General features: G+C 62.4%; 61 protein-coding genes, 1 tRNA gene and 2 pseudogenes (2 of these 64 running past the window's edge). 33 read left to right on the plus strand and 31 right to left on the minus strand.

The annotated features are described in order from the left end of the window. On the minus strand, positions 1–1418 hold the 5' portion of the coding sequence (gene gatB / locus X741_RS162975; protein WP_023776208.1) for an Asp-tRNA(Asn)/Glu-tRNA(Gln) amidotransferase subunit GatB. The gene continues 82 nt to the left of window position 1, outside the view; only the first 1418 of its 1500 coding nucleotides appear in the window; it begins with the start codon at positions 1416–1418; its stop codon lies off the left edge, out of view. A 182-nt stretch (positions 1419–1600) separates the two neighbouring features. Here gatB and X741_RS1000000167890 point away from each other — a divergent pair. Then, positions 1601–1729 (plus strand): annotated as a pseudogene (locus X741_RS1000000167890) (YjhX family toxin); the annotation flags it as partial. A 46-nt stretch (positions 1730–1775) separates the two neighbouring features. On the opposite strand, the gene X741_RS162970 reads toward X741_RS1000000167890, so the two are convergent. Beyond that, positions 1776–2207, minus strand: coding sequence for a CBS domain-containing protein (locus X741_RS162970; RefSeq protein WP_023776209.1), 432 nt, complete (start codon positions 2205–2207; stop codon positions 1776–1778). Positions 2208–2294: 87 nt separating this feature from the next. After that, positions 2295–3050 (minus strand): rhomboid family intramembrane serine protease, encoded by a 756-nt coding sequence (locus X741_RS162965; RefSeq protein WP_023776210.1) that lies wholly within the window; start codon positions 3048–3050, stop codon positions 2295–2297. 393 nt (positions 3051–3443) lie between these two features. On the opposite strand from X741_RS162965, the gene X741_RS162960 reads away from it, so the two are divergent. The 4 genes from X741_RS162960 (at position 3444) to X741_RS162945 (ending at position 6536) form a co-directional block, all read left to right on the plus strand. Then, positions 3444–4076: a PAS domain-containing protein gene (locus X741_RS162960; protein ID WP_023764285.1), complete on the plus strand. Its 633-nt coding sequence runs from the start codon at positions 3444–3446 to the stop codon at positions 4074–4076. A 118-nt stretch (positions 4077–4194) separates the two neighbouring features. Further along, on the plus strand, positions 4195–4812 hold the full coding sequence (locus tag X741_RS162955) for a PilZ domain-containing protein (RefSeq protein ID WP_013895776.1): 618 nt from the start codon (positions 4195–4197) through the stop codon (positions 4810–4812). A 277-nt stretch (positions 4813–5089) separates the two neighbouring features. After that, positions 5090–5698, plus strand: coding sequence for a transglutaminase-like cysteine peptidase (locus X741_RS162950; RefSeq protein ID WP_023764283.1), 609 nt, complete (start codon positions 5090–5092; stop codon positions 5696–5698). A gap of 277 nt (positions 5699–5975) precedes the next feature. After that, positions 5976–6536: an ankyrin repeat domain-containing protein gene (locus X741_RS162945; protein WP_023776212.1), complete on the plus strand. Its 561-nt coding sequence runs from the start codon at positions 5976–5978 to the stop codon at positions 6534–6536. Positions 6537–6579: 43 nt separating this feature from the next. Here X741_RS162945 and X741_RS162940 read toward each other — a convergent pair whose 3' ends face one another. Beyond that, positions 6580–7107, minus strand: a complete 528-nt coding sequence (locus tag X741_RS162940) for a gamma carbonic anhydrase family protein (protein WP_023776213.1) — start codon at positions 7105–7107, stop codon at positions 6580–6582. A 20-nt stretch (positions 7108–7127) separates the two neighbouring features. Then, complete coding sequence (locus tag X741_RS162935) at positions 7128–7469, minus strand: hypothetical protein (RefSeq protein ID WP_023776214.1); 342 nt, start codon at positions 7467–7469, stop codon at positions 7128–7130. A gap of 123 nt (positions 7470–7592) precedes the next feature. On the opposite strand from X741_RS162935, the gene X741_RS162930 reads away from it, so the two are divergent. Continuing rightward, positions 7593–8324 (plus strand): hypothetical protein, encoded by a 732-nt coding sequence (locus X741_RS162930; protein WP_023776215.1) that lies wholly within the window; start codon positions 7593–7595, stop codon positions 8322–8324. A 57-nt stretch (positions 8325–8381) separates the two neighbouring features. Here the strand turns inward: X741_RS162930 and X741_RS162925 are convergent, their stop codons facing one another. Together X741_RS162925 and cysE are read right to left on the minus strand one after the other, a co-directional pair. Continuing rightward, positions 8382–8585 (minus strand): DUF3126 family protein, encoded by a 204-nt coding sequence (locus X741_RS162925; protein WP_023764279.1) that lies wholly within the window; start codon positions 8583–8585, stop codon positions 8382–8384. A gap of 152 nt (positions 8586–8737) precedes the next feature. After that, positions 8738–9586: a serine O-acetyltransferase gene (gene cysE / locus X741_RS162920; protein ID WP_013895783.1), complete on the minus strand. Its 849-nt coding sequence runs from the start codon at positions 9584–9586 to the stop codon at positions 8738–8740. 145 nt (positions 9587–9731) lie between these two features. Between cysE and X741_RS162915 the strand changes: the two genes are divergently transcribed. Beyond that, positions 9732–10337 (plus strand): hypothetical protein, encoded by a 606-nt coding sequence (locus X741_RS162915; RefSeq protein ID WP_023776216.1) that lies wholly within the window; start codon positions 9732–9734, stop codon positions 10335–10337. Positions 10338–10510: 173 nt separating this feature from the next. On the opposite strand, the gene X741_RS162910 is transcribed toward X741_RS162915, so the two are convergent. The 3 genes from X741_RS162910 to X741_RS0133850 are packed head-to-tail and all read right to left on the minus strand — an operon-like array spanning position 10511 to position 12479. Further along, a complete protein-coding gene (locus X741_RS162910) occupies positions 10511–11278 on the minus strand; it encodes an alpha/beta hydrolase (protein ID WP_023776217.1) in 768 nt (255 codons plus the stop codon). A gap of 20 nt (positions 11279–11298) precedes the next feature. Continuing rightward, the gene (locus X741_RS162905) at positions 11299–11859 is read right to left on the minus strand and encodes a DUF192 domain-containing protein (RefSeq protein ID WP_023776218.1); all 561 of its coding nucleotides are present in this window, start codon (positions 11857–11859) and stop codon (positions 11299–11301) included. A gap of 23 nt (positions 11860–11882) precedes the next feature. After that, a complete protein-coding gene (locus tag X741_RS0133850; RefSeq protein ID WP_031249706.1) occupies positions 11883–12479 on the minus strand; it encodes a cold-shock protein in 597 nt (198 codons plus the stop codon). A gap of 216 nt (positions 12480–12695) precedes the next feature. On the opposite strand from X741_RS0133850, the gene gloA reads away from it, so the two are divergent. Both gloA and X741_RS162895 read left to right on the plus strand, forming a co-directional pair. Then, positions 12696–13136 (plus strand): lactoylglutathione lyase, encoded by a 441-nt coding sequence (gloA, locus tag X741_RS162900; protein ID WP_023764274.1) that lies wholly within the window; start codon positions 12696–12698, stop codon positions 13134–13136. 139 nt (positions 13137–13275) lie between these two features. Beyond that, positions 13276–13569 (plus strand): DUF2218 domain-containing protein, encoded by a 294-nt coding sequence (locus X741_RS162895; RefSeq protein WP_013895789.1) that lies wholly within the window; start codon positions 13276–13278, stop codon positions 13567–13569. Positions 13570–13571: 2 nt separating this feature from the next. Here X741_RS162895 and X741_RS162890 read toward each other — a convergent pair whose 3' ends face one another. Together X741_RS162890 and ilvA are read right to left on the minus strand one after the other, a co-directional pair. Beyond that, a complete protein-coding gene (locus X741_RS162890; RefSeq protein ID WP_023776219.1) occupies positions 13572–14126 on the minus strand; it encodes a DUF1697 domain-containing protein in 555 nt (184 codons plus the stop codon). Beyond that, positions 14123–15379, minus strand: a complete 1257-nt coding sequence (gene ilvA, locus X741_RS162885) for a threonine ammonia-lyase IlvA (RefSeq protein WP_023776220.1) — start codon at positions 15377–15379, stop codon at positions 14123–14125. Before ilvA ends, X741_RS162890 begins: the two co-directional genes overlap by 4 nt. Positions 15380–15789: 410 nt before the next feature. Between ilvA and X741_RS162880 the strand changes: the two genes are divergently transcribed. Together X741_RS162880 and X741_RS162875 are read left to right on the plus strand one after the other, a co-directional pair. Next, positions 15790–16863, plus strand: coding sequence for an alpha/beta hydrolase (locus X741_RS162880; RefSeq protein WP_023776221.1), 1074 nt, complete (start codon positions 15790–15792; stop codon positions 16861–16863). 143 nt (positions 16864–17006) lie between these two features. Next, entirely contained in the window at positions 17007–18167 is a 1161-nt protein-coding gene (locus X741_RS162875; protein WP_023776222.1) for an alpha/beta hydrolase, read from the plus strand. 20 nt (positions 18168–18187) lie between these two features. Here X741_RS162875 and ade read toward each other — a convergent pair whose 3' ends face one another. Continuing rightward, positions 18188–20005, minus strand: a complete 1818-nt coding sequence (gene ade / locus X741_RS162870) for an adenine deaminase (protein ID WP_023776223.1) — start codon at positions 20003–20005, stop codon at positions 18188–18190. A gap of 272 nt (positions 20006–20277) precedes the next feature. On the opposite strand from ade, the gene X741_RS162865 reads away from it, so the two are divergent. Beyond that, positions 20278–20943, plus strand: a complete 666-nt coding sequence (locus X741_RS162865) for an outer membrane protein (RefSeq protein ID WP_023776224.1) — start codon at positions 20278–20280, stop codon at positions 20941–20943. Positions 20944–21476: 533 nt separating this feature from the next. On the opposite strand, the gene X741_RS162860 is transcribed toward X741_RS162865, so the two are convergent. The 3 genes from X741_RS162860 to X741_RS162850 all read right to left on the minus strand — a co-directional run bounded on the left by X741_RS162860 (position 21477) and on the right by X741_RS162850 (position 24028). Beyond that, positions 21477–21561: transfer RNA gene (locus X741_RS162860), tRNA-Leu, on the minus strand. Between the two features lie 62 nt (positions 21562–21623). Next, positions 21624–22358, minus strand: a complete 735-nt coding sequence (locus tag X741_RS162855) for a hypothetical protein (protein WP_023776225.1) — start codon at positions 22356–22358, stop codon at positions 21624–21626. Positions 22359–23431: 1073 nt separating this feature from the next. Next, positions 23432–24028, minus strand: a complete 597-nt coding sequence (locus tag X741_RS162850; protein ID WP_023776226.1) for an NUDIX domain-containing protein — start codon at positions 24026–24028, stop codon at positions 23432–23434. A gap of 158 nt (positions 24029–24186) precedes the next feature. Between X741_RS162850 and X741_RS162845 the strand changes: the two genes are divergently transcribed. From X741_RS162845 to X741_RS162830, 4 genes are all read left to right on the plus strand, one after another. Next, on the plus strand, positions 24187–25290 hold the full coding sequence (locus tag X741_RS162845; RefSeq protein ID WP_023776227.1) for an NADH:flavin oxidoreductase/NADH oxidase: 1104 nt from the start codon (positions 24187–24189) through the stop codon (positions 25288–25290). A gap of 85 nt (positions 25291–25375) precedes the next feature. Further along, positions 25376–25738 carry an SH3 domain-containing protein gene (locus X741_RS162840; RefSeq protein ID WP_245272636.1) on the plus strand — a complete coding sequence of 121 codons (363 nt, stop codon included), beginning with the start codon at positions 25376–25378 and terminating at the stop codon, positions 25736–25738. Between the two features lie 146 nt (positions 25739–25884). Then, the gene (locus X741_RS162835; RefSeq protein WP_013895801.1) at positions 25885–26163 is read left to right on the plus strand and encodes a DUF982 domain-containing protein; all 279 of its coding nucleotides are present in this window, start codon (positions 25885–25887) and stop codon (positions 26161–26163) included. Between the two features lie 28 nt (positions 26164–26191). Next, positions 26192–26431 (plus strand): DUF2188 domain-containing protein, encoded by a 240-nt coding sequence (locus X741_RS162830; protein WP_013895802.1) that lies wholly within the window; start codon positions 26192–26194, stop codon positions 26429–26431. Positions 26432–26542: 111 nt separating this feature from the next. Here X741_RS162830 and X741_RS162825 read toward each other — a convergent pair whose 3' ends face one another. Next, positions 26543–26830, minus strand: a complete 288-nt coding sequence (locus X741_RS162825; RefSeq protein WP_023776229.1) for a hypothetical protein — start codon at positions 26828–26830, stop codon at positions 26543–26545. A 53-nt stretch (positions 26831–26883) separates the two neighbouring features. After that, a complete protein-coding gene (locus tag X741_RS162820) occupies positions 26884–27900 on the minus strand; it encodes an alpha/beta fold hydrolase (RefSeq protein ID WP_023776230.1) in 1017 nt (338 codons plus the stop codon). A 153-nt stretch (positions 27901–28053) separates the two neighbouring features. On the opposite strand from X741_RS162820, the gene X741_RS162815 reads away from it, so the two are divergent. The 8 genes and pseudogenes from X741_RS162815 to X741_RS162785 all read left to right on the plus strand — a co-directional run bounded on the left by X741_RS162815 (position 28054) and on the right by X741_RS162785 (position 36478). Continuing rightward, the gene (locus X741_RS162815) at positions 28054–28797 is read left to right on the plus strand and encodes a competence/damage-inducible protein A (protein WP_023776231.1); all 744 of its coding nucleotides are present in this window, start codon (positions 28054–28056) and stop codon (positions 28795–28797) included. A 159-nt stretch (positions 28798–28956) separates the two neighbouring features. Continuing rightward, positions 28957–29866 (plus strand): annotated as a pseudogene (locus tag X741_RS1000000171620) (universal stress protein). Between the two features lie 116 nt (positions 29867–29982). Further along, positions 29983–30483: a xanthine phosphoribosyltransferase gene (gene gpt / locus X741_RS162810; RefSeq protein WP_013895807.1), complete on the plus strand. Its 501-nt coding sequence runs from the start codon at positions 29983–29985 to the stop codon at positions 30481–30483. A gap of 213 nt (positions 30484–30696) precedes the next feature. Continuing rightward, entirely contained in the window at positions 30697–31185 is a 489-nt protein-coding gene (locus tag X741_RS162805; protein ID WP_023776232.1) for an NUDIX hydrolase, read from the plus strand. 108 nt (positions 31186–31293) lie between these two features. Next, positions 31294–31605 (plus strand): PilZ domain-containing protein, encoded by a 312-nt coding sequence (locus tag X741_RS162800; protein WP_023764226.1) that lies wholly within the window; start codon positions 31294–31296, stop codon positions 31603–31605. A gap of 663 nt (positions 31606–32268) precedes the next feature. Next, entirely contained in the window at positions 32269–36060 is a 3792-nt protein-coding gene (locus X741_RS162795) for a vitamin B12-dependent ribonucleotide reductase (RefSeq protein WP_023776233.1), read from the plus strand. Positions 36061–36066: 6 nt separating this feature from the next. After that, on the plus strand, positions 36067–36267 hold the full coding sequence (locus X741_RS162790; RefSeq protein WP_023764224.1) for a type II toxin-antitoxin system HicA family toxin: 201 nt from the start codon (positions 36067–36069) through the stop codon (positions 36265–36267). A 4-nt stretch (positions 36268–36271) separates the two neighbouring features. Continuing rightward, complete coding sequence (locus tag X741_RS162785; protein ID WP_023764223.1) at positions 36272–36478, plus strand: type II toxin-antitoxin system HicB family antitoxin; 207 nt, start codon at positions 36272–36274, stop codon at positions 36476–36478. Positions 36479–36507: 29 nt separating this feature from the next. On the opposite strand, the gene X741_RS162780 is transcribed toward X741_RS162785, so the two are convergent. The 3 genes from X741_RS162780 to X741_RS0133865 form a co-directional block, all read right to left on the minus strand. Next, a complete protein-coding gene (locus X741_RS162780) occupies positions 36508–37056 on the minus strand; it encodes a hypothetical protein (RefSeq protein WP_245272640.1) in 549 nt (182 codons plus the stop codon). Between the two features lie 58 nt (positions 37057–37114). Beyond that, positions 37115–37636, minus strand: a complete 522-nt coding sequence (locus tag X741_RS162775) for a hypothetical protein (protein WP_023776235.1) — start codon at positions 37634–37636, stop codon at positions 37115–37117. 95 nt (positions 37637–37731) lie between these two features. After that, the gene (locus X741_RS0133865) at positions 37732–38010 is read right to left on the minus strand and encodes a TfoX/Sxy family DNA transformation protein (RefSeq protein ID WP_051410387.1); all 279 of its coding nucleotides are present in this window, start codon (positions 38008–38010) and stop codon (positions 37732–37734) included. A 198-nt stretch (positions 38011–38208) separates the two neighbouring features. On the opposite strand from X741_RS0133865, the gene X741_RS162770 reads away from it, so the two are divergent. Next, on the plus strand, positions 38209–38568 hold the full coding sequence (locus X741_RS162770; RefSeq protein ID WP_023776237.1) for a hypothetical protein: 360 nt from the start codon (positions 38209–38211) through the stop codon (positions 38566–38568). 13 nt (positions 38569–38581) lie between these two features. Here X741_RS162770 and X741_RS162765 read toward each other — a convergent pair whose 3' ends face one another. Next, positions 38582–39547 carry a DUF3592 domain-containing protein gene (locus X741_RS162765; RefSeq protein WP_023776238.1) on the minus strand — a complete coding sequence of 322 codons (966 nt, stop codon included), beginning with the start codon at positions 39545–39547 and terminating at the stop codon, positions 38582–38584. Positions 39548–39658: 111 nt separating this feature from the next. On the opposite strand from X741_RS162765, the gene X741_RS162760 reads away from it, so the two are divergent. Both X741_RS162760 and X741_RS162755 read left to right on the plus strand, forming a co-directional pair. Further along, entirely contained in the window at positions 39659–40048 is a 390-nt protein-coding gene (locus X741_RS162760; protein WP_023776239.1) for a VOC family protein, read from the plus strand. 401 nt (positions 40049–40449) lie between these two features. Then, complete coding sequence (locus tag X741_RS162755) at positions 40450–40638, plus strand: hypothetical protein (RefSeq protein ID WP_023776240.1); 189 nt, start codon at positions 40450–40452, stop codon at positions 40636–40638. A gap of 33 nt (positions 40639–40671) precedes the next feature. Here the strand turns inward: X741_RS162755 and X741_RS162750 are convergent, their stop codons facing one another. From X741_RS162750 to X741_RS162725, 6 genes are all read right to left on the minus strand, one after another. Continuing rightward, positions 40672–41739, minus strand: a complete 1068-nt coding sequence (locus X741_RS162750; RefSeq protein WP_023776241.1) for a GH25 family lysozyme — start codon at positions 41737–41739, stop codon at positions 40672–40674. 324 nt (positions 41740–42063) lie between these two features. Continuing rightward, on the minus strand, positions 42064–42855 hold the full coding sequence (locus X741_RS162745; protein WP_023776242.1) for a phosphodiester glycosidase family protein: 792 nt from the start codon (positions 42853–42855) through the stop codon (positions 42064–42066). 159 nt (positions 42856–43014) lie between these two features. Beyond that, complete coding sequence (locus tag X741_RS162740) at positions 43015–43641, minus strand: transglutaminase-like cysteine peptidase (RefSeq protein ID WP_023776243.1); 627 nt, start codon at positions 43639–43641, stop codon at positions 43015–43017. Positions 43642–43784: 143 nt separating this feature from the next. Beyond that, positions 43785–44657 (minus strand): undecaprenyl-diphosphate phosphatase, encoded by an 873-nt coding sequence (locus X741_RS162735; RefSeq protein ID WP_023776244.1) that lies wholly within the window; start codon positions 44655–44657, stop codon positions 43785–43787. Between the two features lie 226 nt (positions 44658–44883). Beyond that, positions 44884–45081, minus strand: a complete 198-nt coding sequence (locus X741_RS162730; RefSeq protein ID WP_013895824.1) for a hypothetical protein — start codon at positions 45079–45081, stop codon at positions 44884–44886. A 150-nt stretch (positions 45082–45231) separates the two neighbouring features. After that, positions 45232–45630 carry a GFA family protein gene (locus X741_RS162725; protein ID WP_023764210.1) on the minus strand — a complete coding sequence of 133 codons (399 nt, stop codon included), beginning with the start codon at positions 45628–45630 and terminating at the stop codon, positions 45232–45234. Positions 45631–45744: 114 nt separating this feature from the next. Between X741_RS162725 and X741_RS162720 the strand changes: the two genes are divergently transcribed. Beyond that, entirely contained in the window at positions 45745–46788 is a 1044-nt protein-coding gene (locus X741_RS162720; RefSeq protein WP_023776245.1) for a 2OG-Fe(II) oxygenase family protein, read from the plus strand. Positions 46789–46836: 48 nt separating this feature from the next. On the opposite strand, the gene X741_RS162715 is transcribed toward X741_RS162720, so the two are convergent. From X741_RS162715 to X741_RS1000000171625, 3 genes are all read right to left on the minus strand, one after another. Next, positions 46837–47787, minus strand: a complete 951-nt coding sequence (locus X741_RS162715) for an alpha/beta hydrolase (RefSeq protein WP_023776246.1) — start codon at positions 47785–47787, stop codon at positions 46837–46839. 63 nt (positions 47788–47850) lie between these two features. Continuing rightward, entirely contained in the window at positions 47851–48336 is a 486-nt protein-coding gene (locus X741_RS162710; RefSeq protein WP_023776247.1) for an SRPBCC family protein, read from the minus strand. A gap of 169 nt (positions 48337–48505) precedes the next feature. Beyond that, the gene (locus X741_RS1000000171625; protein ID WP_008875526.1) at positions 48506–48754 is read right to left on the minus strand and encodes a ParB N-terminal domain-containing protein; all 249 of its coding nucleotides are present in this window, start codon (positions 48752–48754) and stop codon (positions 48506–48508) included. Between the two features lie 157 nt (positions 48755–48911). On the opposite strand from X741_RS1000000171625, the gene X741_RS162700 reads away from it, so the two are divergent. From X741_RS162700 to X741_RS162680, 5 genes are all read left to right on the plus strand, one after another. After that, complete coding sequence (locus X741_RS162700) at positions 48912–50552, plus strand: N,N-dimethylformamidase beta subunit family domain-containing protein (protein WP_023776248.1); 1641 nt, start codon at positions 48912–48914, stop codon at positions 50550–50552. Between the two features lies 1 nt (position 50553). Continuing rightward, on the plus strand, positions 50554–51939 hold the full coding sequence (locus tag X741_RS162695) for an aspartate aminotransferase family protein (RefSeq protein ID WP_023776249.1): 1386 nt from the start codon (positions 50554–50556) through the stop codon (positions 51937–51939). A gap of 4 nt (positions 51940–51943) precedes the next feature. Next, positions 51944–52873, plus strand: a complete 930-nt coding sequence (locus X741_RS162690) for a 3-keto-5-aminohexanoate cleavage protein (protein WP_023776250.1) — start codon at positions 51944–51946, stop codon at positions 52871–52873. 210 nt (positions 52874–53083) lie between these two features. Beyond that, the gene (locus X741_RS162685) at positions 53084–53596 is read left to right on the plus strand and encodes a GNAT family N-acetyltransferase (protein WP_084018272.1); all 513 of its coding nucleotides are present in this window, start codon (positions 53084–53086) and stop codon (positions 53594–53596) included. Next, positions 53593–54521 carry the 5' portion of a histone deacetylase family protein gene (locus X741_RS162680; RefSeq protein WP_023776252.1) on the plus strand. 100 nt of this gene lie beyond the right edge of the window, so 929 of the gene's 1029 nt are visible here — the first part of the coding sequence; it begins with the start codon at positions 53593–53595; the stop codon falls past the right edge of the window. Before X741_RS162685 ends, X741_RS162680 begins: the two co-directional genes overlap by 4 nt.

Genomic DNA, 54521 nt, shown 5'->3' on the forward strand with positions numbered 1-54521 from the left:
CCGACGAACCAGCCAGCCATCGTCGGCTTGGCGCGCGCCTGCTCGACCTTGTCGGGATTGGCTGCGATCACCTCGTCGACGGCCTTCTCGATGGCGCCGGTGTCGGTGACCTGCTTCATGCCGCGGCTCTCGACCAGCTGGCGCGGATCGCCGCCCTCGTTCCAGATGATCTCGAACAGATCCTTGGCGATCTTGCCGGAGATCGTGCCGTCCTTGATCAGGTCGATGACAGCACCAAGCTGATCGGGCGAAACCGGAGCGTTTTCAATATCCTGGCCGGCCTTGTTCAGTTGCCCGAGCAGATCGTTTATGACCCAGTTGGCGGCGAGCTTGCCGTCGCGGCCGGCGGCCACCTTCTCGAAATAGTCGGCGATCGGCTTTTCCGAGACCAGGATCGAGGCATCATAGGTCGAGAGGCCGAGCGAGGCGATCAGCCGTGCCTTCTTGGCGTCGGGCAATTCCGGCAACTCCTTGGCCAGCGCATCGACATAGGCCTGGTCGAACTCGAGCGGCAGAAGATCCGGATCGGGGAAATAGCGGTAGTCGTGCGCCTCTTCCTTGGTGCGCATGGAGCGCGTCTCGCCCTTGACGGCATCGAACAGGCGCGTCTCCTGGTCGATCTTGCCGCCATCCTCGAGGATGGCGATCTGGCGCCTCGCCTCATAGTCAATGGCCTGGCCGATGAAGCGGATCGAGTTGACGTTCTTGATCTCGCAGCGCGTGCCGAATTCGCCGCCGGGCTTGCGCACGGAGACATTGACGTCGGCGCGCATCGAGCCCTCGTCCATGTTGCCGTCGCAGGTGCCGAGATAGCGCACGATGGTGCGCAGCTTGGTGACGTAGGCTTTGGCCTCGTCGGCGGAGCGCATGTCGGGCTTGGAGACGATTTCCATCAGGGCTACGCCCGAGCGGTTGAGATCGACATAGGACATGGTCGCGTGCTGGTCGTGCATCGACTTGCCGGCATCCTGTTCCAGATGCAGGCGTTCGATGCCGACCTCGATGTCCTCGAATTCGCCCTGGCGGTCGGGACCGACGGAGACGATCACCGTGCCCTCGCCGACGATCGGCTGCTTGAACTGCGAAATCTGGTAGCCCTGGGGCAGATCGGGATAGAAATAATTCTTCCGGTCGAAGACCGACTTGTGGTTGATCTGCGCCTTCAGGCCGAGGCCGGTGCGGATCGCCTGCTTGACGCATTCCTCGTTGATGACGGGCAGCATGCCGGGCATCGCCGCATCGACCAGGCTGACATTGGCGTTGGGGGCCGCGCCGAAAGTGGTCGAGGCGCCGGAAAACAGCTTTGCTTCCGAGGTCACCTGCGCATGGACCTCGAGGCCGATGATGATCTCCCAGTCACCGGTGGCGCCAGGGATCAGGCGTTTTGCGTCGGGCGTGCGGGTATCGATGAGTGTCATGGTAGCCTGCGCTTCTAGCTCGCGAATATTGCGATTTTCGCGAATTTGGGTGTTGGCCTTCGCTAGTGCAAACCGCCCGGCGAGACAAGCGCAAAGCCGCAGGTTGGCCTTTTCTGACCTGTTCGCCTATAGGACTCCCATTCCAATGGAGAGTGGATGTCCACTTACGCTCAGTCCCGGTAGGCCCTGACCATCTCGACCTGTTTCGAAAGCTGAAACGCAAGAAGGCGGTTTCGTCGTCGGGTGGCCGTCCCTACCGCATCACAAGGCGCGGACTTGAACTCGTCCGCTCCGAACTCGACAACAGGTAGCCTTGTGCCGCCGGCCGGAATATCGGCCGGCGTTTTCCTTCGCCGCTCAGGCGGTGGCGATGTAGGCGCGTATTTCCGCGGCCTCACGCTCGACATCCTCGATGCGGCGCTTGACCACGTCGCCGATGGATACGATGCCATCGAGCAGGCCGTCCTTTTCCACCGGCAGGTGACGGAAACGCCCCCTGGTCATGATCTCCATCACCTCGTTGACGGTGTGGTTCTCGTTGCAGATCTTCACCTTCGGCGTCATGGCCGAGCGCACGGGAATGTCGAGCGCTGCGGCACCTTCCCTGGCGACCACCCGCACGATGTCGCGTTCGGACAGGATGCCGACGATCTTGTGATCGCCGTTGGTGATGACCAACGCGCCGATCTTGTGTTCGGCCAGGATGCGGATGGCTTCGCTCAGCTTTTCGTTCGGCCCGAGCGTCAACACGTCATGGCCTTTTCTTTCCAGAATTGCCTTAACCGTCATGGCGTCCTCCTCTGCTTCGCCTGCCGGTCCCCTGCCCAGACCGGCTTCACGTAAGAGTGAACATGGTGCGCCGTGATCGGTTGCATTTCAAGTGCGGTCGAGGCTCTCCCATTCCGGCGCCTGCCATCCTCTGTCGAACCACCGCAGGCCGAAAAAACCCGCGATAAAGCCGCCAATATGAGCTTCCCAGGCAATCTGGCCATCTGTTCCCGGCGCGAAGCCGAGAAGGCCGGTGGCGAGGTTGATGATCATCCACATGGCAAGGAAGATGACGACCCCGCGCGAGCGCAGCACGATCGAGACCGGCAGCACCGGGCCAGCGAAAGCAGCCTTGCCGGCCGAGCGGTCGGTGTGGAAGCCGAAACGCGCCGCGGCACCCATCATGCCCGATATGGCGCCGGAAGCGCCGACCAGCGGCGCCTCTCCGTACGGATGCATCGCCCAGAAGAGGCCCACGGAAGCCAGTCCGGTCACGGCAAAGAACACTGCGAACCGGAGTGCGCCCAGACGATTGGCCAGCGGCGAGCCAAAAGCCGCGAGCCAGACCATGTTGATGGCGATATGGGCAAAACCGCCATGCATGAAAGCATAGGTGAAGGGCCGCGTGAACAGGAACCAGTCGAAGCCGTATTGTCCGGTGTAGAGGACGGGAATGAAGGCCCCGTCGTACAACAGCGTCATCTGCTGCGTGTCGTTCAGCACATACTGCTGCAGCAGAAAGACAGCCGCGCAGATGCCGATGATCGCGAGCACGACCGGCGGCAGGTTGAATACCGGCTCACGACGCCGTTCCGGCTCCAGGCCGGCCTGTTCCATTTCGGGGGGACTTTCGGGTTCGCTCATAAGCGCCAGCACTCGATCCAGGGAATTCAGTCGGGCGAGCATCTAGACCACTGGCAGCCAACTCACAAAGGGCGAATCGCCCCAGCGCGAATCAAAAAAGAAGCCGTCCAAGGTTTCCCTTGAACGGCCGGTCGAGCCCCCTGCTCCCCTAAAACTCTTGACTGAAGTGCTGCCGATCGTCGCGAAACGACCGCTTCTGGAGTGGTTTTGGTGTGCCACAGGGCTCGCCCGGGCGCAACGTAAACCACTTGTTAACCTTAACGGCCCCGACCCGTGAACAAGTGTTAACGACGCTGGCACGCTTCCTGCTCGGCAACGCATGTAGGTCATCGGAGGGCGCCCTTCTGTTCACCGATGGGACATCAGACGACAGAATGCGCGGAGCTGCATAGCATGAACCAGAACGGATCGATCACGCTGTTCCACTATTGGAACCGCCTGCGTGACGGACGCCCCGCTCCGAAGCGATCGGAGGTCGAGCCGGCCGACATCAAATCGCTGCTGGCCGATACGTTCATCCTGGAACGGGACACGCGCGGGCAACCCGTGTTCCGCCTGGCCGGCACCAGGCTGTGCGCCTGTTATGGCCGCGAACTCAAGGGGTTCTCGTTCCCGTCGTTGTGGCGCGAAAAAGACCAGCGGCTGGTATCGCGGCTGATCCATGGCGTCTTCGACCAGAAATCGGTCGTGCTGATCGCCTTCGAGGGCTTTAGCCGCAACGGTCGCTCCAACAAGTTCGAATTGCTTGCCCTGCCGCTTGACGGCGGCGTCGAAAACCCGCGCTGCCTCGGCGTGATCAGCGCCGTGGAGAAGCCGTTCTGGCTGGGTGCGGATCCAATCACCGACGCATTGATCGATTCGATCCGCGTCATCGACCCGGAAAAGGAACTCCTCAACAACCGCCCGGCGATCAGCGTTCCCTCGCTCGTTCCAGACGAGATCGACACCCCCGAAACGATCTCGGAACTCGGCCGCGCGCGCCGCATCCGCCATCTCGTCGTGTTCGACGGTGGGCGTGAGGAATAGTTGACGATCTGCCGGCCCGACGAGCTCACTTTTCCCCTTTGTTAACCCGCTTTGTTGTAGTTCTGCGATGAAGTTCCCCGCATCGACGCGCGGAATGCCAAACGGGGTGTAGGCAGACATGAGGTCAGCGGCGGTCGACTACGCGCCGTCCCAAGCTGAAAGGCGTAACTTTCAGCGCGTCCGGGTGAAGATATACGGGCGCTTCATGCTGGAAGACCGCACCGAACACCCTTGCCAAGTCGTCGACATGTCGCCCGGCAACGTCGCGTTTCGCACCGATCGCATCGGTATGCCCGGCGAGAAAGTCATTGCCTATATCGACCATATCGGCCGCATCGAAGGTGTCGTGACACGCACCCTGCAGGACGGCTTTGCGATGACGGTGATTGCGTCCGACCGCAAGAAGGACAAGCTTGCCGCGCAATTGACCTGGCTTGCCAACAAGCACGAGCTCGACCTGCCGGAAGACCGCCGCCACGAGCGCGTCGCGCCGCGCAATCCGACCAGCGTGCTGCAGCTCACCGACGGCCGCCAATATCAGTGCCGGATCATCGACCTGTCGCTGTCTGGTGCGGCGGTCGAGATCGACGTCAAACCGGCGATCGGCGTCCAGGTCACGCTCGGCACCATGCGCGGGCAGATCGTTCGCCATTTCGAGGATGGCGTCGCCATCGAATTCGCCGTCATCCAGCGCCCCGAGACGCTCGATTCCGAATTCAACACACCGCGCGCCTGACCGGATCGGTCAGGTCAGGACGCCCCAATCGAACCGGCCCTTCGCGGCCGGTTTTTTGTTCGGTAAAACAGCGATCGAAATCCCGCCGGGCAGCCCGCAGTTATCGACAGCCTGCATACTCGAAAGGCACCGGGCCCCCGCAATCCAAACAATTCAATACTCAAATGATTCAAATTTTATGTTTATTCTACAGGCGTTTTACTTAATATCTACTTCGCGCCTTTGCGTCAAATAAATCCACCTGTGGCAATGTCTCCTTCGAACGGGGAGACTAGAAATGAAAAAAACGAGGGGCAAGCTATTGCTGCTGGCAATGGCGATGCAGCTTTCCGCTTGGGGATCAGCATATGCCGCGGGACCGGCCTATATGCACACCGGCGGCCGCACCACACAGCCTGTTGGCCATTATGAATTCTGCCAGCGCATTCCCAGCGAATGCAACGAGAAGACGCCCAAGGGAGCGCCGGTCGACCTGACCCGCAAGCTCTGGGCAACGATCATCAACATCAACAATTCGGTCAACACCCGCGTCAAGCCGCGCACCGACATGGAAAACTACGGTGTCGAGGAATACTGGGCCTATCCCGGCAATGGCTATGGCGATTGCGAGGACTACGCGCTGGAAAAGCGTCGCGAGCTGATGGATATCGGCGTGCCGGCCGGCGACCTGCTGATGACGGTCGCGCGCCAGCCAAACGGCGACGGCCATGCCGTGCTGACCGTGCGCACTAGCCTCGGCGAGTTCATTCTCGACAATCTGCAAACCAAGGTGCTGTCCTGGACGGACACCGACTACACCTATCTCAAGCGCCAATCGACGGAGAATTCCGGCGTTTGGGTGACGATCAACGACGGCCGCTCCGACGCGGTCGCCAGCGTCCGCTAAGGGCGCGCAGAGAACAGAGATCAAGCGCGTCGCACGAATGGACGCGCTTCAGGAGAAACCCGGTCGAGTCCCCACCCTCCCCGTCCCCAACGACCGGGTCATAGGAGCCGGCCCCGTCCCCGGGCCGGCTCCGCCACTTCTGGCGGTCGCTTGAGCAACCTATCACCTTGGCGGCCCTGAAGATCGGTCGAGCCATTGGTGTCATCCCGACCCACCTTTCCACGAGCAGCAGGTCGAGGCACTATACGCCATTGATTTCGCCTTCTGGATCACGGTGATGTTGGAAATCCCGGAAGATCGATGCGAGCGCCATCGTCTGTTCAAGGCGATCGACGACGCGTTCAAGGCCGGTGACTTCGATGGCCTTGGCAAAGCCCTGGGCGGCTCACCACGCTGGTTCGACGAGCGCATGCCGTTCGAGCTTGGGCTCGGGCACCCGCTGGAATATGCGATTTATTGGAGTTCGGTCGGCTTCATCTCGACGTTGCTGGATGCGGGCTGCGATCCGAATTATCAGGATCACGGTGGCTTTCCGGCAATCATTGCCGCGCTGTCCACCGACCGCACCGACCGACTGGAAATCGTCAGACTGTTGATCGACGGTGGCGCCGATCCCAACATGCGGGGCGTGAACGACTGGACACCGCTTCACTATTCAGTGGTCATTCGTAGCGCCGAAGCAATCCGCCTGCTTTTGGCGGCGGGCGCCGACCCGATGCTCGAAACCCGCATCGACAACTATACGACAGCCGTCGAGGAGGCCGACAATGCAGGCTTCGAAGCCGGTGCTTCATTGTTGCGTGATGCGATAGCCGGGCGCGGCTCTAGCGGACGGTGAATTGGGCTGCGATCGTCGGCAACACGGACAGGTAGGAATGCCCTCAAACCTTCTTCAGCCCCGCCTTGAAGCGTTTGCCGTTGGCGACGTAATGCGCAGCCGAGCCGCGCAACCTGGCGACCGCCGCGTCGTCAAGCACCCTGATCGCCTTGGCCGGTGAGCCGACGATCAGCGAATTGTCCGGGAATTCCTTGCCTTCGGTGACCAGCGCGCCGGCGCCGACCAGGCAATTCCTGCCGATCTTCGCTCCGTTCAGCACGATGGCGCCCATGCCGATCAGGCTGTTGTCGCCGATCGTGCAGCCATGCAGCATCGCCCGGTGGCCGATCGTACAGCCTTCGCCGATGGTCAGCGGAAAGCCGGGATCGGTGTGCATGACCGTATGTTCCTGCACATTGGTGTCGGCGCCGATGACAACAGGTTCATTGTCGCCGCGGATGACGACGCCGAACCAGAACCCGGCGTTGCGGCCGACGCTGATATTACCGATCAGCGTCGCATCGGGTGCGATCCAGTTCGAGCCGGTGTCTACGAAACTGGGCTCGGTTCCATCGATCGCATATAGCGGCATTTTCGGCCTCCGAATCGCATTCAGGCTGGAATGCCGGACCCTAGGAGACGGATCGTCCCTGAGGCAATGGCAAGCACGACGATGCCCAGCGCCAGGGACCAGGCAATCGCGGTGCAGCCGCACGACAAGAGCGCCATTGTCGAAATGCGGTTCTGGCGCCGGGCATCCAGGGCATCGTTGATCAGCATGAAGGGCCCGGCGCCGGCGGTCGCCGCCAGCGAGCGCAGCACATGCGAGGGCGATACATAGGGTTCCGCGAAGGCGACCTTGCGGCCTGACACCAGCTCCATCGTCGAGCCGATCAGTCCGCAGACCGTCAGTCCGACGACAAAAGCGAACAGGAAGGTTTCCATATCAGTCATCTTAACCTTCCATTTACCATGAAATCGCACAGTCGTTTCAGCAAGGCTGCAAGAGCCGTGCCGAGCGATGTGTGCCGCCGAGGGACACCCAAGGCGCATGGCAAGCTGGATCCGAGGACCGAGATGAAGCAGGCAACGATCGCCGACGGCCCCGAACTGACCGTGGTCGATTCCGTGCTGATGAAGCGGGTGTTCTACGCCTTCGCGGCGCTGGCCTTGCTGTCGATTGCCATCAGCCTTGGCGGCAAATGGTTCGGGCACTCCATCGCCATGGCCGGCTATACGGACGATCCGACCATCCATCAGGTGGTGATCGGCAACAATGTCATTGCCGTTCCGGCCAACACCATCCGGTTCGCCCAGGCCCGGCGCGACGGCATCGCCTCGCGTCTCGACCTTTATCTTCGCTATCCGCAGATGGACGGCTTCAGTGCGGCGGCGAGCGACGACTTCAATCACACCGGAACAGCCAAGAACATCATTTTCCTGTCCTTCGAACAGCAGATGATGTCGCGCGACATGAGCGGCCGGTTCGCGCCGATCTACAGTGCGCTGATCGTCCAGCCCGGCATTCCCGGGCCAGGCGGCACGACGGTCTACGGCTTCAATGAGAAGTCAGGCTACCTGAACGAGGTACTGGTCGTCGGCAAGCGGGAGGGCAAGGACCCCTTCGTGGCGCGATGCCTGAGCGGGCCGAGCGCCGGCGAATCGCTGGCGCCCTGCGAGCGAGACATCCATGTCGGCGAGGATCTCAGCCTCACCTATCGTTTTCCGAAAGAGTTTCTCGATGATTGGCAGGCGCTCGACGCGGCAATGACGGACGAGGCCGCGCGAATGCTGAAAACCGGGCACTGACGGACAGGTGCCGAGGCCGGCCGCGCTCGACGCGGCCCGCCGTGAAACAATGCTGGCTCAGGCCAGATCGATGTCGAGGATCGCCATCGAGAAATTGTAGTCGCCGTCGTCCTCATCCTTGAAGACGATGCCGAGGAACTCTTCACCGACATAGACTTCGGCCGAATCCTCTTTGCGGGGCCGTGCCTTGACCACAAGCTTGGGGTTCTGGAAGACGCGCTTGAAATAGGCGTCCAGCTTTCTGATTTCGTCCGGCTTCAACAGTCTTCTCCGATCATCGGGCTTGCTGGTTTGAAGGGCGCTTCTGGCACGTCGACAATGGCGATGTAAAGGCAAGCCGGGTGTATTGCACCGGAAGCCGCAGCGCCGCCGGGCAATCGCGATCACGCTAGGCAGCACGCCGGCGTGGAAAATCAGATGTCGAAGCTGACCACCTGGTCCATCGTCTGCGACGGCAGCAACTGGTCCATCTGGCGCGAAGGCTGATCGCAGCCGGTCTCGCCGACGACACGGGCCGGCACGCCGGCAACGGTCTTGTTGTGCGGCACCGGTGACAGCACCACCGAGCCGGCGGCGATCTTGGAGCAGTGGCCGATCTCGATGTTGCCGAGGATCTTGGCGCCGGCGCCGATCAGCACGCCACGGCGGATCTTGGGGTGGCGGTCGCCGCCGGCCTTGCCGGTGCCGCCCAGCGTCACGCCGTGCAGGATCGACACATCGTCCTCGATGACCGCGGTCTCGCCGACGACGAGGCCGGTGGCGTGATCGATGAAGATGCCCATGCCGATGCGCGCGGCCGGGTTGATGTCGGTCTGGAAGACCGACGACGAGCGGCTCTGCAAGTAGAGCGCGAAATCCTTGCGGCCCTGGTTCCACAGCCAATGCGCCAGCCGATGGGTCTGGATGGCGTGAAAGCCCTTGAAATAGAGAACCGGCATGATGAACCGGTCGCAGGCCGGGTCGCGATCATAATAGGCCTGGATGTCGACGCGCACCGTGGTCGGCCAGCCCTTGTCGTCGGCCAGCATCGATTTGAAAGTCTGGCGGATGAGGTCGGAGCCGATATCCTGATGGGCGAGCCGCTCGGCGATCCGGTGGATCACGGCCTCTTCCAGGCTCTCCTGATTGAGGATCGTCGAATAGAGGAAGGCGGCAAGCAGCGGATCGCGGTTGACCGCTTCCATCGCTTCATCACGGATCGAACGCCAGATCGGATCGACCGGCTGCAACGCGCTGTGGCGGGAAATGCTGATGCTGTTCATCGACGTCTTGTCCTGCGTCCTGCTAGCTTGCCTGTGGTGCTGCCTGCTATCTGGCCGCACATATAGGCCAGATCATAGCACGATTGAACTCAATTTTCCTTAGTGCTCTGTCAAATGGATTTGGTTCGCAGGAATTCAAGCAGCCATGGAAAACGAACCCTTGATCGACAATGCAGTGAAAACCGAGCTTTCGGCGCTCTACCGGGCCGAGGACCGCCACTACCACAACCTTGCCCATATCGAGGCGATGCTGGCGCTGGCTGGCGACTATCGGGGGCTGCTCGGCGACCCCCAGGCTGTCGAGGCGGCGATCTGGTTCCACGACGCCATCTACGACAGCAAGGCCAAGGACAACGAGGCCAAAAGCGTGGCGCTTGCCGAAAATTGGCTCGCGGGCCGCATCGATGCCGGGCGCCTGAGCCGCATCAGCGCGATGATCCTGGCCACCGCAACGCATGAACTGCCCCGGTTCGACGACGCAACGGCGACGCGGGATGCCAGCCTCTTGCTCGACATGGATCTGTCGATCCTGGGCGCTGAGCCGGATGCCTTCGACGCCTATGAGCGCGCGGTTCGCCGCGAATACGACTGGGTGGAGGAGCCGATGTGGCGCGCCAGCCGCGGCGCGGTGCTGACGAATTTCCTTGCCCGTCCGCATATCTTCCACACGGAGGAATTTCGCCGGCGTTTCGAGCCGCAGGCCAGGCTGAACATGGCGCGGTCGCTGGAGGCGCTGCAGAAGCCTGCCTGATCGTTCCCCCTGACGCCCTTGCGGGGGTCGCCTTACGTGGTTCGTGCTACCGGGATCGTATCGAACAGAGCCCCGAGAAACGCCCGGGCCTTCGGCCTGATCGCTGTGCGTGCTCGCAAAAGTCGATTCAAGGCGCAAGAGCCCGAGACTGAGCCCGGCACTGGCGCGCAGCTTCAAAGCGGATTTTCGGCGTAGAACTCCAGCACGCGCTGCTTGAAGGTCTTGTCCCCGACCGCCAGCATATGGTCCCTGCCCTCGATGTGAAAAGCCCTGGCGTTCGGCATCAGGGCGGCAAGCTCGTCCGGGGAACCGCCAATGTCGTCGGTGGTGCCGACGGCGATCAGCGTCGGTTGGGCGATGCGGGCAATATCGTCCTCGCTCAACAGCTCCCGCGATTTGACGATGCAGGCGGCAAGCGCCCGGCGGTCGCTGCGGGTCTGGTCGGCGAAGGCGCGGAAGGAACGGCCGCGCGGATGCGTGGTCGTGGCCGGATCGTCGGCAAGAAGGGCCGCGGCGATCGGATCCCAGTCGCCGACACCGTCGATCATGCCGATGCCGAGGCCGCCGAAGATCAGCGTCGCCACCTTGCCCGGATCGGACAGCGCCAGGAACGCCGCGATACGCGCGCCCATCGAATAACCCATCACGTGCGCACGTCCGATGCCGAGATGATCCAGCAGGGCGGCCGCGTCGGAGGCCATGGCGTCGGGCGTGTAGTCTGCCTCCTGATAGCTTTTGGACGACGAGCCGTGGCCGCGATTGTCGAAGGCGATGGCGCGGTAACCGGCATCGTTGAGCGTCTTGAACCAGCCGGGCGACACCCAATTGACATAATGGCTCGAAGCGAAGCCGTGGATCATCAGCACGGGATCGCCCTCGCCCGATGCCGGCTGGCGGTCGAGGAAGGCAAGATCGAACCCGTCATGTGAAAAATACTGCATCAGCGATCCCGCCTGCGTATTCAACCGCCGCCGCTGGGCGCATCGCCCTTGTCGGCCGGCGGCATGCCAAGCCCCGATGCGGTGCCGATCGCCGGATGGCGCAAAAGATCGCCGTCCGCGATACCGTCCCGGGCGGCCGTGCCGGCCTTGAGTTCGAGCACGAAGCGGACCGGCTCGCCGGGCGACACGATCGCCTCGGATTGCGGCTCGCCTTCCTCGATCGCCCGGATCCTGCCGTCCTGGCCGACAAAGATCAGGTCGAGCGGCATCGGCGTGTTCTTCATCCAGAAATTGACCTCGCGGGTCTCATCGAAGACGAACAGCATGCCGTGATCGTCGGCCATGTCCTCGCGGAACATCAGGCCGGCCTCCCGCTCTGCCTCGTTATCGGCGACTTCGATCGAAAAGGAGCGTTCGCCGCTTTTCGTGACCGCGACCAGCGGTGTCGGATCGACAGGAAGGACCATCGCCCGGCCTTCGGCCGCGCTGGGTACCTGAAAATAGAAGAAAGCGCCTGCGGCGATGATGACGGCAGCAACGGCGCAGATCACGCCCGCCGTCAGCCAGTTCCTATGAGCCATTCGAAATCCTCGGCCGGGTCGCCCTAATGCGAGGCCGGCAAGGTACCCATATCGGGGTGAATTTCGGCGGCCATAAGGCCTTTGTCACCGCGGCCGAAACGGACCAGCACGACCTGTCCGGGCCGAAGCTCGGTGATGCCGTAGCGGCGCAAGGTCTCCATATGGACGAAAATGTCCTCGGTACCCTCGCCGCGGGTCAGGAAGCCAAATCCCTTGGTGCGGTTGAACCATTTGACCAAGGCACGTTCGAGCCCGCTCTCCGGCGTCACCGAGACATGGGTGCGTTGCTCCTGCATTTCCGCGGGATGGACGGCGGTGGTGACATCCATGGACAGCACGCGGAAGGCCTGCAGGCCGCGCTCGCCCTGCTTGACAAGGCAGACCACGCGCGCGCCTTCCAGGGCTGTCTGGAAGCCGTCCCGTCGAAGACATGTCACATGGAGGAGGATATCGCCCGAGATACCGTCATCCGGAAGGATGAACCCGTACCCCTTGGCCACATCGAACCACTTGATGGCGCCGGCTATTTCGACGAGATCGGCGGCATCGCCGCCTTCGTCGCGCGTCAAGGCGTCGCCAAGGGTATCGGCCCGCCCCGTCAAAGAGGCCTTTTCCCCCATAAGAATGCCCCCTCTTTTCAAGAACACCGCAACTGATTCTTGATACCAGATTAACACCGGCGCTTCCCGTGTGTGCAAGACCTGACGTGCCTTTTTTCACGGTTCATTGCGGGAATACCGTATTTGTTCTTTGCCGGCATCTCCGCGGCCCGACGATTGCCCTTTGAGCGACCCGACCCTATGTTGCGCCGCAACCCAACAAATCGAGGAAAACACATGCGCTATCTGCACACCATGGTCCGCGTCGCCGATGTCGATGCCTCGCTCGATTTCTACTGCAACAAGCTCGGCCTGAAGGAAGTGCGCCGCTATGAAAACGAGCAGGGCCGCTACACGCTGATCTTCCTCGCCGCGCCGGAAGACGAGCAAAGCGGCATCAACGAGAAGGCACCGCTGGTCGAACTCACCTACAATTGGGATTCGGAAGACTACAAGGGCGGCCGCAATTTCGGCCACCTCGCCTATGAGGTCGACGACATCTATGCCACCTGCCAGCGGCTGATGGACAGCGGCGTCACCATCAACCGGCCACCGCGTGACGGCAACATGGCCTTCGTCAGGTCACCCGACGGCATTTCCATCGAGCTTTTGCAGAAAGGTCCGGCCAAGGCCAAGGCCGAGCCCTGGGCTTCGATGGCGAACACCGGAAGCTGGTAAGCTTCCATCCGTGCCGGACGAATATTGCCCGGCCTCTGGCGTTCGGCAACACAGTGCCTATCTGTCCGATGTCGCGCCGGCTTTGAGAACGCCGGCGTCTTGTCATGCCAATGGGCGTCCGCCCGCGGAGAATTCAGTCATGCCGTCCAGCCATGCCGACGTCGCCACCGAACATGCCAGCCGCTATTTGCAGCAATTGTGCAAGCACTGGGCGCACAAATTCCCGGTCGAGTTCGATCCCACCCATGGCACGATCGATCTCTCGCTCGGCCGCACCACCATGGATGCCGATGCAAGTGCGCTGCACATCGCGGTATCGACTGACGAAGCAGGTTCGCTCGAGCGCCTGGAAAGCGTCGTTGCCGACCACATCAAGCGCTTTGCCTTCCGCGAAGAGCTGAGCTTCGACTGGAAGCGGGCTCCGGCCGCGTAATCCTATTTTTTGCCGGTCTGCCCGGCCATCTCCAGCAGCGCCAGCACCGAGCGCCAGTTGCGCGCGGTGCAGGGCACCTTCAGAACGCGCGGAATGAGGTTGGCAAATACTGATTTGCCGAGCCCGTCCGGCGCGCTGAGGTAGAGCACATCTCCCTTGACTTCGAAGCGCTCGGGGTCGGTGCACTTTTCGGTGAGCCGCGCCACCTCTTCGGCGGTCGGCTCGCGCTCCAGCGCATAGGCATGGAGCTTGGTGTGGTCAGCGGCCGCTTCCGGATAGGGATTTTCGTTCACCAGCCGTTCGAACCAGGAGAGATCGCGCACCATGATGCGCGAATGAAAACCCCATTTCTTCTCGAAGGCCGCCTCGATCTGCTTTGCCAGCGTGGCGGCATCGCCCTTCCTGACCCGGAACACGGCATTGCCGCTCTGCACATAGGTGGCGACGTCGGAAAAGCCGAGATCCTCGAAGAACGTCCGCAACTCCGCCATCTTGACGATGCGGTTGCCGCCGACATTGATCCCGGAAAACAGGGCGACGAAGGTTTTTGCGCTCATATGATGAACCCCGCCAACGTCTCGTTGTCGGTGATGTCCTGATACTGGACGCCCTCGGCCTCGAAATTCGCCTTCAGCAGATCGAAATTACGGCGATCCTTGGTTTCGATGCCGATCAGAACCGAGCCGAAATTGCGCGCGGACTTCTTCAGATATTCGAAGCGCGCGATGTCGTCGTCCGGACCCAGCAGTTCGAGGAAGTCGCGCAGCGCGCCCGGCCGCTGCGGAAAGCGGATGATGAAGTATTTTTTCAGTCCCTCGAAGCGCAGCGCCCGCTCCTTGACATCCGGCAGCCGCTCGAAATCGAAATTGCCGCCCGAGACGATCGCGACAATGGTCTTGCCCCGGATCTCCTTCCTGGAAAAGTCCTTCAGCGCATCGATAGCCAGCGCGCCGGCCGGCTCCAGCACGACGCCTTCGACATTGAGCATTTCGATCATGGTGGCGCAGAGCCGGTTTTCCGGGATGAGCCGCACCGTGTCGGCGGCGAACTCCTTGAGATGCCGCAGCGGTTCGCGGCCGATCTCGGCGACCGCCGCGCCGTCGACGAAGTTGTCGACCTTGGCGAGCTTCAGCCGTTTTCCCGCCGCAAGGCTCTCGCGCAGGCTGGGCGCCCCGGCCGGCTCGCAGAAGACGAACCGCGCGTCCCGACCCTGATCGGCGAAGTAATGCGTCACCCCGGCAGCCAGGCCCCCGCCGCCGACCGGCAGCATGACGATGTCGGGCATGCGCGCGCCCGGCATCTGGTCCGCGATCTCATAGGCGACCGTCGCCTGTCCCTCGATGATGTCCTTGTGATCGAAGGGCGGCACCATGTGGGCGCCGGAGCTTTCGGTGAATTCGAATGCGGCGCGGTAGCAGTCGTCGAAGAAATCGCCGACCAGCCTGATCTCGACGAAGTCGCCGCCGAACAGCCTGGTCTTGTCGATCTTCTGCTGCGGCGTGGTCACCGGCATGAACACCACGCCCTTCCTGCCGAAATGGCGGCAGACGAACGCGAAGCCCTGCGCATGATTGCCCGCGGAAGCGCAGACGAACAGTTCGGCCTGGTTGCCGGCGGCAAGCGCCTTGCGGAAGAAGTTGAAAGCGCCACGGATCTTGTAGGACCGCACGGGGCTCAGATCCTCGCGCTTCAGCAGCACCCGCGCGCCGGTCTTTTTCGACAGATAGTCATTCTCCTGCAGCGGCGTCCCCGGAAAAATCTGACGGATCGCGGCAGCAGCGGTGGCGACGCGTGAGGAAAAGCTGGTCATGGCAAGATCATCCCGGACCGCCCGCAGGCGAGTTAGACACAACCCTATTGCACATCCGGCAGGGCAAGACCATTGTCCGATTGGCCTCGCGCCGGCGCAAACACATTCCTGCCATAATTGCAGTCACTTGAAAGCGTTTGTTGATGTCCTCTGCAAACGGTGTGAGCGCGCATCGTCGGTGCCGCTCGCGGCATCCGGCCGAGGCTCCGGGTGCTGGCCTTGCGCGGCGTTCCAGCCGTCCCGCCGCCGCGTTGGCTTTCGCGCAACAGTCGGAGGGCCGTCGCCGGACGCCGATGAGATTTCGGCTGGACACGACTTACTTCCGCCGCACTTTGGCCTGCTGGGGAGATATCGCGGAGGGTGGACGGCCCCTGTTTGGGCCCGGTGGAATTTTGACGTGGAATTTTGACGTGCATTTGAAGACGATTTGTATTCTTGCGCTTGCCTTGCTGGTTACGGGCTGCGGTGGCCGCCAAACCGAGGAACTGCTCGGTAGCGCGGTCATGGCCGTACCGGTGACGGAAATCGCCGGCAACCACTCGATCTTCATTGCCACGACGCGCAAGAAATCCGATGATCCAAACAAGGTCTTCGATGGCGAACGCTCGGCGACGCTGAACTACGCGCGCGTCAACGTCACCGTGCCAGGCGTCCACCAGACCGGCCAGATCGAGCGGCGCTCGCGCGGCAAATCGAACGATCCGACCAAGTATTTCATGGCCTCCGAGGTCGTCGGCTACGACACCCAGCCGAAATTCTCCAGTGCGCTCAACGCCGACATCGCCGCGCGTGGCGGCCGCGTCATGGTCTTCGTCCATGGCTACAACACCGGCTTCGACGATGCCGTCTACCGCCTGACCCAGATCGTCCATGATTCCGGTTATCCCGGCACGCCCGTGCTGTTCTCCTGGGCCTCGGGCGCCAAGACCACCGACTATGTCTACGACAAGGAAAGTGCCAGTGCCGCCCGCGACCAGCTCGAAGTGACCTTGCGCATGCTGCAGCAGTCCGGCGCACGGCGCATCGACATTGTCGCGCATTCGATGGGAACCTGGGTGACCATGGAAACGCTGCGCCAGATGGCCATCAGCGGCGACCGCGACCTCGGCGGCAAGCTCGGCGACGTTGTGCTTGCCTCGCCCGACATCGATGTCGACGTGTTCAAGAGCCAGATGCGCCGCTACGGCAAGCCGGACAAGCCGTTCATCCTGCTGTTGTCGGACGACGACCGGGCGCTCAGGCTCTCCGGCCTGATCGCCGGTGCGCGGCCACGCGTCGGCGACTACAAGGACGCCGCCGATCTTGCCTCCTATGGCGTGACGGTGGTCGATCTCTCCAAGGTCAAGGGCAGCGACAGCTTCAACCACACGAAATTCGCCGACAATCCGGCCCTGGTGAAGATGATCGGCCAGCGGCTGCGCGAGGATGACGGCTTTGCCAGCGACCGCGACGTGACCGACCGCATCAGCCTGCTTGGACAATAGATGCGGCGCAGCGGATTTCGCCGTGCCCGTTCACCATTGCCGAGCCATCAATCCACTTTGAACTGGACCGCGCCGGCCTCTGGCCTTATCGGGATAGTCAGCGACGTCATGCGTCTGACGTCCCCCTCAACGGGAGCCGGCGTGTGACTGTGCGTTTGAAGGGTTTGCTCGTCGTCGCATTTGCGCTCGCCATCGCCGGCTGCGCCGGCCCTACGCATGACCTCCTCAACAAGACCACCGTCGCCGCGCCAGCTTCGGACATCGCGGCTACGCATGAGATTTTCGTTGCAACGACGCGCCAGAGGGCAACGAAAGATCCGCGGCAGGTGTTCGACGGTGATCGTTCTCTGACCACCAGCTACGCCCGTGTCGACGTTACGGTCCCGAAAAGCCATCAGGTCGGCGCCATCGAGCGGGTTAAGGGGTCGGCCAACAGCAATCCGGCGAAGGATTTCACCGCCAAAAACGTCACCTACTATGAGGGCGCTCCGCAATTCGCCAAAGCGGTCGGCTCCGACATCGCCGTGCGCGGCGATCGCGCGCTGGTTTTCGTGCATGGCTTCAACAACGGCTTCGACGACGGCATCTACCGGCTGACGCAGATCGCCCACGACACGAAATATCCGGGCACGCCAGTGCTGTTTTCCTGGGCCTCGAGCGCCAAGACCACGGGCTATATCTACGACAAGGACAGCTCAACCGCCGCCCGTGACGATCTCGAGGCGACGCTCAGGATGCTCGCCAAGACGCGGGTCAAGAGCATCGACATCATCGCGCATTCGATGGGAACCTGGCTGACGATGGAGGCGCTGCGCCAGCTCGCCATCACCCGCGACCGCGATCTCGGCGGCAAGCTCGGTTACGTCATCCTCGCCTCACCGGACATCGATGTCGACGTGTTCAAGAAGCAGATGATCCGTTACGGCAAGCCCGACAAGCCGTTTGCCGTGCTGCTTTCAGGCGATGACCGGGCGCTCAAACTGTCTTCATTCATCTCCGGCGACAAACCGCGTGTCGGCGACTACGGCAACGCGGCCGATCTCGCCAGCTATGGTGTGTCCGTCGTCGACCTGACCAAGACCAAGGGCGGCGACGGAGGCCTCAACCACGCGAAATTTGCCGACAACCCGTTCCTGGTGCAATTGCTCGGTGACCGGCTGCGTACGCCGGCTGGCCTAGCTGCCGATGAGAACCCCGCCCAGCTTGCCAATATCGGCCAAGGCCTGGGCAAGGCCGTCGGCTCCGCCGCCGAAGTCATCATCACGACACCGTTCAAGGTGCTGACCATCGCTACCGGCGGTTAAGCAGGCCACCGGCGGCTGATCTAGACAAAAAGATCGACCTTCTGGAACGTCGTGACGTCGATCAGGCCGACGTCGGAGATCCTGAGCTCCGGAATGACGACCAGCGCCAGCAACGAGTGCTGCATGTAGGCGTTGTTCAGGGAACAGCCCATCTTGCGCATCGCCTCGGTCAGCTTGTCCGCCTTGGCGGCGACGATCTCGGCCCGCTCGTCCGACATCAGGCCGGCGATCGGCATTTCGACCAGCGCCAGTTCCTTGCCCTTGGAGAACAGCACGACCCCGCCGCCGACCTCGCCCAGCCGGTTGACCGCCAGCGCCATGTCCTGCTTGTTGGTGCCGACGCAGATGATGTGGTGGGCGTCATGCGCCACGCTGGAAGCCATGGCGCAGTCACCCATATAGCCGAAGCCGGAGACGAAGGCATTGGTGACGCCGCCGGTGCCCCTGTGCCGCTCGACCAGCGCGATCTGGCAGATGTCGTTGCGGCGATCCATGGCGACCAGCCCGTCCTCGACTGGAAGATCGGCCTCCAGCGCCCGCGTCGGCGCCTGGTTCTCGATGACGCCAATGACCCGCACCCGCACCTCGTTGGCGCCCTTGGGCGCCGTAATGTCGAAATCGCCGGCCTTCAGCTTCTTGCCCAACTTGACGGTGTTCTTCGCCGTCTTCGGATAGTCATAGGCGGGAATGTCGATGTCGAGCTTGCCGCCCTTGGCCAGCCTGACGCCGCGCGCATAGACCTCGTCGATGGTCATCGCGGCGAGATCGGAGACGATCAGCAGGTCGCCCAATCGCCCTGGCGCGATCGAGCCGATCTCGCGTTCCAGCCTGAAATGCTGGGCGGTGTTGATCGTCGCCATCTGGATCGCCGTCACCGGCTTCAGCCCCTGGCTGATGGCGTGGCGCACCACCCGGTCCATGTGGCCTTCGTGGACCAGCGTGCCGGAATGGCTGTCGTCTGTGCACAGTATGAAATTGCGCGGGTCGATGCCGCTCTCCGTCACCGCCTTGATCTGCGAGGCGACATCGTACCAGGCCGAGCCCAGCCGCAGCATCGCCTTCATGCCCTGGCGCACGCGGGCGATGGCGTCCTCGGCGCGCGTGCCCTCGTGGTCGTCCTCCGGGCCGCCGGCGACATAGCCGTGGAACGGCAGGCCGAGATCGCGCGAGGCATAATGCCCGCCCACCGTCTTCCCCGCCTTCACGGTCGCGGCGATCTCGCCCGACATCACAGGGTCGTTGGCCGCCACACCAGGGAAATTCATCACTTCGCCGAGCCCGATGATGTTTTCCCAGCTCATCGCCTCCGCCACATCGGCGACCGTCAGCTCGGCGCCGGCATGTTCGAGCCCCGGCGCCGAGGGCACGCAGGACGGCATCTGGACATGCACGTTGACAGGCATGGCCACCGCCTCGTCATGCATCAGCCGCACGCCGGGCAGGCCCAGCACATTGGCGATCTCGTGCGGGTCGATGAACATCGAGGTGGTGCCATGCGGGATGACGGCGCGGCAAAACTCGGTCACCGTCACCATGCCGCTCTCGACATGCATGTGCGCATCGCAGAGCCCGGGCACCAGATAGCGCCCGCCGGCGTCGACCACCTTGGTGCCCTGGCCGATCGCGTGGCTGGCATTCGGTCCGCAATAGGCGAAGCGGCCGCCGGCAATCGCGATGTCGGTGCCGGCAATGATCTCGCCGGAGTGAACATTTACCCAGCGGCCGTTGCGGATGACGAGATCGGCGGGCTTGCGACCCATGGCGACGTCGACGAGATGAGTCGCCATCTCGGTCCAGGGCCTGGGTTTCGTCGCATGCGCCGCCGGCTTCTTTGCCATGAAGGAACTCCTGTTTGCGCGACTGTGCCAAGCCTGCCTGGTTTTGACCAGCGCCAAACCGCGGATAGGGTAAGGCCTACGCAGCCTTCACGACGGCTATCGCGCCCACCGGCCAAAATCCATTCCGCGAGGCGATGGAGTTCGCCGGTCGCGGGCTTCGGCTTGCCACCGGAGGGGTGCGGCAGGCGGCATAGGAAATCTGATTCCGTTTTGCGGCAAATCAGGTTACGTTGCCTGCAAGGATTTTTCTTGCTCTTCGTCCGGGGAGTTCGATGTACCGCCTTATCGTCGCAAGTGCCGGTCTTCTTGCAGCCCTGTCCGTGCCGGCTTTGGCAGCCGACCCGGCAGTCGACGTGCCGATGACCGCGCCCGGCTTCGACTGGACCGGCTACTATGCCGGTATGCAGGCGGGTTATGGCTGGGGCCAATCCGATATCTCCGGAACCGACGGCGGACCGTTTTCCGTCTCGCCCGACATCGACGGCGGCTTCGTCGGCGGCCACGTCGCCGGGCTGTGGCAATTCGACCAGGCGGTGATCGGCGCCGAGGCCGACCTCAACTATTCCTCCGTCGACGGGACGGCCGACCTAGGCGCGGGAAACACGTTCGGTACCGACGTCAAGTGGTTCGGGTCGGTCAATGCAAAGGCCGGCTATGCCATGGACCGCGTGCTTGTCTATGGCATAGGCGGCGTCGCCTTCGCCGGCATCGAAACCTCGCAAGCCGCGGGCGCCGCCTTCTCCGAAAAACGTACGAATGTCGGCTGGACCGTGGGCGCCGGCGTCGACTATGCGTTGACCGACAAATTCGTCGTCGGCGCGCAGTATCGCTACTACGATTTCGGCTCGGAGCACTTTGATGGATCCAACGGCTTCACCGACCGCGACCAAGATACGAAGCTGAACACCGTCGGCGTCAATCTGAGCTACAAGTTCTGAACATTGCCAATATCGGTCGGCGAACGACCGATATGGCGTGATTGGCAATTGCGATGAGAGGGGCGGCCGGCGCCCCCAGTGGGCGGGGGAATGGGTTGGGCCTGGTAGACGCCGGCCTCGGTGGATCAAGTCCGCCGTGCAAACACCCTACGCATTGCGCGCGGCGCGCTAAATTCCGCGATCACACCAGTATCGTTACGCCCCTTCCTCTGGGATGAGCGGCGTTCGGACTGCCAAGAACACGACTTGACGGCCTGCGTCTGGCGTCTGAAAAGGGCTGGCCTGCGGACGTGGCGGAATTGGTAGACGCAAGGGACTTAAAAACTAGCCGATGCAACCTCAACAAAATCAAACACATAGCAATTTTGCATTTCACAAAAACTGCTGTTTGGTTGCGTCGGCGATTTCAGCTATCCTTAGTTGAACGTTCAACTCTTTGTTTTTGCTGATTTGTTTAGCTGCATGGATGCGACCATCCCACACAAGCGACTATTGCGTCACGCAAGGGTCAATGTGGGAGATTTTGTGGGAAATGGTGCGGGCGGCGGGACTTGAACCCGCACGGCCTAGGCCTCCGGATTTTAAGTCCGGTGTGTATACCAATTTCACCACGCCCGCAGACGGCTACAGGTAGGCTGGTCGTCGCAGAAAGGCAATTCCGTCAGACCATTCCTTCACCTTCAATCACCGATGCTTTTATACGCCGACCTAAGTCGCTCCTGAACAGCCCGGTCACCAAAGGCGTATGCAATAAATGACGAAGCCATTACGCATCGGTACGGATAATTGAGGAAGTCTTCTAAAGTGGCATCGTAGGGTCGCATCCCAGGTTCGATCCGGAGATGAAATTCTTTTCCGTCGTAGGCATCCATGATGTGCTGCGAGTGGCCATGGATGTATCCTGAGTAGGTCTTAAAGATTGCGCTATCGACTTTTTTTGCGGTCGAAGGGTCTGTCGGTGAGATAACCCGAGCGTTGTAAGCTTGTATCTTGTCGCGGCGAACCATCCCCCGCTTCTGGCTTGATTTCATCGGCTCGCCGGGAACATCAAACTCCTCCTCCCAAAAGTAGCGCAGATACTCATCGTGAATGTCTTCCTTGGGGTGTCCGAGGAGTGGTGCGGCCATGAACAGGATGTCGTCGTTCGCTTCATCAAGAAGCCTCTTCAGCGCACCGCATTCCATGACCTTGCCGAGAGATAAAAGAACGCGAGCAGCATCTAGATTGCTGATAAGGCGAAAGAGCTTGAGCAGAAGGGCTTGCTGAATTGTTTGCTCCTTATACCTCCATGAAAATCCTTTCGGATGTTCGACTTCTTGAGGTGCAGGCACGCTTTTACGGAGCAGTTCGAAAGCCGACATCATCTCGCCTACTGCGAAGTCGGTGAGGGAGTTTGCGTCGCCCATTTTACCCATAGGACACCCCAAGAGGCTGGAATGCCCCAGTGTTGTAGATGTAGTTTCACGAAAAATTGGAAAGCGGTAGGTGCGTCTCCCACATGTGGGAAATCGTGTGGGAGATTGGTCCGAAATCCCCACCCACGTGAGATTTTTTGTTAGGTGCTGACGCCGCAAGCCCTTGCAGCGCAGGGGGTACTTGGCAACGCAGGAAACTTAAAATCCCTCGATCTCTGATCGTACGGGTTCGATTCCCGTCGTCCGCACCATAACGTCGGCCGTTTTCTCTTGTACATACCGACCCCAGCAGCGTTTGTTGGGATGGCTTTCGTTACCGGGTTTGCATCTGCAGTCATCGTTCTGCTTGTCGTGCTGCTTTTCACCCATGCAGCCCGGGACCTCCAAAGCTCGCCCAGTTATCATCGGCTATGTCGTCGGCTGCGCCGCGAGGCATAGCGCCGCCCGTCTATCGGCGTTACCGCAGTTAGCGACGGAAGTTCGTACTCTGGCCTAATGCATGAATGTTGCACCTAATTAGCAGTAACGCATGTTCTTATAGGCTGGGGCTCTCGACTTTCCCGGCATGGCCCGGCTGTTCTCTCCCCGAAGGAAAAGCAGCCGGGCCGCTTAACAGGCATTAGACCGGGGGACCAAGGTCCAGCTTGTGACAGTCCTCCAGTAGGCGCAATGTCACTGACGAACCCGACGGCCAAGGGCCTGGATCGCGATAGTGGCGGCTCAGGCCCTTCGTCTTTCAAGCGCGATATTTGGGAAATAGAAAACCTCTGCCCCACTTCACAGCAGCGCCAGAAGCTCCCTGCTCCCATTAGAATCCGCCGCAAAAACGCCCGCTTACCTAGCGGTTGCCGAACGTGTTTTCCTCGAAGACAGCTGAGAGGTCGATCTCGTCATGAAACGGAGCGTCAGGATCGAGTGCGAGCCAAGACGCATGAGATCGAAGCTCCCTGAGACGGGCATTCTTGGCGAGACGGGCTTCGCGTTCAGCCTCGAACGGCAGAGTAGCCTTTTCACCAGGGCCCATATGCACTCTCGATTGGCGCCATATCCCTGTTTGAACGCTCGCGCCTGAATTAGGTTGCTTCCGAGCCAGCCGGCGCCATCGGGTTCAGCTTCAGATGCTGGATCAGAATAATCGTCTTGGCATCGATGATGCGGCCATCGGCAATGCAGGCCAGCGCTTCGTCGAGCGGCATTTCCAGGACTTCGATGTCCTCGCCTTCTTCGTCCGCGCCGCCGCCCGCCGAGATGCGATCGGCGGGTGAATAGCGGGCGATGAAGAACCAGAGCCGCTCGGTGACGCTGCCGGGGCTCATATACGGCGAAAACAGCCGCTCGATATCCTTCAGCCGGTAACCGAGCTCTTCCTCGGCCTCCTTGCGGATGGCGGTCTCGGGATCGTTTTCGTCGAGCAGGCCGGCGCAGGCCTCGATCAGCGGTTCACGGTGGCCGGTGACGTAGGCCGGATAGCGGAACTGGCGCACTAGGAGCACGGTCGAACGCTGAGGGTCGTAGGGCAGGATCACCGCGCCGTCGCCGCGATCATAGGTCTGGCGGATCTGCGTCTCCCACTGCCCGTCGCGGCGGCGATAGTCGAGCACGGTCTTCTTCAGGACCGCCCAGTCGTCGGACAGAACCTCTTCCGAGCGGATGCGAACGCGATCTTGCATGGGATACCTCGGTGCTTGCTGGCGGATGCAGGCGTAGCCGCGAACCGGCTCCGGCGCAATCGGACCAGCGATTGGTCCAGTGCGCTTCACTCTCTCGTGTGTGGTATGGAAGAGATCCGCTGCCTAAATAGCGCATTCCCCTCCCCGGAGTTTTCTTCATGACGACATCGCTTTTCCAGCCTATCACGCTCGACGGGCTGACCTTCCCCAACCGCATCGCCGTGGCGCCGATGTGCCAGTATTCCGCCGAGGATGGATCGGCCAGCGACTGGCATCTCTACCACTGGATGAACCTTGCCATGTCCGGCGCCGGCATGGTCACGGTGGAGATGACCGATGTCGAGCGGCGCGGGCGCATCACCCATGGCTGCCTCGGCCTCTATTCCGAGGACAATGAAGCCGCCGCGCGGCGGACGCTGGACGCCGCCAGGCGGGTGGCCGCCCCCGGCACGAAATTCGGCACGCAGCTTGCCCATGCCGGCCGCAAGGCCTCGAACCGCAAGCCCTGGGAGGGTGGCGGCCCGCTGCAGCCAGACGAGGATCCCTGGCAGACCGTCTCGGCCTCGGCCATCGCCTACGACAGCGGGTGGAACGTGCCGCACGCCCTGGAGGACGAGGAGATCCTGCAACTCATCGAGCGGTTCGCCGAGGCCGCGAGGCGGGCCGAACGCGCCGGCTTCGACTTCATCGAGCTGCACGCCGCGCATGGCTACCTGATCTTCCAGTTCCTGTCGCCGCTGTCCAACCAGCGCACGGACCGCTGGGGCGGCTCGCTGGAAAACCGGATGCGTCTTGTCGTGGAAATCGCCAGGGCGGTGAGGCGAGCGGTGCCGAAGCTGATGCTCGGCACACGGCTGTCGGTGAAGGACTGGGTCGATGGCGGCTTCGACGTCGAGGACGCGATCGAGGTGGCGAAAGCCCTGAAGGCCGAGGGTGTCGCTTATCTCTGCTGCTCCAGCGGCGGCAATTCGCCATTGCAGAAATTGCCCAGCGGCCCCGGCTACCAGGTGCACCTGGCGGAAGCCGTGCGCAGGGGCGCCGGCATCCCGACCCGCGCGGTCGGCCTGATCGACGATCCGAAGCAGGCCGAGACAATTATCGCCGAGGGCCGCGCCGACATGGTGGCGCTGGCGCGCGCCTTCCTCGCCGACCCGCGCTGGGGATGGCGTGCGGCCGCCACGTTCAGCGAAAAGATCCATCCGGCGCCGCAGCTCGCCCGCTCGGTGACGACGATGGAACACTGGATGAAGGCGGCGAGCTGACTGGCCCGTTTTCCTGAAACCGGCGCTCTCCTGCCCGCGATACTGGGCAGTTCGCCCGCTTCAATTCCGGCCGCAACCTGTTACGTTGGGTAAGGCCGCGGCGGGCGCGGCCGGGCTTGGGGAGAACATCATGTCGATGAGGGCATTCTTGCCGGCAGCAGCGTTCGTGGCTGTGGCCGGGCTTTGGCTTAACGCGTCGACGCCGGCCGGCGCGCAATATTGCGAAGGTACTGTGCACGGCCTGTCCGGCCGCTACAATCTGGCGACGGGCAGCGGTTTTCTCGCCGTGCGGACGCGGCCAAACTCGTCGTCGCGGATGATCGGGCAGCTGTTCAATGGCGATCACACCGAGATCTTCGATCGGCGCGGCAATTGGTACCGGGTCGAAATCGGCGGCACGACCGGATGGGCGAACGCGCGCTGGCTGCGCAACGATTGCGGCTACTGAGGTGGCCGCGCATGTCGCCCAAAACTGGATCCGGTTTTGGGACACGCATCACACGAAGACTGAAGCGCGTCGCAAGCGCGACGCGACTTTTGGGCGCAGGCTGAAGGCCATTTTTGCAACCAAATTGGCTGCTTTGCGTTGCGGCCATGATGGACAACAAACCTTTTGAAACGCCCGTCGTGGTCGAGTTGGGCCATGTCGGCAAATACCGGCAAATCCGCAGCGCCCAGGAGGCGGCGGAATGCCTGATGACGGTGTGGCCGCTCAATCGCGGCCCGCGCCATCGTGATGCCCTCGACACTTGCCTCAAAGTGCTGGAAGGTTATCGTTCGACAGCGGATGCGCGTCGAGCACTGATCGAGGCCGCAAGGGAATCGGAAGTGCTGGTGCCAGACGACAGACTGTCCGACGACCGGCTGCATTGAGCAGGCGGACTTTCAACCGGAGATTTTCATGGCGAAGCTGACTTACAAGATCGTCGAACATGACGGCGGCTGGGCTTACAAGGTCGGCGCTACTTTCTCGGAGACGTTTCCCACGCATCAGGACGCGTTGCGCGCAGCCGAAATCGCTTCAGCCGAGCAACAGGTGGCGGGCTCCACCGACGGCATCCAGTATGAGGATGCCGAAGGCAAATGGCACGAGGAACTGGCTGATGGCCGCGATCGGCCGCAGACCGAGGTCTCCGACTGATTTCGCAGACTATTGATATGCAACCTTAAGCCTGATCGCCTGATCGTCGCGCGCCGGCCGCGGACGTAAGGAGAGAAAAACGTCCCGCGGCCAGCACGGGGCCCCGGCTGGCTATTTGCCGCAGTACTGGTCGTTGATGTTGCCCTGGGCATTGGCATCTGGACCAGGGGTATTGAAGGCGCAGGGTCCAGTGTTGCCGTAGGTGTTCAGCCCGGAACCGTCCGCATTGATGCTTCCGGTCGTGGTCCGGTCAACGCTCGAGGAGTCTTCGTTGCCCCAGAGCCAGTTGTGGTGAAGCCAATCTTGTTCGTTGGAATAGGTGCCGTCCGACGACTGCGCCATGGCAGATGTGGCGAGACCGATCGTCAGAACGGACGCTGCGAGAAGTTTCTTGTACATTGGATCACTCCGTTTCGTCTTTGTCGCCTTGGGTGCGACACTCGGCAAACCGGTCATCCGCCGAATGGTTCCTTGAATTCCTTGTGAAGCGGCGGTGAAGTTGCATCACGAAATGCGTGAGCGGCCATGCGTTGGATGAAGGCCGCGACCCGTTCCGGTTCGACGAATTGGGGCATGTGGCCGACGCCGTCGACGGGTTCGAAGTCGAGCCCTTCGATCTTGCCTTGCATCGGCTCGCCATGGATGCCGATGTCGATGACGCCATCGGCGGTTCCGAAAAGGATGCCGGCGGGCATGGCGATCTCACCATAGCGTTGCTCGATGCGGCCGAGATCGCGTTCGATGGCCACGACATCGGCGGATGTTGCCTGGAAATGGGCTGGCCGCAGCCCGAGCCAGCCGCCGCCGTCGACCATGTAGTCTGCTGGAAAAGCCTGCGGGGCGAAGATGAATTTCATGGTCGGCCGCGCATATCGCAGGCTCGTCGGTATCGCGACCGTGTAGGCCATGATCCAGCGCCGGAGTGGTGATGGAATATTGAGCAAGCCGGAGTTCTCGCGCATGCCGGCTTGCATATGGGTCAACGGCGCCAGCAAGGCGATGCCCGAAATCGCCTCGGGATGTTCCACTGCCAGTGTCAGCGTGATGGCGCCGCCCAGCGAATGGCCTACCACCAGCGGCTTCTCCAAGCCCAGCGTTTCGATGAAACGCCGCACGAGCTCTGCCTGTTCGGGCAACCGGCCCGTCGCGCCGCGCGCCCGAACCGAATAGCCCGATCCCGGACGATCGAGCGCGATCAGCCGGTAGCCCGGGCCGAAATGTCCGAACAGCGTGTGACGGAAGTGGTGGAGTTGAGCGCCAAGCCCGTGCAGGAAGACGATCGGCTGTCCATCGCCGACATCGACATAGTGAATGCGGTTGCCGTCGATCTCGATGAATTTTCCGACCGGCGGCACCAGCCTTTCGGCCTTGGCCGCGATCCACAATGTCGCCAGCACAAGGCAGCCGATGGCGAGGATCGCCAGCAGCAGCAGAACGGCCAGCAGCCACGACAGTATCGACAGGAGCATCGTTCACCCGGATCAGACGAGGTCAGCTTAGCTGCATCCGGTCGCGCCGCAACCTCGCATCGACCGGACATTGCCGGATACCACCGCTCGGCCGGCATTGCCGACAGCCGCGCGCCGCGCTATTTCAGGCGACCCGTCCTGCCGGAGCTTTCCATGCCTGAAATCGTGACCGCCGCCATGCTTGTCATCGGCGATGAGATTCTGTCCGGCCGCACCAAGGACAAGAACATCGGCCACCTCGCCGACATCATGACGGCTATCGGCATCGACCTGAAGGAAGTGCGCATCGTTCCCGACGAGGAGGACGAGATCGTCGCGGCGGTGAATGCCGTGCGCGCACGCTACACCTATGTGTTCACCACCGGCGGCATCGGCCCGACCCATGACGACATCACCGCCGATTCGATTGCCAAGGCGTTCGGCGTGCCCTGCGAATACGATGCCAAGGCCTATGCGCTGCTGGAAGCGAGCTATGCCGAGCGCGGCATCGAATACACCGAGGCACGCAAGCGCATGTCAAGAATGCCGCGCGGTGCCGACCATATCGACAACCCGGTGTCCGTGGCGCCCGGCTTCCGCATCGGCAATGTCCACGTCATGGCCGGCGTGCCCTCGATCTTCCAGGCCATGCTCGACAATGTCGTGCCGACGCTGAGAGCCGGTACGAAGATGCTATCGGCGACGGTGCACTGTCCGTTTGGCGAAGGGCTTGTCGGCGGACCGCTGGGCGAGATCCAGAAAGCGCATCCCGACACCATCATCGGCTCCTATCCGAAATATGGCGACGGCAAGTTCTGGACCGAACTGGTCGTGCGGGCCCGCAGCCAGGAGGCACTGGACGCCGCCCGCGCCGATGTCGAGGCAATGGTCGCGGGTTTCGCCGCCAAGGCAGGCTGATCCGCTCTATCTCCTTGTTTTGACGCAATTCCCTTTTGGCGCAATTCCCCCAGGGAATGGCTCCAGCCGGAACCAAGCAAGACATCGCGGCGTTTCCCTGCACGCGAGATCGAACGCCTCGCCAGGAGATCGAACGCCTCGCCAGATTGAGGGATCGCCATGCGTTTCAAGACCATCGTTGCCATTCTGCAGAACGAGCAAGACGCCGAGCGCGTGCTTGATTGCGCCATTCCGCTCTCCAGCCGTTTCCAGAGCCATCTGATCGGCATCCATGCCGAGGCGCTTCCGGTGCCCTACACATCGGCGACCGGCTTTCCGGATACCGAGTTCCTGCAGGTGTCGGCCGACATGAACCGGGAGCGCGCCGACAAGCTGCAGGCCGTCTTCCTCAGGCGCATCGAGGATTCCGGCCTCTCTTTCGAATGGCGCAGCCTGGAGAGCTTCTCCGGCGACAGCGCGCTGACCGGCATTTCGACGGTGCGCGCCGCCGATCTTATTGTTGCCGCGCAGCGCGACACCGGCGGCGATCCGGGCGCGGATGTCGACACGCTGGTCTATGATGCCGGCCGGCCGGTGCTTGTGGTGCCGCACGCGGGGCCGCTGGTCACCACCTTCAAGCACGTGCTGCTTGCCTGGAACGGCAGCAAGGAGGCTGCGCGCGCCGCCTTCGACGCCCTGCCTTTCATCATCGAGGCCGAGAAAACCGACATACTGGTCATCGATCCGCCCGAAACGCTCGACGAAAGCCCGGAAGCCGCCGGTGCCGAGATCGCGTCGGCGCTGTCACGCCACGGTGCCACGGTCAGCGTCTCGGTGCAGAAATCGGGCGGCACCTCGGTCGACGACATGATCCAGAACAGGATCGCCGAGACCGGTGCCGATCTTCTGGTTCTCGGCGCCTACAGCCACTCGTGGCTGCGCCAGCTCCTGTTCGGNGATCGCCGAGACCGGTGCCGATCTTCTGGTTCTCGGCGCCTACAGCCACTCGTGGCTGCGCCAGCTCCTGTTCGGCGGCGTGACGCGCACGGTGTTGCGCACAACGCAGGTGGCGGCCTTCCTGTCGCGATAAGTCCACAGCGATCACTGCCGACCGCCCTTGCCAAGCCCAAGGTTTTCCAGTTAATTCCGCGCGCATTCCCCTGTTTTCTCGCACGCGGTCCTCGCGTGCTGCGGAGTGCGCGAGACATGTCCCTTCCCGAAAAAGCTTTCCCGGTCTCCTGGGACCAGTTCCACCGCGACGCCCGCGCGCTTGCCTGGCGGCTTGCCGGCACCAACAAGGGTCAATGGAAGGCCATCGTCTGCATCACGCGCGGCGGACTGGTGCCCGCGGCGATCATCTCGCGCGAACTCGGCATCCGCGTCATCGAAACGGTCTGCGTCGCCTCCTATCACGACTACACCAGCCAGGGGCAGTTGCAGGTGCTCAAGGAGGTCACGCCGGCTCTGCTGGCCGACGATGGCGTCGGCGTGCTGATCATCGACGACCTGACCGATACCGGCAAGACCGCCGGCATCGTGCGGGCAATGATGCCGAAGGCCCACTTCGCCACCGTCTACGCCAAGCCCAAGGGCCGGCCGCTGGTGGATACTTTCGTCACCGAGGTCAGCCAGGACACCTGGATCTATTTCCCCTGGGATATGGGCTTCACCTATCAGAAGCCGATCGCCGACGATCACGCCGGCTGATTCGCAGAACAAACCCCCGTTCTACTCGGCACGAGTTCGGCAAGTGCCTTTTGCTGCCAAATAGGCAGCTGAAGGCACAATATTTTGTGGGATCAGGGGGCGATGGCGCAATTTTTACCGGTCTATATGAAGTTTTTTACTTTTATAGATTACGATTCGCCGTAAGATTCGTGAGACGGCAAACGATTCTGGAGGCTGGGGCTAGCTTCTCCGATGTTGACGAGGCCAACGACGCACAACCATCTGGCCGAAAGGGTCCGGCGACTCTTCGGCACTGCGCCGTGCCGTCTGCAGGTTGCCGCCCTGCCCTGGCGCGATACCGGGAACGGTGTCGAGATCATGCTGATCACCAGCCGCGACACCGGCCGCTGGGTGCTGCCCAAGGGCTGGCCGGAGGCCAGGGAGCCGCTCTGCGAGGCGGCAGCGCGCGAGGCCGGCGAGGAAGCCGGATTGCGCGGAACCGTCTCCCATCTCGAAGCCGGCCGTTACTTCTATGCCAAGGTGCTGGCTTCGGGTGAAGAAGTGCCCTGCGAGGTGCTGGTGTTTCCGCTGCACGTCGAAAAGATCGCCGACCGCTGGAAGGAAAAGCGCGCCCGCACCCGCAAATGGGTCAATTCCAGCGAAGCGGTGCGCATGGTCAACGAACCGGACCTTTGCCAGATCATCGCCTATTTCTGCGCCGACCCGCACAGGTTCTCCTAACCCACCCCTTACGCGTGCATCATGGCCGATTTACAACCTTCTGGTTGTGTCCATGAATGGTTTGCTAATTTTTCTCCGCTACAAATCGATCAATCTGGCGTTTGATTGATGATGAAGCCCGTAGACAACCTTCAGCAAGGTCCCGGCGAGCCGCAGCGCGAGCATCGTCCGCGCGTGCTCAAGGGCGGAACTATCATCACCGGCATTCAAAACTCGGAAGTCGGCGTTACCGTGCGCAATCAGCATGCGGGCGGCGCCGAGTTGAAGGTACCGCTCGAGTCCCGGGTTCCGGATCGTTTCCTTCTCTATGTGCCGCTCGACGGCGTCGCCTATCGCTGCGAGGTCCGCTGGCGCCGCAACGACCGGATTGGCGTGAAGTTCACCGGCATCGAGCCAAAGCCGAAGTTGCACTACGGCTGATTTTTCGGGGCTGCCGCTATTGCTGGGAGCTGAAGCGTTTCGAGTGCCGTCGCGCCGACCATCGGCGGCGCGCTTCCCGTCGCCGGAAAAATAGTGATCGCGGCGGGTCAATCTGTCCCCGTTATCCACATATGTGACACACAAGATGTTGGGGTCACAAAAGCTACGCAAACGAATCCTTGACGGCGCAAAACGAGTCGCCTTTTATAGGCCATGTGCTCCTGTTGAGAGTGCGACCGGAAAGTTCTGAGCCCGGTCTTTTTCCCGGATTATGTGAGTTTTGCCCGCATTTCCGCCTGTTTACGAGGCCGGCGGAAGCGTTGGGATTGTGGGTGGCGGGGCGACAAAAGGGAGAATTGTCGGACTGGAATAAATTGTCTGTTAACACTATATTTAGTGTTTGCAGGTAGGTTCGACGCTAGATAGTGTGAATTTCCCTCGAGTGAGGGAATCGAAAAAATCAGATTTGAGGGACCCGCGAGGGTCCGTCGGCCCGCTGGACATGTGCTTCGCAAGGAGCCTGACCTGCAAGGACCGACGGAGACCGCGAAATGGAGAGCCGGCCGTTTTCGAACGCCGGCAGACGGCGGACATGCGTGTTTCGCATCGGGGGCAGAAATCCCCTGACGAAAGCGCTATATATAGACAAAAGGGACAGGACCAATGCGCATCGAGCGTCGCTTCACCAAGCCGGGACAATCTGCTTACGCGGAGATCGAATTCCGCAAGGCGCTTTCCGAGATCAAGAATCCGGATGGCTCGGTGGTGTTTCGTCTCGACAACATCGATGTGCCGGCGCAGTTCTCCCAGGTCGCCGCCGACATCCTGGCACAGAAGTATTTCCGCAAGGCCGGTGTCCCCGCGCGGCTGAAGAAGGTCGAAGAGAACGACGTCCCCTCCTTCCTGTGGCGGTCAGTCGCCGACGAGGCCGAACTTGCCAAGCTGCCGGAAGCCGAGCGCTACGGTTCCGAGATCGACGCCCGCCAGGTCTTCGACCGGCTGGCCGGCACCTGGACCTATTGGGGCTACAAGGGCGGCTACTTCAAGTCGGAGGACGATGCGCTCGCCTTCCGTGACGAGCTTGCCTACATGCTGGCCACGCAGCGCGTGGCGCCGAATTCGCCGCAATGGTTCAACACCGGGCTGCACTGGGCCTACGGCATCGACGGTCCGAGCCAGGGCCACTTCTATGTCGACCCCTTCACCGGCAAGCTGACCAAGTCGAAGTCCTCCTACGAGCATCCGCAGCCGCATGCCTGCTTCATCCAGGGCGTGCAGGACGATCTCGTCAACGAGGGCGGCATCATGGATCTGTGGGTGCGTGAAGCGCGCCTGTTCAAATACGGCTCCGGCACCGGCTCGAACTTCTCGTTTCTGCGCGGCGAAGGCGAAAAGCTGTCCGGCGGCGGCCGTTCCTCCGGCCTGATGAGCTTCCTCAAGATCGGCGACCGCGCGGCGGGCGCCATCAAGTCGGGCGGCACGACGCGGCGCGCGGCGAAAATGGTCATTGTCGACGCCGACCACCCCGACATCGAGGAATTCATCGACTGGAAGGTCAATGAAGAGCAGAAGGTCGCCTCGCTGGTGACCGGCTCCAAGATCGTCAAGAAGCATCTCGAAGCGATCATGAAGGCCTGCGTCAACTGCGAAGGCCATGACGACGACTGCTTCGATCCTGCCATCAACACCGCGCTGAAGCGCGAGATCAAGGCAGCCAAGAAGTCGGCCGTGCCGGAGAACTACATCTACCGCGTCATCCAGTTCGCCAAGCAGGGCTACACCTCGATGTCGTTCAAGACCTACGACACCGACTGGGATTCGGATGCCTACCTGACGGTCTCGGGCCAGAACTCCAACAATTCGGTGTCGCTGAAGGACGATTTCCTGCGCGCCGTTGAGCAGGATGGCGACTGGCACCTGACCGCCCGCAAGGACGGCAAGGTCTTGAAGACGCTGAAGGCCAGGGATCTCTGGGAAAAGATCGGCTACGCCGCCTGGGCATCGGCCGATCCGGGCCTGCATTTCAACACGACGATGAACGACTGGCACACCTGCGCGTCGGCCGGTGCGATCCGGGCTTCCAACCCGTGCTCGGAATACATGTTCCTGGACGACACGGCCTGCAACCTCGCCTCGATCAACCTTTTGCCCTATCGCAATGGCGACGGCACGATCGATATCGCCGCCTATGAGCATACGGTCCGGCTGTGGACCATCGTGCTCGAAATCTCGGTGATGATGGCGCAGTTCCCGTCGAAGGAGATCGCCAAGCTCTCCTACGAATACCGTACGCTCGGTCTCGGCTACGCCAATATCGGCGGCCTGCTGATGACCTCGGGCATTCCCTATGATTCCGACGAGGGCCGCGCGATCTGCGCCGCACTCACCGCGATCATGACCGGTACCGCCTATGCCACTTCGGCCGAAATGGCCTCCGAGCTCGGCGCCTTCGCGGACTACGACCGCAATGCCCAGAACATGCTGCGCGTCATGCGCAACCATCGCCGCGCCGCCTATGGCGACAAGGACGGCTATGAGAAGCTGGCCGTCAATCCGGTGCCTCTGGTCGCCTCCGACCTCAAGCAGCAGGCGCTGGCCGATCATGCGAAAGCCGCCTGGGACCGCGCCATCGAGCTTGGCGAGGAGCATGGCTACCGCAATGCACAGGCAACCGTGATCGCGCCGACCGGCACGATCGGCCTGGTCATGGATTGCGACACCACCGGCATCGAGCCCGATTTCGCGCTGGTGAAGTTCAAGAAGCTCGCCGGCGGCGGCTACTTCAAGATCATCAACCGCGCCGTGCCGGAAGCGCTGCGCACGCTCGGCTATTCCGAAGCCCAGCTCGCCGAGATCGAGGCCTATGCGGTCGGCCATGGCAACCTCAACCAGGCGCCCGGCATCAATCCCGGCTCGCTCAAGGCAAAGGGTTTCACCGACGAGAAGATTGCCGCGCTCAATGCCGCGCTGAAGTCGGCCTTCGACATCAAGTTTGTCTTCAACCAGTGGACGCTCGGCGCCGACTGGGTGAAGGAGACCTTTGGCTTCACCGACGAGCAGCTCAACGACTTCTCGTTCGAGATGCTGCCGGCGCTCGGCTTCTCCAGGAAGGACATCGAGGCCGCCAACATCCATGTCTGCGGTGCCATGACGCTGGAAGGCGCGCCCTTCCTCAAGGCCGAGCACCTGCCGGTGTTCGACTGTGCCAGCCCATGCGGCAAGATCGGCAAGCGCTCGCTTTCGATCAACAGCCACATCCAGATGATGGCGGCGGCACAGCCCTTTATCTCGGGCGCCATCTCCAAGACCATCAACATGCCGAACGACGCGACGGTGGAAGACGCCAAAGGCGCCTACATGCTGTCGTGGAAGCTGGCGCTGAAGGCGAACGCGCTCTACCGCGACGGCTCGAAGCTGTCGCAGCCACTGAACTCCTCGCTGCTCGCCGATGTCGAGGACGACGAGGACGAAGCGATCGAGCAGCTGATCCAGGCACCGGCCGCCGCCCGCGCCGCGCAGATCACCGAGCGGATCGTCGAGCGCATCATTGAGCGCGTGTCGCGCGAGCAGGAAAAGCTGCCCGGCCGCCGCAAGGGCTATACACAGAAGGCCAAGATCGGTGGCAACACTATCTTCCTGCGCACCGGCGAATATGATGACGGCCGCCTCGGCGAGATCTTCATCGACATGAACAAGGAGGGTGCCACGCTGCGTGGCCTTCTCAACAACTTCGCCATCGCCATCTCGCTCGGCCTGCAGTACGGCGTGCCGCTCGACGAATATGTGCACGCCTTCACCTTCACTAAGTTCGAGCCGGCCGGCATGGTGCAGGGCAATGACGCGATCAAGAGCGCGACGTCGATCCTCGACTACGTGTTCCGGGAACTGGCGATTTCCTATCTCGGCCGCAACGACCTCGCCCATGTCGACCAGTCGGACTTCTCCAACACCGCACTTGGCCGCAACATCAGCGAAGGCAAAACCGACGCTGTCTCCAAGGGCCTGACCCGCGGTTCGCCGGTGAAGCTGGTTTCCAGGGCAAGCGGCAACGATCCCAAGGGGTTTGCCGGCGGTTCCACCGGCACCCCTGCCCGCTCGGCGCCAACAGCCTTCTCCGGCTCCAACGTGCTGGCGCTGAAGCCGGCCAGCGACGAGGCGGTCGCCTACAAGCGCGACTATGAGGATCGGGCCAAGGAACTGGCGGAAGACATCGCCTTCGAGGAAGCGGCCGACGCAGCGTCCAACGCTTCCACGGATGCCACCGCGGCCCTGTTCACCGACGCCGCAGCGAACGATGCGGCCGAGGCGAAGAAACTCGCCGCCGACCGCCGCGCCAAGTCACTGCTCCAGGGCTACACCGGCAATTCCTGCTCCGAGTGCCAGAACTTCACCATGGTGCGCAACGGGACTTGCGAGAAGTGCGATACGTGCGGCGCCACGAGCGGGTGCAGCTGAGGCCTGATGCCACCTCGGCTTACGGTTCGCGAAGTCATTCGCCTGCTGGAGGCCGACGGCTGGTATCTGGTTGCAACCAAAGGCAGCCATCGCCAATATAAGCACAGGGTCAAAGCCGGCCGCGTCACCGTGGCCGGCAAACCGTCTGAAGAGGTTGCACCAGGAACACTGAACAGCATCCTCAAGCAGTCCGGTTTGAAGGAGTGATGGTATGCGCTACGCGGTGGTGATTGAGAAAGCGGGAAGCAATTTTTCTGCTTATGTGCCCGACTTGCCCGGCTGCATCGCGACCGCTGCGACGGTGCCGGAAGTGGAAATCGAAATTCGCGACGCAATACGCTTCCACATCGAAGGCTTGCGCGCCGATGGACTGGATGTGCCTAAAGGTGTCAGCCTCGCCGAGTACGTAGAGGCGTAAACGTAAACGCTGCGATCCGAATCTCAGCCCTACGGCAACACCCGCAGCGTCTGCTCGTCAAACAGGGGCTCGTCCTGGCCCACACGCACAAACAGCACTTTCTGCCCCTCGCCCGCCGGCACTTCGAAATACTGGATGCCGTCAGGCATTTCGCCCCAGTCGCCGCAGGGCGGCTCGGGAACTTCGTCCGGATTGGTGAGCGCTTTCAGCTCTTTCGCGTAGGCGGCGACGGGGCTGAATGTGTAGCGCTTGACGCCGGCGGGCACGCTGCCCTCCGTGTAGGGCGTGAGCACACAGCGATCGCTGACGGTCTTGTCGGCCTTTTCCAGCAACAGGCGCTGCAAGGCAGCCTCGGCGGTCTCGCCCGGTTTGATGTCGAATAGCTCGACCAGCGGATCGGCCGCGCCGCCGTCACTGTATTTGATGGCGAGCGCGTTGCCGACGAATTCGAAATGGATCTGGCGGAAGCCGAAATCGCAGCGCTGTGCCCAGGCGGCCAGTCCGATCGTCTTGTCGGCCAGCTTCTCCCATACGCATTTGTCGATCGGTGGGCGCGACGGCGCCGGCTCGTCCGCCACGGCTGATAGCGTCGCGGACGCAGACAGGGCGCAGGCCCAGGCGATCGATCTTATGGCGCTACTCATCGCTGCATCCTGTCAAGGCGAAGGCATCCCATGCGGAGCCTTTCGGATTGGCGTTGGCAAAATCGGCCCATTCGGTGAAAGCCACGCCGAAATCGGGCAGAAGCAGCCCTTTCGGCGCCGGCGTGGCTTCGCGCGCGTTCAACTGCTCGGCGCCGCCTCCAGTCAAGGCGTAGATCTGGCCGTCCCATATCCTGCACAGCCCGCTGCCATCCTGCAGGCCCGCCTCGCGGTCGTCATCGGTGCAGGCGTGGCGGATGGTGCCGAGCGGAAACGAATTCTTGCCATTGGTCCAGGTGATGTCGGCCGGCAGGTTTTTGTCGGTGTTGGGAACGATCAGCGAAAACACCTCGGCCGTCAGCGCCGCCGGTTCGTTGTCGATCGGCCGGAATTGCATCACCGCGCCCGAGCGCGGCTCGCGATAGGTGGCATGGCTCAGCAGGCATTCCTTGGCGGTCGCTGCCTGCACCGGGCCGAGCAGGCCGAGGAAAACGAAGACCAGTTTGCGGGTGATCATCAAATGTCCCTGGGAAAGCGTTGCCCGGCCGCGTGCCAGCCCGCACAGTCGCATCATCCGCGCAAAAGCATAAGCGAAATCCGGCGCGGCTGCGTTTATCCGCTCCCTGCCGGTTGCCTGTCCTGGTGCGCCTGCTCACGCAGATGCTCCTTGGTTTCGGTATCAAGCGCTCGCCAGTCGCAACCGCGAAGTGCGGCCTCCATCGCATAGAGTGCGAGAATCGTCATCTGCCGTCCGAAACGGAACTTCAGCCGGTGGTAAGCTTCAACCACGCCGAAACCGCGCAGATCTTCCTCACTGAGAATATCGATTTCCGCCAGCATCCGCGCCATCGCCGGTCCGAGGTTCCTCATGTCTTCGATGCGAGTGCTCATCGCCGGGCCTCAGAGCGTTGAGGGCGCATAAGATAGTTCCTCCAGGATTTGGCGATTTGTTTGGACCGCCGTCGCACACAGTCGCATCATCCGGCCAAAAGCGGAATCCGGAATGGCCGCATTCTCTGCTGGACGAATACTCCGCACAAATCCCAACACTGCTATACGATCGAGCATGGCGGATCGAGGAGACAGGTGATGCGGCGTTTGGCAGTGGCGATGGCAATGTCCGCATGCGCGAGCGGCACCGCGCTGGCCGCGCCACCTTATGTCGGGACCTGGTCCCACGAGCGGCTGAACTGTAGTGCGGCCGCCGACGTTCAACGCCAGACGGTCTTCACTGTGGACAAAGCGGCCCTGTCGCTTCCCGAATTCGGTTGCGAGCACGCGGCCTTTCGCAAAACAGCCACGGGCTGGGTGGTGCATGCGAGCCAGTGCTACGGCTCCGACCCGGCCCTGGAGGAGCCGTTCACTCGTGTTATCCATATCGAGAGGCATGGCGCCATGTTGCGGTTCACCTGGCCTGGCTTCGACAGCGGACCGCTCGTGCGCTGCTGAAGCAATCAGCGTCTTATACCAGCCCGACCAGCAATGCCGCACCGCCGAGAAAGCCTGCCGAACAGACCCAAAGCAGCCAGAGCCCGCGCACCCGGCATTCCAGCACCGCCGAGGCGGGGTTGGCGGGGTCGTAGTGGACTTCGACCTGGCTGCCCTCGGCATAGCTTCGTGCCTGGCCGCTGACGAGGGCGGGCAGCGAAGCGGTGACCGTGGCGCCGAAGGCGACGCGGTCGGAGGTGTAGCGCTGGCCGGCGACGCCGTAGCTGTAGACGATGCGGGATTTGAAGACGGTGCGCCAGCGTCGATAGTTGCTATGGTTGCGGAGCGCCTGCAGGCCCGAGGTGTCAATGCGGCCGGCGGCGACCGGCCATTTCGCGGCCTGCCCGGCAAGCGACTTCTGGGCGAAACCCATGCGCAGCGCGAATAGGCCCATGAACAGCAGCAGTGCCGCGGCGCCGAGGTTCTGCGGCTTGGGCAGATACGGCCGGATCGCCTCCAGCAGACCGCCGACGGAAAACACCAGAACCAGCGCGCCGATCACCAGCCCGGCCGAAAGCTGGAACATGAACTTGAAGGCGCCGTCCGGCATGGTGCGCTCGATCACGGCTTTGCTCGGATCGGCCGGGTTGTAGAACACGGTCACCTCGGCGCCGCGCGGAAACTGCGCAAGCGTCTCGGTGACTTCGAAATTCCCCAGATTTTCCTTCACGCTGTAGCGCGAGCCTTGAAATTTCTTGCCGCCCACCTTGTATTCGAAGGTGATCGCCGGAAAATTGCGCATCTCGGTGGTATCGCTGCTGTCCGAGCCAGCGCCCGAGCTTCTGACTTCACGCGCCTCGACGCGCGACGAGATGATCTTTCCCGGCGTCGGCAACCAGTGGCTGAGCGCCCGCACCTCCCGCCATTTCACGACGGTGATGAACGACAACATGGCGGCGACCGCGCAGACAAAGCCGACAAGCAGAATCTTGAGTTCCACCCTGATCCCCCCGGAGTGCAGGAACCGGCACTAGACAGCACCGCGACGGCAATGTCTCGCTTATTCGCAAAATCGCGAGGCAACCCCATCACATCCCAGACGGAGCACCAAATGATCGATCACATAACCATCGAAGTGGGTGATCTGGAGAAGAGCAAGCTCTTCTATGAACGCGCTTTCGCGCCCCTGAATTATCGCCTGTCCTTCGGCAAGGAAGGCGTATTCTGGGCTTTCGATGTCGGCAATGGCTGCCTGTTCGAGATTCAGCGAACCGGCGAAACGCCACCGCTCACCCATCTGCACGTCGCTTTCCGCGTCGGCAGCAAGGCAGAGGTCGACGCGTTCCATGGGGCAGCACTGGAGGCCGGAGCCAAAGACAATGGTGCGCCCGGCCTGCGTCCGGACTATGCCGAGAATTACTACGCCTGCTTCGTGCTCGACCCCGACGGCTACAACATCGAGGCGATGATCAACGAGGCGTCGGTGCAGCCGCCTCGATAGAGGCGGCGAGAATGACGAAAGGGCGACATGTACCTCGCTCCTGCCAGTCTCCGGCTCTGCCACAGTCACCCAGTGTCGCGCATGGCGCCCTGCGAGTTGATCCAAATCAACGCAGGGTCGTCGTCAGTGCTGTCTCCTCGGCTATCGTCCCAGGGAGAACGAACATGTCGACTTACGACTTCATGGTTGTCGCCGCAGTCCTGCTCAGCTTCGCATCATTTTCCGGTGTCCTGGCCTTTGCCACCTTCGACGAATCGCGTCGCCGCCACCCAAGATAAGGCGAAAGGACCGGTTGGATGGGCGGTCGGGCGGCCATGCACACGACGAAGTGATATAGGTGCAATTTGACGACGGATCGGGTGGAATGAGAACGTCTGGAAGATAACAACCGGAACGCGGCCATGAGCGACGAAACCGAGGACGACACCGACATCGTCAACCAGCTCGCCTATGTCAGGGCCGATCCCACTCAGCACGATACGATCACGCTTCTCACCATGATCGATGCCGCGATTGCCGAGATCATGGCCCTGAGGAGGAGCCTGCGGCTGAGCGAGGAGCGGAACGAGCGGGGCAACCAGCTCCAATAGGCAGCCGGAACGAGCAGCAACGCGCGAAAAGCGCTAGTCCGCGTCGGCCACCATCTGCCGGCCGCCGGCCCAGGCGCGCCATTGCCGCTCGTCGCCATTGAAGACGTTGAGGTCGATGCGGCCGGTGACACCATGCGACAGGCCGGAGCCGGAATATTGCCAGAACAGCCATTTGCGGTCGGGATAGACCTTTGAGGGATGCCTGGCCACCGCGCGCAGCCAGAACGGATAATCGAGGAATTGGCCCCTGAGATTGTCCCGGTAGAAATCGGGCGCGGTGTAGATGATCGGCCGCTGGCCGTAATGGCGCTCGAGCTTGTCCATGAACACCTGCATCTTCTCCAGCACCTTTTCGCGCGACGGGCGCCGCTTGCAGCTGGACTCGCCGTTCCACTCGACATCGATCACCGGCGGCAAGGCGCCGTCCACCTTCGGCACGTTGCGGATGAACCAGTCGGCCTGTTCGCCGGCGGTGCGGCACCAGTAGAAGAAGTGGTAGGCGCCGCGCTTCAGCCCGGCGGCGTCGGCGTTGCGCCAGTTTTTCATGAACATCGGATCGAGATGGTCGCCACCGTCGGTCGCCTTGATGTAGGCGAAATTGGCGCCCTGGGCGCGCAGCTTCTCCCAGTTCACGTTGCCCTGCCAGCGCGACACGTCGACGCCATGCACGGCAAGGTGCCGTGGCGAGGAGCGGCCGAAATTGATCGGCTTGGCGTCGCGAAAGCCGTAGCGCGTGACCGGACCGGCGAGCATGGCAGGGGCTGCCCGCGACAACAGTTTCGGCGGCGAGACCAAGGCTGCCGGCTCGACCGGAGCATCGGCGCTGTCAGGCAATTCGGGCGCTGGAAAGGCTACCGTCTCCTCCTCCGCCAGGCCGAAAGGCTGAACATTGTCGTCCACTGGCGCGGCCTCGGCCAGCCTGCGCACATTGCTGGCCTTCGCCACCGGGACGGATGTGATCGGCGCGCTTGGCCGCACCACCGAACTGGTCGTCTCGTTCGATGGCCTCTGCACGTCGAGCGCGTCCATCCCCGATGTCGACGAGCAGCCCGCAAGGAACAGCGATGCGATCATGAAACTGACGACGCCTGGTAACCGCATCTGGACCTGTACTCGAAACGCAACAGACCGAGGGCAATGGCCGACGGACAACCGGACCAGTTATGAATGAGAAATTACCAATAAAGATTGAATCAAGTTTTTTACCATGCCTGTGGCTGGTTTCGGACATTCGCCGCCGGCGCCATCGCAGCGATCATGGTCGCGACGATCATCATCAGGCTGCGTGGCTGGCGGGCCGCGCGATCCTGGCCATATCGTGCCCTAGTTCATTTCGCCGTTTCACGGAAACGGTGAAATGCTCTATCTCTTTGTTTTTACGCAATTCCGGACGGAAAACCGTGTCGCACTTTTCCTGGAATTGCTCTAGCCACTTTTCCTGAAGACGCCGATCATCGGCCCCAGATTCCAGTAGTCGTCGTTGCGGCCGATGGCCGGGGCGAGCAGGCTCGATATCGTACCGTCGAGAAACAGCGCGTTGTCGCAGCCGAGCGCATCGCGGAACAGCCGGGCGAACGCATGGAACGTCACCGTGCCGTTCGAAATGGCAAAGACCGTGACACCGTCCTTGCGCACCCCGACCCCGTCGCGGGTCTTGCGCGATGTGCCGTCGGCCTGAAATTTCGGATGAAGCTGGCCGTCGATCACCAGCATCGGCCCCGATTGCGTCGCATAGTCGGTTGCCGGCCGCTTGCTGACGAAATCCCTAGTCGCCCGAACTGCTGCCTTGCCGTCGCTGACATAGAAGATGCCATTTGGCTGAAGCGAGAAATTGCCGCTGCCGGATCCCGTCTTGACCGTCGCCATTTCCCGGCCACGCTCGACATAGAGGCCGACCGGCCTGAGGTCTGGGTGATACATGCCGGCGTTGATGGCAAACAGCATCGTGCGGCCAGCCATGCGCTGGGCGGCGTCGAGATTGTGCAGCGACTGAAATGGCTTGCCTGTCTGGTCCTTCCAGAACAGCTCGACCGAATATTGGTTGGGGTCGACCTCGCAGACCAGATAGCTGGTCGCCTCGAACGTAAAGTCGCGGCACGGCGGCACCGTCGCGAACCATTGGCCGAATGCCACCGTCGTGGCGACCGCCTGCGGCAACGCGGCCTTGAGCAAGGCCAGCAGCAGCGGCGCGGAATTGAAAAGCGTCAGAAAATCCATGCACCTACCCAGCTCCAACGAGCCACCGTGGATAGCATCGCCGGCCGGCATTGTGGAAGCTCGGCCTGGAACGGCGCGGTTCAGAACCGGCGATGGGATGTCGCGGAGCCAACGGGACTAGCCGCGGAGCCGACGGGACTGGCCGCGGAGCCGACGAGACTATTTGACGGCACTGACCAGCTGTTCGTCGCCACCAAGAATGGAGACCCAGTGTCCGGTGTCGTCGCTCGCCTGCCGTTTCAGGTAGCGGTAGCTGGTCTCGTTCCAGAGCCGGACCTTGTCGGTCAGATTGTCGAGGATGAAGTCGCCCTTGTCCGTCCGCACCGTCAACACGGCATGACCTTCGCCATCAGGCTTGCGAACCACCGTCATCAGCAGATTGGCTATGGCAATGCCCAGCCTGTTCAGTTCACGCCGCTTTTCCAGCGCGTAATCCTCACAGTCGCCGAAGCCGTTGTCCGGATAGGCCCACCACTCGTCCTTGCCGTAATTGTCCACGTCGCTCATCGGCTTGACGCGCGTGTTGACCGAGAGATTTACCGCTGAGATCTCGTGCAGCAGCTTGCCGGTCATCTGTTCCGGCACGCTGTCGTGCGAGCGGATCGAACACTCGGCGGCATGGATCTTGCAGAAATCATAGTGGCCGATCGGCTGGGAGGTCGAGCCGCCGACAACCATGGAAACAGGAGCCGCGTAGGCGAAATTAGCTGCTGAACACAACGCGGTCAGAGCAACCGCCAGCCCCAGCCCCTTCGCCTTTCGGCGCCAACCCTTCGAGGATGCCATCCGGCCCCGCCCATCTGTTTTGTTAACAGAACGTTAAGGGCTGTTACCTACCGAAGTCAATCAAGCTGGCTGATCACATCTTTGCGGGCCGAAGCGTGCAGGTTTCAGGGTTGCTCCCGCGCAACACAGAGCCGACCGCGAGCCTAGGCAAGCCACCCCATCGCAACGCCCAGCAGCAAGACGATGCCGAGCAGGCCACGATAGATGACGAAAGGCCAGGCGGAAAAGCGTTCCAGCACGCGCATCAGGCCCCAGATGGCGAAGAAGGCGGAAATCGAGGCGACGCCCAGTCCGGTGGCGAGAACCGACCATCCGTGGGCATCGAGATGGACCTTGTGCAGTTCCCAAAGCTCCTTGAGGCCGGCAAGAGCGATGGCCGGCAGCCCGAGCAGGAACGAGAAGCGCGCTGCCTCGGCCCGCTTGAAGCCGAGCCCAAGTGCTGCCGTCAGGGTCGAGCCCGAGCGCGAGACGCCGGGTATCAGCGCGCCGATCTGGGCGACACCGACGAGCAGTGCATCGGCGAGCGAAGCTTCGTCCATGGTGCGCCGGTGGCGGGCGAAAATCTCGGCCAGCGCCAGCAGGACCGCCATGGCGATGCAGGACCAGCCGATCACGCTCAGGCTGCGCAGCGGCGAACCGCAGGCATTGAGGATGCCCGACAGCGCCACGCCGGCAATGACGATCGGGATCGTCGCCAACACGATCCAGGAAGCCAGCCGGAAATGCCGGTCGGCAAAATCGCGGCGTGTGAGGGCGTCGATGGAACCGAACAGCAGGTCCCTGACATCGCCCCAAAAATAGCTGACCACGGCGGCAAGGGCCGCAAGCTGCATGGCGGCGGAAAAGGCCGACCCGGGATCCTGCCAACCGAGCACCGCCGGCACGATACGCATATGGGCGGTCGAGGAGATCGGCAGCAGTTCGGTAATGCCCTGCACAAGGCCGAGAAAGGCGACCTTGGCATATCCCAAGCCGACAAAGCCCGTGTCCAGGCCTTGGGTGCAGATGTCAGCCATATCGGGTTCCGTGGTTGAGAGATCGAACTTGCGCGGGAGCGACCAGCCTTGACCCGTCGCGCTTGGCCTGTCGCGGGCAAGCCTTACCGTCATGGACGAGATAATCAATTTACGGATTTGTAAGCTGGTGAGACAGCACCGAACGCGCGTCGGTCAGGACCGGTCCCAAAGGGCCGGCCTGAGTTCTCACAGGGAGTGTTCTCACAGGAGAAAAAAGACAAGGCGATTACGGACACAGCCAGAGTTTCTGGCAGGTCCTGGCGATCACATGCGCCGGCGGAACGACGGGTTCGTCGACGGAAGGCCGGCGAGCCCGTTCGAGCAGCATGCGCACCTGTTCAGGGCGCACACGATCGCGCTCCATCACAAGCAGGACCATCGGATCGCTCAAAAGCTCGTCCAGGGTGCTGATGCTGTCGTTCATCCGTCGTCTCCTCGAATGCCGGCCCGCGCAGCATAGATAGGAAGACAATCATGGCCCGCCAATGACGTTTTGCCGGCTATCGCGTGATGTTTTGGATTAAATTTTGGTCATCGCCTTACTGTCCCGGCGCCGCCGCGTGGCGAGGGAAGTCTAGGCTGGTGGCGGAGCGCCTTCATATTGAGGCAAGCCGTCGTCGAGCACCACCCAAGGCTGTTTCGAGGCGGTGAAAATGTGCATTTGCGGCCTGAAGGCCGACGGGTCGTCGAGCGAACCGGTGGTGATGCCGATGATGCCGGCGGAATCGCGCCGCGAAAACATCGTGGTGCCGCAGCTCGGGCAAAAACCGCGCTTGAGATCAGGCGAGCTGTTCACCGTCGCCAGCGGTCCCTCGATCGTCACATCGTCGATGCGAAACAGCACGCGCGCGTTGAAGGCGGCGCCGATCGCCTTCTGGCAAAGCCGGCAGTGGCAGATGCGTTCGTTGATCGGAGCCGCGTCAGTGCTGTAGCGCACCGCTCCGCACAGGCAGCCGCCCTGATGTTTAGCCATCGTCTTGTTCCGCAAATCGAGAAAATAAGCGGCAAGGTAGTCGCGCGGCCGACAGGGTCAATTGAAAAGCCTTGATACGATGCCATCGATAATCGGAATGCGATGGAGTTTGTCGTGGCGCAAGAGATCGAGACCATCGGCATTGCCGACCTGTTCAAGCCGCCCTCGCCTGCTCGCGATCGTGCCGACACCAGGATCATGGCCGCCGCCTCGGGGATCGGTTTCATGGCCGTCCGCGACTTTCCTGGCGATCACTGGCTGACGCCGGACAGGCGAGCACAGTTGCTGCGCATCTTCGCGCTGTCCGAAGCCGAGAAGCAGAAGCTGCTGCGCTGGAATTTCGACCCGACCAGAAAGAACGTCTACCGCGGCTGGTTCCCGCTGCAGCCGACAGCCGTTTCCTACAAGGAAGGCATCGACATAGGGCGGGATATCATGGGACCGGATATCGCCGATGCCGGAGGTGTTTCGACCTCCGACGATCCGCTGCTTGAGCCGACGCCATTGCCGGCCGAAGACGCCCTGCCCGGCTGGCGCGCCGCGGCGGCGGACTACTACCGGTCGATGGAGAGCGTCGGCAACGCGCTGATGCGGTCGATCGCGCGTGGGCTTGGCCTGCCGGAAACGATCTTCGATGCCTGTTTCGATGGCGGCATCTCGACGCTGCGCCTGATCCGCTATCCCCTGCGCGATGCCAACGCCGGCGTCGACACCAGCGGCCCGGAGTTTTCCGTGATCCACAAGGGCGAGACGCGCACCATTATCGGGCGCGAGCACGCCGATTCCGGTTTCGTCACCTTGCTGGCGCAGGACGGCGTCGAGGGTTTGCAGGCCAAAAACCTCGCCGGCGAATGGATCGACGTGCCGCCGGCCAACGGCACGCTGGCGGTCAATTTCGGTCAGTTGCTGGAGCGCTGGACCGGCGGGCGCGTCCGTGCGACGCGGCACCGGGTGATCGCGCCGAAGACGGTGCGGCTGTCGATCCCGTTCTTCTACGAACCCCGCGTCGATGCCGAAATTGCGCCGCTGCCATTGAAAGGCGCCGAGCCCTTCGAGCCGTTTCTCTATGGCGATTATCTCTGGGAAGCGGCGACGAATTTCGTCGAGATGAGCGGCATCAAGCATCTCAGGCAGCCGCGCCGCGCCAAGGCTTCATAGGCAACGCCGGCCTCTCGTTGCAGAGACGGCCGGCTGGGAAATGACAGGCTACTCCGTTTCGCTGACCACCTCGTCCCAGCTCTTCACCTTGGTCTCGCCGTTGAGGAACGGCAGCGCGGCGGCCGTCAGTTCCGGGGCGAAGAAGACGTCGTAATGTGTGCGGTTGGGCAGGATCGCCAGGCGGTTCCGCGACAGGTTTTCGCGCATCCAGCCGGCGTCCTTCAGTCCGCCGCCGAGCATCTGGTAGAACTTGACCTCATGCTCGGGCTTGTACATGTCACTGTCGCCATAGGCCAGCATGACCGGCATCTTCAGCTTGGGAACATCGGCCGAGAAGTCCCTGTTCTGACGCATGAAATTGCCGAGCGCGTCCAGCAATTTGGGGAAGTCTTCCGGATGCGGCGCGACCGCGACGTAGGACTTGTACATCGGCGTGTCCTTCATGAACGGCGCGGCGGCGGCGCTCACCTGAGCCTGCTGCGGGCGCATCTCGTCATAGAAACCGTCGGTAGCATAGCCGGTCGAGACCAGCACAAGGCGGCGCACCATCTCGGGATGGCGGACCGCCATGCGGAAAGCGACACCGCCGCCGAGCGAATAGCCCATGACGTCGACCTTGTCGTAGCCGAGCGCCTTGACGATATCGGCCATGTCGTCACCAATCGCCTCCACGCTGAATGGCCGGTCGCCGAGCGCCGTGCGGCCATGGCCTTGCAGGTCGACGCCGATGACGGTGCGATTTTCGGCGAATTTGGGCAGGATCGGCGCGAACATGTCGGTAGAGCCAAGACCGCCATGCAACAGAAGCAGCGGCTCGCCCTTGCCGTAGACGGCGTAATAGTAATTCAGGCCGTTGATCGGTAACAGGCCGGACTTTCCCGGCTTCAGCGGTGTTCTCGTTTCGGTCGTCATGGCAGGTTCCTTTGCATTGGTGGTGCCCGGGCAGGCGAGAAGCGCCGCGGCCGAAGCAAGAATGACGAAAAACAGGGTTCTGGACATATCGGTCTCCTCGAGTCCTGCCGGTGTCAAAGCGGTCCTGTCGGTTCAAAGCGTCTTGTGGTGTCAAAGCGTCATGGCGAGGTCCTCAAGCTGGTCGGCGCACTGGCCCCAACCCTGATGAAAACCCATCGCCTCGTGCTGCTCGCGGTCGGCGACGCTCCAGTGCCGGACGCGCGCGATATAGCGGGTCTTGCCATCGCCTTCGTCCTCGAAGGTCAGCACGACGGTCATGAATGGCTTTTCCGACGGCTTCCAAGCCTGTGTGTAGGCATCGGTGAAGACGATCTTCTTGCCGGGAATGACTTCCAGGAAGACACCGGGGTTAGGAAACTCATTGCCGTCCGGGCTAGCCATGACAACCAGAGTCGAGCCGCCGGTGCGCACATCCATCTCGGCGCGCGGCGTCGTCCACGGCTTTGGCGAGAACCATTGCGTGACCAGCTTCGGCTCGGTCCAGCAGCGATAGACGCTGTCGCGCGATGCATCGATGATGCGGGCAAGAACCAGTTCGCGGTCGTTGTCGGGGGCAATGTCGAGCTTGGTGGCCACGGTGGTCTCCTCGGGTTTGATCTGTTTGATCTAGGGGTTGATCCGGCTTCCGTCCCAAGGACGAGCCGATGCAACGCAACCCGACACCGCCAGTGAAAAAATCTGGCGACTGGAGAAAATCTGGCGACTGCTTGTATGGATGGAGGCTGGGCGGGAAAAGCGGCCCGTGTCAGTGGCGCTTGGCTTGCACCAGATAGGCGTCGATCTCGGTTTCGCCGAGCCACTTCGCGGCCTCGAGCCGATGCAGGCCTTCGACCAGTATATGGCGCTTGCCGTCGTGGCGGACCTGGATCGGCGTCTTCATGCCGTTCTCCAGTATGTCCTCGGCGAGATGCCGGACGGTCTCGGGGTGCAATGTCTTCTTGCGCGCCGTCGGCACGTAGATGTCGTCGACCTTGACCTTTTGCACTCTGAGCATGCCGATCCCCGTGGCGGAAAAACGCCGCCGTTTGTGGAAATAGTCTTTTTGGCAACGGCGGCCAAGAGCGCGGCCAACGAATGCTGGCCCGATCGTTTCCATTTGACGCTTGCCCTGCAGATCGCCGAAATGACGGCTTGCCACTTCTTCGGTGTTCATGACCCATCTGCCCACGGAATTCCCCGATTTCGGATTGACGCCAGAGCAGCGCCGCCATGCGGTGCGCGGCCACTACTACGAATGGCCTGGGATGGATGGCGAGCGCGGCGAGATCTGGTGCTACTCGGACCGATTTTCCTATCGCGCCGGCGAGACGGTGACGCTGCATGTCAGTTCGACGGCTCCATCCTTCGGCATGACGATCATCCGCGACGGCGGCACCGAGACGAAAGTGTTCGAGAAATCGGGCATCGCGGCACGCTGGCAGGACAGTCCGGACCAATGCTCGGCAGAGGGCTGCGGCTGGGAGGCTTCGTTCGAATTCCGCGTCGGCGGCGACTGGCCGTCCGGCGCCTATCGGGCAACACTGACCGCCGACGGGCGCGACGGCAAGCCGATCCAGTCCCACCACCTTTTCATCGTTAGCCCCCAGGCCGGCAAGAAGCCCGGCCGCGTGCTGCAGGTTGCGGCGACGGGCACCTGGCTCGCCTACAACACTTGGGGCGGCTCCAACCACTATCAAGGCATCACCGGACCGGACCGCAATCAGTATTCGCCCATCGTATCGACCCAGCGCCCCTGGTGCCGTGGCTTCGTCGTGCTGCCGAAGGATGCGCCGCGCGTGCCGCTGGAAGTCGCCGTGCCGCCGAAGACGGTGCCGCGCTATCCGCACATGGAATGGGCGCTCGCCACCGGCCATTCGAAGAAATACGCTTCGTCGGGCTGGGCCAGCTACGATAGCCATTTCTTCCGCTTCGCCGAGCGGGCCGGCTATGCCGTCGATCTCGCCAGCCAGCACGACCTGCATTTCTCGCCCGACATTCTCGACGGCTATGACTGCGCTGTCTTCGTCGGCCATGACGAGTATTGGACCTGGGAGATGCGCGACGCGGTCGACAATTATGTGGACCGCGGTGGCCATGCGGCGCGCTTTGCGGGCAACTTCATGTGGCAGACGCGGCTGGAGGACGAGGGGCGCCGCCAGGTCTGCTACAAATACCGTGCCCGCGCCGAGGATCCCGCCTATCGCGGCGGCGACGTGACCCGCGCCACCAATTCCTGGGAAGCGCCGGAAATCGGCCGGCCGGGCTCGGCAACCTTCGGGCTGAATGCCACCCGTGGCCTCTATGCCGGCTGGGGCGGCTGCGCGCCGCGCGGCGTGCGCGGTTTCCCGGTCTATCGACCGGAGCATTGGGCCTTTGCCGGCACCGGCATCTACTACGGCGACCTGCTCGGCGCCGACAGCCACGTCTATGGCTATGAGGTGGATGGGCTCGACTTCGAGATCCGCGGTGGCCTGCCCTACCCCACGTCAGACAGCGGCGCGCCGGATGGACTGCAGGTTCTCGCCGTCGGCATGGCTTCCCAGGTCGAGGAAAGCGCCGATATCCCGATCGAGGACCAGTTCCTCACCGACGAGGATGGCCGCTTCAGCGCCGAAACGCTGTTCGGCGAGGGCAGCGACGCCAATCTGGAGAAAGTCAAACGCGGCAATGGCATGATCGTCAATTTTCCGCGCGGCAAGGGCGAGGTGTTCCACGCCGGAAGCTGCGAATGGGTTGCCGGCCTGCTAAGACAGGACCCGATGGTCGAACGCGTCACAAAAAATGTCCTCGATCGTTATCTCGGAAAGCCCTGACATGTCGAAAATCCAGACCGCCGCTCAACCGACTGAAGTCCGGCGAGACTCGCATCTGTTCTATCTCTCCAGCTTGCGCCGACCGCTGATCGACCGCGCCGAAGGCATCTACATGTGGACGCAGGACGGCCGCCGCTTCATCGATGGATCGAGCGGGCCGATGGTCGCCAATATCGGCCATTCCAACCGCAATGTGCTCGATGCCATGAAGCGGCAGATGGACCGCGCCACCTTCGCCTATCGGCTGCATTTCGAGAACGAGCCGGCGGAAGAACTCGCGCGGGAACTCGCGGGGAAACTGCCGGAGGGCATGGACCGCATCTTCTTTGTCTCGGGCGGCTCCGAAGCGACAGAGTCCTGCATCAAGCTGGCGCGGCAATGGGCGGTCGCCACCGGACAGGCCAGCCGTTGGAAGGTGATCACCCGCTTCCCCTCCTATCATGGCGGCACGCTGGGTTCGCTCTCGATCACCGGCGACGATGCGCTGTCCGAAACCTTTGCGCCGATGATGCGGCCGATGCCGACCGTGCCGGCGCCGACCGCCTGGCGCGACCGCGACAATCTTTCAATGGAGCAGCGCGGGGTTCGCTATGCCGACATGCTGGAGGAGAAGATCCTCACAGAGGGGCCGGAAAGCGTGGTCGCCTTCATCATGGAGCCGATCGGCGGTGCCGCCACAGCAGCCCTGGTGGCGCCGGACAGCTACTATGCCCGCATCCGCGAGATCTGCGACCGCTACGGCATCCTGCTCATCCATGACGAAGTGATGAGCGGCGCCGGCCGCACCGGCAAATTCCTCGGCGGCGACCACTGGAACTGCAGGCCCGATATCGTCGCGCTGTCAAAGGGACTGGGCTCGGGCTACGCGCCGCTCGGCGCGCTCGCCGCACCGATGCGGCTGGTGCAGCCGTTGCTCGCCTCCGGCGGCTTCCAGCATGGCCACACCTATGCCGGCAATCCGCTGGCCTGCGCCGCCGGCCTTGCGGTTCTGGGTGAAATGGACCGGCTCGACCTGATCGCCAATGCGGCTGCCATGGGCGATGTGCTGATGGACGGATTGAAGGGACTTGCCAAGCGCTTCCCGTTCATCGCCGACGTGCGCGGCAAGGGTCTGCTCACCGGCGCCGAGATGGTCGCCGATCCAGAGACGCTGCGGCCGATCGACCAAGGCAAGAAAGCGACGCAGCGGCTGCTCGACCTTGCCTATGCGCGCGGGCTGATCATCTATGGCCGCAGGGTGAAGGGTGGCGTCGACGGCGACAATTTCATGGTCGCGCCGCCAATGATCGTGACCAGCGAACAGGTCGGCGAAATCGTCTCCATCATCGGTGATGCGCTGGAGGTTCTGGCTTCCGAGCTCGACCTGCCGGTCGAAGGCCGGGGGTAAGGGGATGGCGCCGCGAAAAGTCATCATCACCTGCGCGGTCACCGGCTCCGTGCACACGCCGTCGATGTCGCCCTACCTGCCGGTGACGCCGGACCAGATCGCGACGGATGCCATCGCGGCTGCCGAGGCCGGTGCCTCGATCCTGCACCTCCACGCCCGCGACCCCAGGGATGGCCGCCCGACCGCCGATCCGGACGTCTTCATGCAGTTCCTGCCGCGCATCAAGCAGGCAACCGCCGCGGTGATCAACATCACCACCGGTGGCTCGTCGCTGATGACGCTCGACCAACGGCTGGCTGCGCCGCTCCGCGCCGAGCCCGAAATGTGCTCACTCAACATGGGCTCGATGAACTTCGCGCTGTTCCCGATGCTGGACAAACCACGGGAGTGGCAGCACGAATGGGAACCGAAACTGCTAGAAGCCACCCGCGACACCATCTTCAAAAACACCTTCGCCGACATGGAGGGCGTGCTCGAAAGACTCGGAAAGGGCTGCGGCACGCGCTTCGAGTTCGAGTGTTATGACGTCGGCCACCTTTATTCGCTGGCGCATTTCCGCGACCGCGGCCTGGTGTCGGGGCCGCTGTTCATCCAGTTCGTGCTGGGCATCCTGGGCGGCATCGGCGCCGATCCGGACAATCTCGTCCACATGAAGCGCATCGCCGACAAACTGTTCGGCGACAGCTACCAGTTTTCGGTGCTGGCCGCCGGCCGCAACCAGATGCCGCTGATCTCGATCGCCGCTGCAATGGGCGGCAATGTCCGTGTCGGGCTGGAAGACAGCCTCTATGATGGCCGCCAACTGGCGAAATCCAACGCCGACCAGGTGCGCCGCATCCGTGGCATTCTCGACGGGCTGTCGCTGGAGGTTGCCACACCGGCCGAAGCGCGTGACATGCTGGCGCTCAAGGGCGGGGATAGAGTGGCGTTTTGAGATGCCCTTGACTGAGATGTTTGTGTTCCGTCACACCCCCCTCTGTCCTGCCGGACATCTCCCCCGCAATGGGGGAGATCGGATATCATTTCGGCTTTCGCAAACCTCCAACGTCAAAAGAGTGGCGGCAAGGCCAAAGCTGCCAATCTCCCCCCATGCGGGGGAGATGTCCGGCAGGACAGAGGGGGGTGCCTTGGCACCATACCTGTGTTGAGCAACTCATCCAAAATCCTCCTCCGCCCCGGCCGCATCGAAGACGTCGAAACCATACACGCGGCAATCCTGAAACTCGGGACCCACATCGGCGCTCCCGAGGAAATCGTCTCGACGGCGGAAGATCTCAGAACCTGGGGCTTCGGCGCAAAGCCCGCCTTCTCGACACTGATCGCCGAAGTCGGCGGCGAATTCGCCGGGCTGTGCCTGTATTTCCCGATCTTTTCGACCTGGATGGGGCGGCCTGGCGTCTATGTGCAGGATCTCTACGTCGAGGACCGGTTTCGCGGTCGCAAGATCGGCGAGCGGCTGTTGCGGCGCATCGCGGCTGAGTGCCGGAAAGAAGGTGGGGTCTATCTCAGACTGTCCGTCGACACCGACAATGAAGGCGCCAAGGCTTTCTATGAAAGGCTGGGCATTGCCTGGTCGAGCTACGAACAGACGCAGAAGATCACCGGCGAAGCCTTTTTCGCCTTCGCCGATGCGCCGGAAAATGGGGAGCAGGAATGAAAGCCTTTTATGCGCAGGAGCAGAAGCGCCACGACCCCAAGGCCTTTCTTTCCAGCGGTGCCGCACAGCCCAATCCGGAAAGACCCGAACGCGTCGAGAGATTATTAGCCGGCGCAGCATCTGCGGGCTGCACGATCGAACGGCCGCGCAATCACGGGCTCGGCCCCGTTTCGGCGGTGCACACGCCCGAATATCTCGACTTTCTCGAGCACATCTTTGACCGCTGGCAACGCATCGATGGCGCATCCGCCGAAGTGATCCCCAACATCCACCCGATCGCCCGCAATGGTTCCTACCCGGCCTCGGCGGTCGGCCAGGCCGGCTATCACATAGCCGATACGGCTTGCCCGATCTCCGGCGAGACCTGGCAGAGCGCGCTGTGGAGCGCCTGGAGCGCGGCCGAAGCCGCCGAAACGGTGATGGCTGGCGCACCGGCCGCCTATGCGCTGTGCCGCCCGCCCGGCCACCACGCTTTTGCCGATGTCGCCGGCGGCTTCTGCTTCATCAACAACTCGGCCGTTGCGGCTCAGATTTTGCGCAGAAACGCGGCCCGCGTGGCAATCCTCGATGTCGACCTGCATCACGGCAACGGCACGCAAGGCATCTTCTATGCACGGCCCGATGTGCTCACCGTTTCGCTGCACGCCGACCCGGTGCGTTTCTATCCGTTCTTCTGGGGTCATGCCGACGAGCGTGGCGAAGGGCCGGGCCTCGGCTATAATTTCAACCTGCAGCTGCCACGCAAATCCGCCGACGCGGCGTTTCTCGAAACGCTCGAGATCGCATTCCAGCGCATCCGTGCCTTTTCGCCCGATGCGCTGGTGGTGGCGCTCGGCCTCGATGCGTTCGAAGGCGATCCGTTCGGCGGTCTCTCGGTGACCACGCCCGGCTTCTCGCGCATTGGCGAAGCCATCGCCAGGCTCGG

Source organism: Mesorhizobium sp. LNHC221B00, assembly GCF_000502935.1.
Classification (GTDB): domain Bacteria; phylum Pseudomonadota; class Alphaproteobacteria; order Rhizobiales; family Rhizobiaceae; genus Mesorhizobium; species Mesorhizobium opportunistum.

Excerpts from the sequence above, each read along its gene's own strand:
- X741_RS162750 (WP_023776241.1), bottom strand. The coding sequence starts at position 41,739 with ATGCGGTTACCAGGCGTCGTCAGTTTCATGATCGCATCGCTGTTCCTT.
- X741_RS162915 (WP_023776216.1), top strand. The coding sequence starts at position 9,732 with ATGGAAAACGAACCCTTGATCGACAATGCAGTGAAAACCGAGCTTTCG.
- X741_RS162695 (WP_023776249.1), top strand. The coding sequence starts at position 50,554 with ATGTCGAAAATCCAGACCGCCGCTCAACCGACTGAAGTCCGGCGAGAC.
- X741_RS162775 (WP_023776235.1), bottom strand. The coding sequence starts at position 37,636 with ATGATCACCCGCAAACTGGTCTTCGTTTTCCTCGGCCTGCTCGGCCCG.
- X741_RS1000000171625 (WP_008875526.1), bottom strand. The coding sequence starts at position 48,754 with ATGCTCAGAGTGCAAAAGGTCAAGGTCGACGACATCTACGTGCCGACG.
- X741_RS162740 (WP_023776243.1), bottom strand. The coding sequence starts at position 43,641 with ATGGCATCCTCGAAGGGTTGGCGCCGAAAGGCGAAGGGGCTGGGGCTG.
- X741_RS162700 (WP_023776248.1), top strand. The coding sequence starts at position 48,912 with ATGACCCATCTGCCCACGGAATTCCCCGATTTCGGATTGACGCCAGAG.
- X741_RS162725 (WP_023764210.1), bottom strand. The coding sequence starts at position 45,630 with ATGGCTAAACATCAGGGCGGCTGCCTGTGCGGAGCGGTGCGCTACAGC.
- X741_RS162785 (WP_023764223.1), top strand. The coding sequence starts at position 36,272 with ATGCGCTACGCGGTGGTGATTGAGAAAGCGGGAAGCAATTTTTCTGCT.
- X741_RS162910 (WP_023776217.1), bottom strand. The coding sequence starts at position 11,278 with ATGCAGTATTTTTCACATGACGGGTTCGATCTTGCCTTCCTCGACCGC.
- X741_RS0133850 (WP_031249706.1), bottom strand. The coding sequence starts at position 12,479 with ATGGGGGAAAAGGCCTCTTTGACGGGGCGGGCCGATACCCTTGGCGAC.
- X741_RS162745 (WP_023776242.1), bottom strand. The coding sequence starts at position 42,855 with ATGGATTTTCTGACGCTTTTCAATTCCGCGCCGCTGCTGCTGGCCTTG.
- gloA (WP_023764274.1), top strand. The coding sequence starts at position 12,696 with ATGCGCTATCTGCACACCATGGTCCGCGTCGCCGATGTCGATGCCTCG.
- X741_RS162690 (WP_023776250.1), top strand. The coding sequence starts at position 51,944 with ATGGCGCCGCGAAAAGTCATCATCACCTGCGCGGTCACCGGCTCCGTG.
- X741_RS162790 (WP_023764224.1), top strand. The coding sequence starts at position 36,067 with ATGCCACCTCGGCTTACGGTTCGCGAAGTCATTCGCCTGCTGGAGGCC.
- X741_RS162850 (WP_023776226.1), bottom strand. The coding sequence starts at position 24,028 with ATGCAAGATCGCGTTCGCATCCGCTCGGAAGAGGTTCTGTCCGACGAC.
- X741_RS162890 (WP_023776219.1), bottom strand. The coding sequence starts at position 14,126 with ATGAGCGCAAAAACCTTCGTCGCCCTGTTTTCCGGGATCAATGTCGGC.
- X741_RS162865 (WP_023776224.1), top strand. The coding sequence starts at position 20,278 with ATGTACCGCCTTATCGTCGCAAGTGCCGGTCTTCTTGCAGCCCTGTCC.
- X741_RS162735 (WP_023776244.1), bottom strand. The coding sequence starts at position 44,657 with ATGGCTGACATCTGCACCCAAGGCCTGGACACGGGCTTTGTCGGCTTG.
- X741_RS162845 (WP_023776227.1), top strand. The coding sequence starts at position 24,187 with ATGACGACATCGCTTTTCCAGCCTATCACGCTCGACGGGCTGACCTTC.
- X741_RS162760 (WP_023776239.1), top strand. The coding sequence starts at position 39,659 with ATGATCGATCACATAACCATCGAAGTGGGTGATCTGGAGAAGAGCAAG.
- X741_RS162825 (WP_023776229.1), bottom strand. The coding sequence starts at position 26,830 with ATGTACAAGAAACTTCTCGCAGCGTCCGTTCTGACGATCGGTCTCGCC.
- X741_RS162820 (WP_023776230.1), bottom strand. The coding sequence starts at position 27,900 with ATGCTCCTGTCGATACTGTCGTGGCTGCTGGCCGTTCTGCTGCTGCTG.
- X741_RS162835 (WP_013895801.1), top strand. The coding sequence starts at position 25,885 with ATGATGGACAACAAACCTTTTGAAACGCCCGTCGTGGTCGAGTTGGGC.
- X741_RS162905 (WP_023776218.1), bottom strand. The coding sequence starts at position 11,859 with ATGGCTCATAGGAACTGGCTGACGGCGGGCGTGATCTGCGCCGTTGCT.
- X741_RS162895 (WP_013895789.1), top strand. The coding sequence starts at position 13,276 with ATGCCGTCCAGCCATGCCGACGTCGCCACCGAACATGCCAGCCGCTAT.
- X741_RS162950 (WP_023764283.1), top strand. The coding sequence starts at position 5,090 with ATGAAAAAAACGAGGGGCAAGCTATTGCTGCTGGCAATGGCGATGCAG.
- X741_RS162795 (WP_023776233.1), top strand. The coding sequence starts at position 32,269 with ATGCGCATCGAGCGTCGCTTCACCAAGCCGGGACAATCTGCTTACGCG.
- cysE (WP_013895783.1), bottom strand. The coding sequence starts at position 9,586 with ATGAACAGCATCAGCATTTCCCGCCACAGCGCGTTGCAGCCGGTCGAT.
- X741_RS162965 (WP_023776210.1), bottom strand. The coding sequence starts at position 3,050 with ATGAGCGAACCCGAAAGTCCCCCCGAAATGGAACAGGCCGGCCTGGAG.
- X741_RS162730 (WP_013895824.1), bottom strand. The coding sequence starts at position 45,081 with ATGAACGACAGCATCAGCACCCTGGACGAGCTTTTGAGCGATCCGATG.
- X741_RS162805 (WP_023776232.1), top strand. The coding sequence starts at position 30,697 with ATGTTGACGAGGCCAACGACGCACAACCATCTGGCCGAAAGGGTCCGG.
- X741_RS162935 (WP_023776214.1), bottom strand. The coding sequence starts at position 7,469 with ATGACTGATATGGAAACCTTCCTGTTCGCTTTTGTCGTCGGACTGACG.
- X741_RS162800 (WP_023764226.1), top strand. The coding sequence starts at position 31,294 with ATGATGAAGCCCGTAGACAACCTTCAGCAAGGTCCCGGCGAGCCGCAG.
- X741_RS162770 (WP_023776237.1), top strand. The coding sequence starts at position 38,209 with ATGCGGCGTTTGGCAGTGGCGATGGCAATGTCCGCATGCGCGAGCGGC.
- X741_RS162945 (WP_023776212.1), top strand. The coding sequence starts at position 5,976 with ATGTTGGAAATCCCGGAAGATCGATGCGAGCGCCATCGTCTGTTCAAG.
- X741_RS162815 (WP_023776231.1), top strand. The coding sequence starts at position 28,054 with ATGCCTGAAATCGTGACCGCCGCCATGCTTGTCATCGGCGATGAGATT.
- X741_RS162855 (WP_023776225.1), bottom strand. The coding sequence starts at position 22,358 with ATGGGTAAAATGGGCGACGCAAACTCCCTCACCGACTTCGCAGTAGGC.
- X741_RS162930 (WP_023776215.1), top strand. The coding sequence starts at position 7,593 with ATGAAGCAGGCAACGATCGCCGACGGCCCCGAACTGACCGTGGTCGAT.
- X741_RS162715 (WP_023776246.1), bottom strand. The coding sequence starts at position 47,787 with ATGTCCAGAACCCTGTTTTTCGTCATTCTTGCTTCGGCCGCGGCGCTT.
- X741_RS0133865 (WP_051410387.1), bottom strand. The coding sequence starts at position 38,010 with ATGAGCACTCGCATCGAAGACATGAGGAACCTCGGACCGGCGATGGCG.
- ade (WP_023776223.1), bottom strand. The coding sequence starts at position 20,005 with ATGGCAAAGAAGCCGGCGGCGCATGCGACGAAACCCAGGCCCTGGACC.
- X741_RS162940 (WP_023776213.1), bottom strand. The coding sequence starts at position 7,107 with ATGCCGCTATATGCGATCGATGGAACCGAGCCCAGTTTCGTAGACACC.
- X741_RS162960 (WP_023764285.1), top strand. The coding sequence starts at position 3,444 with ATGAACCAGAACGGATCGATCACGCTGTTCCACTATTGGAACCGCCTG.
- X741_RS162755 (WP_023776240.1), top strand. The coding sequence starts at position 40,450 with ATGAGCGACGAAACCGAGGACGACACCGACATCGTCAACCAGCTCGCC.
- X741_RS162830 (WP_013895802.1), top strand. The coding sequence starts at position 26,192 with ATGGCGAAGCTGACTTACAAGATCGTCGAACATGACGGCGGCTGGGCT.
- X741_RS162955 (WP_013895776.1), top strand. The coding sequence starts at position 4,195 with ATGAGGTCAGCGGCGGTCGACTACGCGCCGTCCCAAGCTGAAAGGCGT.
- gpt (WP_013895807.1), top strand. The coding sequence starts at position 29,983 with ATGTCCCTTCCCGAAAAAGCTTTCCCGGTCTCCTGGGACCAGTTCCAC.
- ilvA (WP_023776220.1), bottom strand. The coding sequence starts at position 15,379 with ATGACCAGCTTTTCCTCACGCGTCGCCACCGCTGCTGCCGCGATCCGT.
- X741_RS162970 (WP_023776209.1), bottom strand. The coding sequence starts at position 2,207 with ATGACGGTTAAGGCAATTCTGGAAAGAAAAGGCCATGACGTGTTGACG.